At 30.6% G+C, this 57,671-nt stretch carries 55 protein-coding genes and 1 riboswitch (2 of these 56 cut by a window edge); of the genes, 45 read left to right on the top strand and 10 right to left on the bottom strand.

The features are described 5' to 3' along the window. From JMO20_RS02050 to JMO20_RS02090, 9 genes are all read left to right on the top strand, one after another. Positions 1-47, top strand: partial view of a hypothetical protein gene (locus JMO20_RS02050; protein WP_202707690.1) — the 3' portion only. The gene continues 181 nt to the left of window position 1, outside the view; the window shows 47 of its 228 coding nt (coding positions 182-228); its start codon lies off the left edge, out of view; its stop codon occupies positions 45-47. Between the two features lie 14 nt (positions 48-61). Next, entirely contained in the window at positions 62-745 is a 684-nt protein-coding gene (locus JMO20_RS02055; RefSeq protein ID WP_202707692.1) for a hypothetical protein, read from the top strand. Between the two features lie 19 nt (positions 746-764). Next, on the top strand, positions 765-3,074 hold the full coding sequence (locus tag JMO20_RS02060; RefSeq protein ID WP_202707693.1) for a rhoptry family protein: 2,310 nt from the start codon (positions 765-767) through the stop codon (positions 3,072-3,074). Between the two features lie 16 nt (positions 3,075-3,090). After that, entirely contained in the window at positions 3,091-3,867 is a 777-nt protein-coding gene (locus JMO20_RS02065) for a hypothetical protein (protein ID WP_202707695.1), read from the top strand. After that, a complete protein-coding gene (locus JMO20_RS02070; protein WP_202707706.1) occupies positions 3,860-5,683 on the top strand; it encodes a type IV secretion system DNA-binding domain-containing protein in 1,824 nt (607 codons plus the stop codon). The genes JMO20_RS02065 and JMO20_RS02070 overlap by 8 nt, the downstream gene beginning before the upstream one ends. Positions 5,684-5,785: 102 nt before the next feature. Beyond that, a complete protein-coding gene (locus JMO20_RS02075) occupies positions 5,786-6,097 on the top strand; it encodes a hypothetical protein (RefSeq protein ID WP_202707708.1) in 312 nt (103 codons plus the stop codon). A gap of 124 nt (positions 6,098-6,221) precedes the next feature. Further along, positions 6,222-6,506, top strand: a complete 285-nt coding sequence (locus JMO20_RS02080) for a hypothetical protein (protein ID WP_202707710.1) — start codon at positions 6,222-6,224, stop codon at positions 6,504-6,506. Positions 6,507-6,520: 14 nt separating this feature from the next. After that, positions 6,521-8,455: a DNA translocase FtsK gene (locus JMO20_RS02085; protein WP_202707712.1), complete on the top strand. Its 1,935-nt coding sequence runs from the start codon at positions 6,521-6,523 to the stop codon at positions 8,453-8,455. Positions 8,456-8,606: 151 nt separating this feature from the next. After that, the gene (locus JMO20_RS02090) at positions 8,607-9,221 is read left to right on the top strand and encodes an HD-GYP domain-containing protein (RefSeq protein WP_202707714.1); all 615 of its coding nucleotides are present in this window, start codon (positions 8,607-8,609) and stop codon (positions 9,219-9,221) included. A 256-nt stretch (positions 9,222-9,477) separates the two neighbouring features. Here the strand turns inward: JMO20_RS02090 and JMO20_RS02095 are convergent, their stop codons facing one another. The 4 genes from JMO20_RS02095 to JMO20_RS02110 all read right to left on the bottom strand — a co-directional run bounded on the left by JMO20_RS02095 (position 9,478) and on the right by JMO20_RS02110 (position 11,826). After that, the gene (locus JMO20_RS02095) at positions 9,478-10,185 is read right to left on the bottom strand and encodes a B3/B4 domain-containing protein (protein WP_202707716.1); all 708 of its coding nucleotides are present in this window, start codon (positions 10,183-10,185) and stop codon (positions 9,478-9,480) included. 40 nt (positions 10,186-10,225) lie between these two features. Further along, positions 10,226-10,651 carry a hypothetical protein gene (locus JMO20_RS02100; RefSeq protein ID WP_202707718.1) on the bottom strand — a complete coding sequence of 142 codons (426 nt, stop codon included), beginning with the start codon at positions 10,649-10,651 and terminating at the stop codon, positions 10,226-10,228. 83 nt (positions 10,652-10,734) lie between these two features. Further along, positions 10,735-10,830, bottom strand: a riboswitch (guanidine-I (ykkC/yxkD leader). Beyond that, positions 10,829-11,347, bottom strand: a complete 519-nt coding sequence (paiA, locus tag JMO20_RS02105) for a spermidine/spermine N(1)-acetyltransferase (RefSeq protein ID WP_202707720.1) — start codon at positions 11,345-11,347, stop codon at positions 10,829-10,831. It overlaps the preceding riboswitch by 2 nt. Before the next feature lie 26 nt (positions 11,348-11,373). Continuing rightward, complete coding sequence (locus JMO20_RS02110) at positions 11,374-11,826, bottom strand: MarR family winged helix-turn-helix transcriptional regulator (protein ID WP_202707722.1); 453 nt, start codon at positions 11,824-11,826, stop codon at positions 11,374-11,376. Positions 11,827-12,419: 593 nt separating this feature from the next. Between JMO20_RS02110 and JMO20_RS02115 the strand changes: the two genes are divergently transcribed. From JMO20_RS02115 to JMO20_RS02160, 10 genes are all read left to right on the top strand, one after another. Next, complete coding sequence (locus tag JMO20_RS02115) at positions 12,420-12,677, top strand: DUF5659 domain-containing protein (RefSeq protein WP_202707724.1); 258 nt, start codon at positions 12,420-12,422, stop codon at positions 12,675-12,677. Positions 12,678-12,736: 59 nt separating this feature from the next. Next, the gene (locus JMO20_RS02120) at positions 12,737-13,531 is read left to right on the top strand and encodes a DNA adenine methylase (protein WP_202707726.1); all 795 of its coding nucleotides are present in this window, start codon (positions 12,737-12,739) and stop codon (positions 13,529-13,531) included. A gap of 169 nt (positions 13,532-13,700) precedes the next feature. Further along, positions 13,701-13,898, top strand: a complete 198-nt coding sequence (locus JMO20_RS02125; RefSeq protein WP_202707728.1) for a type II toxin-antitoxin system HicA family toxin — start codon at positions 13,701-13,703, stop codon at positions 13,896-13,898. A gap of 74 nt (positions 13,899-13,972) precedes the next feature. Next, positions 13,973-14,386, top strand: coding sequence for a type II toxin-antitoxin system HicB family antitoxin (locus JMO20_RS02130; RefSeq protein ID WP_202707730.1), 414 nt, complete (start codon positions 13,973-13,975; stop codon positions 14,384-14,386). A gap of 310 nt (positions 14,387-14,696) precedes the next feature. Beyond that, the gene (locus JMO20_RS02135) at positions 14,697-15,104 is read left to right on the top strand and encodes a helix-turn-helix transcriptional regulator (RefSeq protein WP_202707732.1); all 408 of its coding nucleotides are present in this window, start codon (positions 14,697-14,699) and stop codon (positions 15,102-15,104) included. Continuing rightward, positions 15,094-16,458, top strand: a complete 1,365-nt coding sequence (locus tag JMO20_RS02140) for an ImmA/IrrE family metallo-endopeptidase (RefSeq protein ID WP_202707735.1) — start codon at positions 15,094-15,096, stop codon at positions 16,456-16,458. The genes JMO20_RS02135 and JMO20_RS02140 overlap by 11 nt, the downstream gene beginning before the upstream one ends. A 225-nt stretch (positions 16,459-16,683) precedes the next feature. Continuing rightward, a complete protein-coding gene (locus JMO20_RS02145) occupies positions 16,684-17,295 on the top strand; it encodes a recombinase family protein (protein ID WP_207753409.1) in 612 nt (203 codons plus the stop codon). A gap of 482 nt (positions 17,296-17,777) precedes the next feature. Next, positions 17,778-19,451, top strand: coding sequence for a TRM11 family methyltransferase (locus JMO20_RS02150; RefSeq protein ID WP_202707737.1), 1,674 nt, complete (start codon positions 17,778-17,780; stop codon positions 19,449-19,451). Positions 19,452-19,731: 280 nt separating this feature from the next. After that, positions 19,732-22,167 (top strand): ATP-binding protein, encoded by a 2,436-nt coding sequence (locus JMO20_RS02155; RefSeq protein WP_202707739.1) that lies wholly within the window; start codon positions 19,732-19,734, stop codon positions 22,165-22,167. A gap of 13 nt (positions 22,168-22,180) precedes the next feature. Further along, on the top strand, positions 22,181-24,472 hold the full coding sequence (locus JMO20_RS02160; protein ID WP_202707741.1) for a hypothetical protein: 2,292 nt from the start codon (positions 22,181-22,183) through the stop codon (positions 24,470-24,472). A gap of 248 nt (positions 24,473-24,720) precedes the next feature. On the opposite strand, the gene JMO20_RS02165 is transcribed toward JMO20_RS02160, so the two are convergent. After that, positions 24,721-25,344, bottom strand: a complete 624-nt coding sequence (locus JMO20_RS02165; protein WP_279380036.1) for a S8 family serine peptidase — start codon at positions 25,342-25,344, stop codon at positions 24,721-24,723. Between the two features lie 146 nt (positions 25,345-25,490). Here JMO20_RS02165 and JMO20_RS02170 point away from each other — a divergent pair, with 146 nt between their 5' ends. The 21 genes from JMO20_RS02170 to JMO20_RS02270 all read left to right on the top strand — a co-directional run bounded on the left by JMO20_RS02170 (position 25,491) and on the right by JMO20_RS02270 (position 45,665). After that, entirely contained in the window at positions 25,491-26,321 is an 831-nt protein-coding gene (locus tag JMO20_RS02170; protein ID WP_202707743.1) for a peptidase MA family metallohydrolase, read from the top strand. A gap of 173 nt (positions 26,322-26,494) precedes the next feature. After that, complete coding sequence (locus JMO20_RS02175) at positions 26,495-27,187, top strand: response regulator (protein ID WP_202707745.1); 693 nt, start codon at positions 26,495-26,497, stop codon at positions 27,185-27,187. Positions 27,188-27,189: 2 nt separating this feature from the next. Next, a complete protein-coding gene (locus JMO20_RS02180; RefSeq protein ID WP_202707747.1) occupies positions 27,190-28,989 on the top strand; it encodes an ATP-binding protein in 1,800 nt (599 codons plus the stop codon). 100 nt (positions 28,990-29,089) lie between these two features. Then, entirely contained in the window at positions 29,090-29,848 is a 759-nt protein-coding gene (locus JMO20_RS02185; RefSeq protein ID WP_202707749.1) for a hypothetical protein, read from the top strand. A gap of 35 nt (positions 29,849-29,883) precedes the next feature. Beyond that, on the top strand, positions 29,884-31,371 hold the full coding sequence (locus tag JMO20_RS02190; RefSeq protein WP_202707751.1) for a hypothetical protein: 1,488 nt from the start codon (positions 29,884-29,886) through the stop codon (positions 31,369-31,371). 22 nt (positions 31,372-31,393) lie between these two features. Next, the gene (locus JMO20_RS02195) at positions 31,394-32,242 is read left to right on the top strand and encodes a two-component system regulatory protein YycI (protein WP_202707752.1); all 849 of its coding nucleotides are present in this window, start codon (positions 31,394-31,396) and stop codon (positions 32,240-32,242) included. Between the two features lie 216 nt (positions 32,243-32,458). Beyond that, entirely contained in the window at positions 32,459-33,715 is a 1,257-nt protein-coding gene (locus JMO20_RS02200) for a UDP-N-acetylglucosamine 1-carboxyvinyltransferase (RefSeq protein WP_202707754.1), read from the top strand. Positions 33,716-33,748: 33 nt separating this feature from the next. Further along, positions 33,749-34,543, top strand: coding sequence for an MBL fold metallo-hydrolase (locus tag JMO20_RS02205; protein ID WP_202707756.1), 795 nt, complete (start codon positions 33,749-33,751; stop codon positions 34,541-34,543). A gap of 22 nt (positions 34,544-34,565) precedes the next feature. Next, positions 34,566-35,873, top strand: a complete 1,308-nt coding sequence (gene htrA / locus JMO20_RS02210; RefSeq protein ID WP_202707758.1) for a serine protease HtrA — start codon at positions 34,566-34,568, stop codon at positions 35,871-35,873. A gap of 120 nt (positions 35,874-35,993) precedes the next feature. After that, positions 35,994-36,161, top strand: coding sequence for a CxxH/CxxC protein (locus tag JMO20_RS02215; RefSeq protein ID WP_202707760.1), 168 nt, complete (start codon positions 35,994-35,996; stop codon positions 36,159-36,161). 115 nt (positions 36,162-36,276) lie between these two features. Continuing rightward, on the top strand, positions 36,277-36,621 hold the full coding sequence (locus tag JMO20_RS02220; RefSeq protein WP_202707762.1) for an HNH endonuclease: 345 nt from the start codon (positions 36,277-36,279) through the stop codon (positions 36,619-36,621). Further along, on the top strand, positions 36,593-37,072 hold the full coding sequence (rlmH, locus tag JMO20_RS02225) for a 23S rRNA (pseudouridine(1915)-N(3))-methyltransferase RlmH (protein WP_202707764.1): 480 nt from the start codon (positions 36,593-36,595) through the stop codon (positions 37,070-37,072). The genes JMO20_RS02220 and rlmH overlap by 29 nt, the downstream gene beginning before the upstream one ends. A gap of 218 nt (positions 37,073-37,290) precedes the next feature. Then, a complete protein-coding gene (locus tag JMO20_RS02230) occupies positions 37,291-38,055 on the top strand; it encodes a GNAT family N-acetyltransferase (protein ID WP_202707767.1) in 765 nt (254 codons plus the stop codon). A gap of 233 nt (positions 38,056-38,288) precedes the next feature. Next, positions 38,289-39,272 (top strand): P-loop NTPase family protein, encoded by a 984-nt coding sequence (locus tag JMO20_RS02235; protein ID WP_202707769.1) that lies wholly within the window; start codon positions 38,289-38,291, stop codon positions 39,270-39,272. A 660-nt stretch (positions 39,273-39,932) separates the two neighbouring features. Continuing rightward, positions 39,933-40,526: a GNAT family N-acetyltransferase gene (locus tag JMO20_RS02240; RefSeq protein ID WP_202707771.1), complete on the top strand. Its 594-nt coding sequence runs from the start codon at positions 39,933-39,935 to the stop codon at positions 40,524-40,526. 248 nt (positions 40,527-40,774) lie between these two features. Beyond that, entirely contained in the window at positions 40,775-41,395 is a 621-nt protein-coding gene (locus tag JMO20_RS02245) for a TetR/AcrR family transcriptional regulator (RefSeq protein ID WP_202707772.1), read from the top strand. Between the two features lie 32 nt (positions 41,396-41,427). After that, positions 41,428-42,309, top strand: a complete 882-nt coding sequence (locus JMO20_RS02250) for an EFR1 family ferrodoxin (RefSeq protein ID WP_202707774.1) — start codon at positions 41,428-41,430, stop codon at positions 42,307-42,309. A gap of 16 nt (positions 42,310-42,325) precedes the next feature. After that, positions 42,326-43,123 (top strand): L-2-amino-thiazoline-4-carboxylic acid hydrolase, encoded by a 798-nt coding sequence (locus JMO20_RS02255; protein ID WP_202707775.1) that lies wholly within the window; start codon positions 42,326-42,328, stop codon positions 43,121-43,123. Positions 43,124-43,164: 41 nt separating this feature from the next. Continuing rightward, on the top strand, positions 43,165-43,305 hold the full coding sequence (locus JMO20_RS02260; RefSeq protein WP_202707776.1) for a hypothetical protein: 141 nt from the start codon (positions 43,165-43,167) through the stop codon (positions 43,303-43,305). Between the two features lie 630 nt (positions 43,306-43,935). Beyond that, a complete protein-coding gene (locus tag JMO20_RS02265; RefSeq protein ID WP_202707777.1) occupies positions 43,936-44,517 on the top strand; it encodes a Crp/Fnr family transcriptional regulator in 582 nt (193 codons plus the stop codon). A gap of 116 nt (positions 44,518-44,633) precedes the next feature. Beyond that, on the top strand, positions 44,634-45,665 hold the full coding sequence (locus JMO20_RS02270) for an SDR family NAD(P)-dependent oxidoreductase (protein WP_202707779.1): 1,032 nt from the start codon (positions 44,634-44,636) through the stop codon (positions 45,663-45,665). Positions 45,666-46,149: 484 nt separating this feature from the next. Here JMO20_RS02270 and JMO20_RS02275 read toward each other — a convergent pair whose 3' ends face one another. Genes JMO20_RS02275 through JMO20_RS02295 form a run of 5 tightly spaced genes read right to left on the bottom strand, consistent with a single transcriptional unit; the run spans position 46,150 to position 51,890 of the window. After that, positions 46,150-47,424 (bottom strand): aspartate aminotransferase family protein, encoded by a 1,275-nt coding sequence (locus tag JMO20_RS02275; protein WP_202707781.1) that lies wholly within the window; start codon positions 47,422-47,424, stop codon positions 46,150-46,152. Positions 47,425-47,434: 10 nt separating this feature from the next. After that, complete coding sequence (locus JMO20_RS02280) at positions 47,435-49,375, bottom strand: U32 family peptidase (RefSeq protein ID WP_202707783.1); 1,941 nt, start codon at positions 49,373-49,375, stop codon at positions 47,435-47,437. 30 nt (positions 49,376-49,405) lie between these two features. After that, the gene (locus JMO20_RS02285; RefSeq protein WP_202707785.1) at positions 49,406-50,161 is read right to left on the bottom strand and encodes an ABC transporter permease; all 756 of its coding nucleotides are present in this window, start codon (positions 50,159-50,161) and stop codon (positions 49,406-49,408) included. Further along, the gene (locus JMO20_RS02290) at positions 50,158-50,913 is read right to left on the bottom strand and encodes an ABC transporter ATP-binding protein (RefSeq protein ID WP_202707787.1); all 756 of its coding nucleotides are present in this window, start codon (positions 50,911-50,913) and stop codon (positions 50,158-50,160) included. Before JMO20_RS02290 ends, JMO20_RS02285 begins: the two co-directional genes overlap by 4 nt. A gap of 32 nt (positions 50,914-50,945) precedes the next feature. Further along, positions 50,946-51,890 (bottom strand): ABC transporter substrate-binding protein, encoded by a 945-nt coding sequence (locus JMO20_RS02295; RefSeq protein WP_202707789.1) that lies wholly within the window; start codon positions 51,888-51,890, stop codon positions 50,946-50,948. A 546-nt stretch (positions 51,891-52,436) separates the two neighbouring features. On the opposite strand from JMO20_RS02295, the gene JMO20_RS02300 reads away from it, so the two are divergent. From JMO20_RS02300 to JMO20_RS02320, 5 genes are all read left to right on the top strand, one after another. After that, complete coding sequence (locus JMO20_RS02300; RefSeq protein ID WP_202707791.1) at positions 52,437-53,864, top strand: menaquinone biosynthesis decarboxylase; 1,428 nt, start codon at positions 52,437-52,439, stop codon at positions 53,862-53,864. Next, positions 53,854-54,714: a UbiA-like polyprenyltransferase gene (locus JMO20_RS02305; protein WP_202707793.1), complete on the top strand. Its 861-nt coding sequence runs from the start codon at positions 53,854-53,856 to the stop codon at positions 54,712-54,714. The genes JMO20_RS02300 and JMO20_RS02305 overlap by 11 nt, the downstream gene beginning before the upstream one ends. A gap of 84 nt (positions 54,715-54,798) precedes the next feature. Then, positions 54,799-56,637 carry a UbiD family decarboxylase gene (locus tag JMO20_RS02310; protein WP_202707795.1) on the top strand — a complete coding sequence of 613 codons (1,839 nt, stop codon included), beginning with the start codon at positions 54,799-54,801 and terminating at the stop codon, positions 56,635-56,637. Between the two features lie 75 nt (positions 56,638-56,712). Then, the gene (locus JMO20_RS02315; protein ID WP_279380037.1) at positions 56,713-57,396 is read left to right on the top strand and encodes a response regulator transcription factor; all 684 of its coding nucleotides are present in this window, start codon (positions 56,713-56,715) and stop codon (positions 57,394-57,396) included. Between the two features lie 2 nt (positions 57,397-57,398). Then, a protein-coding gene (locus JMO20_RS02320) for a sensor histidine kinase (protein ID WP_202707797.1) crosses the window boundary here: on the top strand, positions 57,399-57,671 show its start. 1,461 nt of this gene lie beyond the right edge of the window; only the first 273 of its 1,734 coding nucleotides appear in the window; it begins with the start codon at positions 57,399-57,401; its stop codon lies off the right edge, out of view.

The raw sequence follows: 57,671 nt of genomic DNA on the forward strand, positions 1-57,671 counted from the left end.
ACAATAGAGAATGGTTACACTATAGTTATAATTATACTTGGTATTAATTTAAGGAGGAAATATGGAAGAATCAAAGGGTAAGAAAATAAAGAAGATATTGTACATATTGCTGGCCATAGGGACAGTTTTTTTTATTTCCTTTTTAATCTATACTATGGTCCAGTATTTGGAGGTGGCAAGAAGGGTGGAAAAGCAAAGGAATCATATAGAAGAAATTAAGGAGTTTCAAAGAAGTTCAGAAATAGAAAGCATAGTAAGTGATGATGTAGACTCCAGGAGTAATAAGGGTGGAGCTTTAAAAGAAAAACATAGAATAACTTCAGGTGGAATAGATATATCCAATGAAATATACATAGAAAATTCCCATATGCTCCTGGAATATTTCACTTATGAAGAGTATGTAAAAATAAAAGAAAATATATCGAAAGTGATCCTTCTAATTCTTCCTGAATTAAACGATTTACACCAGGAAGAAATAGAAGGATATTTTAATGAAAATTATCAGGATATTGCAAATCATTTAGGGGTAGATACTCTAGAAAATTTTCATAAATATCTAGATAGGATAAGGATACTTAAGAATAAAGAAATAGATAGAGTATATATCGATATGAATTCTATTGAGTCTTACGAAGGTATTTCATACTTTGACTTACGGATCATAGCTAAAGATGGAGTTAAGGAAACATTTAAAACTAAAGTTGTGAAAATAGAAGAGATATTCAATGTAATGGTCACAAGATAGCATGAAGGGAGGGCAAAGAATGAAAAGCAAGAGAATATATATAATATTAGGCATATTTCTATCTATACCAGGAGTAGTATTTGCCGACGATGGTGGTTGGTTCTCAAAACTCATGGAGAAGTTTACAGGATTAACCCTGGAGAAAGCTTTTGAAGGTTCATCAAGTCTTATAACTAAATGGGTACTACAAACACCATATTTAATTAATTATGAGTGGATACAAAAGGTATGGTGGTTCTGCTTTATAATTTCTATAATAATGTTAGGAGTTGGAGCAGGTATAAGTGTAGTCAAGCTATTTGCTGGTTGGACTGCTGCTGGAGCAGTGTTGACATCGATACTTATAGCTTTTGTTGGTTCTACATTATCTTTATATGGTTCAGATAAGCTCATTTCTGGCATTAACTTTGCGACCAATGAGCTAGTAAATGGTACATTGGTCACAGAATACTATAGGGGTGAGAACCAAAAAGCTATACTCGAGGAAGGTTTAGATGAAGATGATATAGGTTTTGATTCCTTTGAAGGAAAAGCTTTAATGAAGGTATCCTTTGGGGGGAATCTAACAGATGAAGAAGAGCTATATAAGACCTTCACTGGAAATGGAGGTGGAGGAATCATATTAATGATTTGGGGAATGCTTGTATTATTTCTCATAGGACTATTTGGTCAGATTAGATATGGAATCATCGGACTGCTGGCAGGAATAGCTCCATTTTGGTTTTCATCAAGTGCCTTTACAGGAGATTCAAGGCCAGCTGTAGGATACATAAATTTATTTGTCAGGAGTGTATTATTATCTGGAATATTTGATATTGCATGGTTATTTGCTACTTATACAAATAGGTCATTAGAATTTGCTGATTTAGGAAGACAAAGTATTTCGTGTTTAATATATACCATTGCATTAGTTGCTGCCATTTGGTTTTGGTTTAGGTGGGTTGTGAAGGCTGCCATTAAGCCTGCTACACTAGCTGGAGGAGCAGTTCAAAAGCATTATGGTAAAATGGGGTCTAAAATTGGTAAAGCAATGGAAGGTGTAGGAGCAAGATTTGGAATGGAAACTTTAGAAGTTAAGGGTGGAGAGATAAGAGCAACAGGGGAAGAAAGAAGTAAAATAGCAAGTGAAAAAAGAGCTGGAGATTTCACAGGAAATACAAAAGATAGGTTAGCACAAGCAAGAAATAAGTACCGATATGAAACATATAGTAAAAAGGCTAAGCAGGATATAGTTAAGGACTTCCAATATGGAAGTGGAGGAATGGTTAGAAAAATGGATGAGGTGGATACATTAGGAATAAATGAAAATGAGCTTGTTAATATGATAAGAAATAAGAATCTTGGTAGTGTAGTTAGAACAGAAAATGGCAAGGTTTTAGTTGACCAAAAGGCTAAACACAAGGTGGATAGCCTTATTAAAGATTCGTATTCAAGTGAACATATTCAATCTAAAGAATTTAATGGAGATAAGGGATATTTACTAAAAGGTGTAGACCAACATGCTGATGAACTATTAGCACTCCTAAAAGAAGAAAATATTAAACATAAAGATATTAATAATGTAGTTGTGACCAAGGAAGTTATAAAGGCTTTAGAAGAAAGAGTTAAAGAGATAGAACCATTTGATAATAGTAAATTACAGAAACTACCTGAAGGCAAAGTAAGTATTAAGATAGAGAATATTAAGGAGTTAGAAAAAGCAGAAAGGATGCTTAGTAATAACAAAGTTAAATTCTCTAATGAGGGTGGATATTTGATGTTTGATGAACAAAGATATAAGAATATGCTTCATAAAACCGATATCACCAGGGATCTTTTAAAGAATAAGAACAATGATGGTGAGATTGAATATAATTTTGAGTATAAATTTGATGATAATAAGAGAAAGCAATTAATGGACACTCTTAAGGACCTAGATGTAAGCTATAAAGAAAAGGAAATCCTATGGGTTGATGAAGATAGCAAAGATAGAGTTCTAGATAAGATTGTTACAGTTGAAAAAACTAAGAGAAAAAGGGAGCATAAGCAGTATGCTAATCTGCAGCTTGGGAAAGGACAATTCTATGATGATATTTATGAAGAGATAAATAAAAAATATCCTGAAGCTATTTTAAATAAAGGCAGTAGAAATAAAAATCAAGGAAATATAATCATTGATAATGAGTATATGGAGAAGATCAAAGATATTGTTAAGGATTATGAGAATAAAACACCATACTGGAAGGATTCAACTGGTGCATATTATTATATTGACAGCAAGCTCAAGATGGTAGTTAAACATTTAAATCCACCTGGGAACGGAAGATATATGGGTTTATATAAAGAATAGAATGGAGGATTAATATATGGCACTTAGAGAAAGATTTGTATCTGCAGATATTCAGGAAGATATAAAAATAATGAAAGTATTTCCAATGGGGGCTTTAAAGTGGCTAATAGCAGTTTTTATAATATCTATTATAGTCTCTTTTATATTTTTTGGTCCTATAATGAGAATTGTATTTGTAATAGGTTCAAGCTTTATGACAGTTTTTATTTTCTCAGCTGATATACCAAATCAAACAAGGAAAGTGAAAAGTTACTTTAGCTCAAAACATAAAATTAAAAATTTTAATTCAGTTATAGGAATTGATGAGTTTGATGCCATCTCCAAGAAAGATTCAAAGGAGATGGTATTTTTAGAATACGAAGTTGAGCCTTGGGAAGTGTCTGAAGAAGGAACAAAGGAAGCTAAAGCTAGAAAGTTTGCTCAAGATGTAATGGCTGCAGTAAGTCTAGGAGGAGAAGTATCTATATATGCAACATGCTCTAGCGAAGATACAAACGTACTTGAACGTAGATTAGAGAATCTAGAAAACTTATCAGGAGGAGTAAAGAAACTTGAAAACAATAGGATTGAACATCACTATAAGTTATCTAGATTTGCCAGTAAAACAAAATATAAGATTAGAATCGAAAGAGATACAAAGAAAAACATTGAGGAAGAAGTAGAAGACATAGGCGAAATGATAAGCTTTGATGGACAAGTTATTGGCGGGGACTCAGTTAAAGAATATATTAAAAATCAGCTAACTCCTGATTCTAAAATAAAAAGGGGTAAAGGAGGAGACATAAATGATTGATTTAAAGTTGATGTATAAGAAGGCAAAACTAAATGATACCTATGTAACAACATTACTGATTACAGACTTTCCAGATAGAGCTGTGCCAGGATTTATATATAACCTTACTCATGGAGAGTTTGCACATACTAAAGATGAAAACAAAAGGATTAGTGTTAATGTTGCTACCCATATAAGAAAAGCTCAGGTAAAGTTTGATTGGCAAATGAATGCTAAAATGAATAGACTTGATAGGAATATTAATGCTTCAAACACAGGGAAGATAAGTGACAAGCCTAGGGAAGAAGAAGTTAAGGCTTTAAATAGTATCCTTCATTTTAGGGATGGTTCAGGAAGTGATAAATATGTAGAGCTATTCTTGTTAGTAACTATATCTTCAGATGATAAAAGACTATTTAGAAGAAGACTGAGAAGTTTAAAGAACATGCTTAAAGACAGTATGAAAATGAAATATAAAGAACTTGCTATGGAACAACACTTAGCATTGTCGGCTGCATGGGCTGGAGGAAACAAAAAATTATTAGATAAATATCATGGAAGAATAATGGATATGGATACTTTAGCTGCCTTTTATCCTTTCTTAGATGGTTCTATAAGCCATAAAAAAGGCTGTTACATTGGTCATAGAACTAAAGATGGCACTGCAGTATATAAATCCTTTACAGATACACCTGATGACCAGAACTTTATTGTAACAGGAAGAACTGGATGGGGTAAGTCAACAGAACTTAAAGCTTTGGTTGAATCAATGGAAAATCAAGGAATGAAGGGATATATTTACGATGTTGATGGTGAGTATTATGAATTATGTCAGGAGTTAGGAGGACTATGGATAGACCTCACCCAGGGAAGTGGAAAATTCATTGATCCAACTTACATAGAGAATTCAATTTTTAATGAAATAGACCCAACAAACTTGAGTGAGACTGACTATAAAAAGGCTAAAGAAGCCGACGATGCAAGATATTCAGAAGCTTCTCACAATACTTTAGGAGTTATCGGGTTATTAGTTGATAAATTCACTGCTAAGAAAAGAAATGCTGCTGCATATGCACTTTTAAAAATGTGGGAAAATGCAGGAATTAAAGAAGAAGAACCAAGCACCTGGAGTACTAGGGAAGGTTTAGGAATTCATAAGTGGTATGAAATACTAAAGGAGCATGCTAATTCAGATGATGAAGATATTCTCCATAAAGAAGGAGCTAGATTACTTCATGAAGATTTATGGAATTACTTTGAAGGGGTTGATAAAAACTTATTTAAAAATGCAATCTCTCCTGATTATATAAAGAATACTGAGTTAGTAGTATTTCATGTTGCTTCAACCATAGAAAACGCTTTGGATCAGCAAATTGGTGCTGCCAAAATGGTAATGGCATCCCACATGGCCTGGGAGCAGATAAAAAGGGACAGGCTTAAAAAACAGAAGTTTAGCTTTTCAATATATGAAGAAGTTCAAAGACTTATAAAGAATGATTATGCTGCCATGTCAATATATAGGGATACTACAACAGGAAGAAAGTTTAATCTCCAATGTATGATTGGTTTTAATGACCCATCAATCCTCTTTCCTGATAATAAGGGATTATGGGACAATACAAAATACAAAATACTCTTTACACTAGAGAAAAACACAATAGAAGAGTTAGCTGATAATGGAGCTATGCCAAGGGAAGTAATAGACGAGTGGTTACAGCTCGAAAAGTATCAATTTATACTAGCTGAGAAAACTGAGAAAGGTAATGCATATGACATTTTAAGGGCAGAGCTTCCTGATAGTGAACTTAAGTTATCAAAGACCAGGGGACTTAATTAATAGAGATAATGAATTATTAAAAGGTTAATAAGATGTAAACAGGGTGTAATTAACACATTATTAATATACTAATTACACCCGCAAAAGAAAAGGAGGACAAATATGTTAGAAAAAAAAGATGGAAATAGGGTGAAGTTAAAATTTAATAGTTTTGAGGATACAAAGAATGAACTAAATGAAAGTATGACTTATAAATCAAATGAAAGTATGAATGAGCAATCTAGAGAAGAAGAACCGATTAATAAAGAAAGTATTGGAAGGCCTTATAAAAATGAAAAAGATAAAAGGGACAAGAGAGTATATTCATATTTAACTGAAGATGAAAAAGAAAAGTATTATAGATATTGTGCTTCTATTAGAAAGGATGCTTCAGATGATTTAAGAGAATATATATTAGGGTGTATTAACCAGTAGGTATTAATTACACCCAAACAAGATATTAATTATACCTTATTAAGGTGTAATTAATGATTAATAGATGTTATTTACACCCAACTAAGGTGCTAAAAGGGTGCAATATAATAAAGGATGTGATTAAATGGAAACTAAATTAATCATAGCTTTAATAATAATTTTAATAGCAGTTATATTTGTTAAAGCTGTAAGCAAAGTCCCAAAGATAGTTTTTATGACTATCCGAGGGATTTCTTTAATATTTGGGATTATAGCAATATATAAAAATTGGGATATAGCTTATCCAGTAATAAAAGAATTTGGAAATGACGTAACTAGTAAAATTATAGAGATTGGCAAGTTGGCATATTTTACTGTAATAAACAATGCAGATAAGGTCTTGTCAGAGATTCCAAATAAAATAAACTAAGGGAAGGTGAGAATATGAAGAAACAGAAGGACACAAAAGTCAGTAATGGTGGACTTATAGAAGAATTAATAGAAACAGTACTAAAGGTACTTGTAAATATAATTGTTTTCTCATTAGTGGCCATAGTATCAGCTTTGGTTTATCTGAAGGTCGAAAAATTAAATATTTTAATACCTAGATATAATTCACTGGCCATAGATATTATCCAAGTAAGTGGGGTTTTAATAGGAATTTCACTCTTATTAATGAATATCAAACTTGTAGGAAAGGCATTACTTAAAGTTTTAAAGCAAATATTGAAGCTCATAAGAATCCTACCGGAGAAATTTATTAGAAGTATATATTACACCTTAAGAAAGAAAACAATCGAAGAACCTATAGGTGATGAGTTAAGGGAACCTACAGAAAAGGATAAAAAAACACTAATGGAAAAATGTCCACCCCTGGTTCTATTAAATGAACCAAAAGACATTAATATGGGAAATAAGGATGAATTGAGAAACCTATTGTCTATGACATTTAATAAATATGATCTTAATTTTGTAAGGATCAAGGAGGTTTTACCAGGTCCAACTATTACAAGATTTATTTTAGATATAGGTGAAGGGAAAGTATCAGAAATAACAAAATATGAAAAGGAAATGGCCATGACTCTTGGGGTTAATTCAATATACATAAAACCTAGTGCTAAGGGACTAACTATTGAAGTACCAAATAGAAAACGTTCTAAAGTATATCATAGGGAAGTACTAGAAAATTTTATGAAGCATAGAGATATAAAAGAACTTTTAGAGATTCCTATAGGAAAGACTGCAACTGGAGAGCTTCAGGTTCTAGATATTGCTAAATGTCCTCATCTTTTAATAGCAGGAGCCACAGGATCAGGGAAAAGTGTTTGTATAAATACAATATTAACAAGTATCTTATTTAAAGCTAGACCAAAGGATGTAAGGTTATTATTAATAGACCCTAAGATGGTTGAATTAAATGAATATAATGGAATCCCTCATTTACTAAATGATGTTATAACAGAACCTAAAAAGGCAGCCAAGGCTTTAGAGTGGGCTATTAAGGAAATGAACAGAAGATATCAAGTGTTTGCAAAGGCAAAGGTTAGAAATATCAATAGATATAATAGTAAGCCAAACCTACCTAATATGCCTTTAATAGTAATAGTAATAGATGAGTTAGCAGATCTAATGCTTGTAGCAAAGGATGCTATTGAAGATAAAATCCAAAATCTTGGGCAAAAGGCAAGAGCGGCAGGAATACATTTAATAGTCGCAACTCAAAGACCTTCTGCAGATGTTATTACAGGAACCATTAAAGCAAATATTACTGGGAGAATTGCTTTTTCGGTAGCTTCAAATGTTAATTCTAGAATAATACTAGATACAAGTGGAGCAGAAAAGTTACAGGGTAATGGAGATGGTTATTTATTAACTACAGAAATGCCAATGCCAGTAAGATTCCAAGGTTCATTCATAGACGATGAAGAAGTAGAAAGAGTAATTAAATGGTGGAAGAATAGAAGGGGACAGAGGTCTTCAGATAATTTAGAATTTGATTTTGATGCACAAAAAGATATAAATGAAGCTTCAGAGTATCAGGAAGAACCAATAGATAGAACAGAAGAAAAACAGAAAATCGAAAGCATTGAAAATACTAAGGAAGAGTATTCTGAAGCAGAGCTTCGAGTAAGGATATACATTAATGAAATAGCATATCATTCTGATGAGGTAGAAATCACACTTCCTTCAACAGATGTGATGAGAGAAGAAATTGGTATAATGAAAGCAAATTTAATAAATATTATGAACAAGTTAGAGAAAGAAAAACTGATCGAGAAAAAAGGAGCAGGTCGTGGAGCTAGGACCTATTTGTTAATTCCACAAGAAAAAGCCTATGATTTTTTAGATAAATATTCTCCTAAATCAGTAAAAGAATAGTTCTAAAAACAGTTCTAGAACTATTCTTTTAAGAAAAATATTAACATAAAATGGCGTAAAACGCATATTTTTAAAAAAACGAGGTATATACTATTGTAAAGAACTATTTATTAGAACTGTTTTATTTTACAAAGAAATTCAGGAGGAAAATATGAATAGAAACAAATTAAATATAAGAAAACTTTTAGGATCTTTAAATAAATTTGAACGTGAACATTCTATTAGAGTTTCTCTGTACGCTGAAAACTTTGGTAGAGTTTTAGAACTTAATGGTCATGAAGTAAAAGTGCTTTCTAATATAGCCTTATTACATGACGTTGGAAAAGCAAGAATTCCTATAACCATACTTGAGAAACCAGGAAAGCTAACTGACGATGAATATACGATGATAAAGACCCATACAGGAGCAAGTGAAGATATATTAGTTAATAGTCCTGGACTAAATCAATATGCACATATAGCTAAAGCACATCATGAAAGATGGGATGGTGAAGGATATCCTGATAAGCTGAAGGGAGAAGAAATACCTTTATATTCTAGAATTATATCTATAATAGACGTCTATGATGCTTTAGCAAACAAAAGAGTCTATAGAAAAAAAGTTTTCACAAAGAAAGAAGCACTAGATATTATTAATCAAGGAAAAGGAACACAATTTGACCCAAATATAACTGAAATATTTATAGAAAAAGTTGAGAGTATATTAGATATAAAGAAGAATAATAAAACAACTTCTTTAGGTGAAAGGAAATATAAAATAGGGTAAATGAAAGTTAATCTAAAAAGTAGACTAACTTTCCCGAATGTAGTTCGAAAAATAGACTGCGTTCTGAAAAAGCGTAATAAAATAATAGAATTTTATACGATGTGCTCGCCCATGGACGAGCAACTTTTAATATTTTATATAACAAAAAAAGAGTGGCCAGAAGTTTTGGTAATGGTCACTTTTTTTTTTGAAATATTGCCAATGTATCATACTAAAATCAAACTATTGAAATAACTCATCTTATATCTTCCTTAATTTACGCTATTAATACTTCTCTATGATTGATATCAAGAATTGAAATTTTGCATTTTCCTCCTAAATTATCTTGTACCACTTTCTCTAGCTCCTCTAATGCATTCTCAAATTCTATAATCCTATTTTCATTAACTAATTCAATACATAGGAAGGCATTCTTTGTATTTTCTGTAAGCATTGTCCTTACAGATTCACGCCAATTCCAGCATCTACAAATAGCTCCTTCATTATCTTTGTATATTACCTCACCTTCATATGGTGGTTCACTTTTATCCGTGCCTAATGTAACAAAACTTTCATTACCGTCTGCCTTCGTCAATCTTATATCACCATTAAATTTCTCTATATCCTCGCCACCGCATGGTAATGCATATTTTAATGATATAGAATTATAGATATCTACTAGGGGGTTAATAGTTCCTATATGTTTTCCATTATGAACTCTCTTTAGTAACGCTTCTATAGAAGACCTTGCACCTTTTTTTGTTTTAAATTTTTGAAACGCTTCTCTCCATACTTTTATAACTTCGTTACTGCTAAATTGTGGGTTCTTAAAATATTTTAAAGCTTCCTCTTCTGCATTTGAAATTAGCTGTTCGTATTTTTCATTATCTTTGATTGTGTTGTCAATATCACTACAGATAATAACACCTATTTTAGCATTAGGAAATAGACTCCAAAAATCATCTTCAATTATAAATTTCTTCATTTTTATTCCTCCTCATATAATTTAAGTATTATTCTCCTTATCATTTGGAAATAAGAATTAAGCCTGTTATACACAGTATCACACCTGAAACAGCTGTAAGTGAAATGGTTTCTTTATAAATCAAAAGGCCTATAGGAATAAGCAAAAGCGCTACCAATGTATTTGATAAAAGCCCAGCTATGCTTATATTCCAGCCTATTCTATATGATAACAAGAATCCCAATTCCAAACCTACTACTGCAAACCCTAATAGAAGACTTGACCAATTTATGGTTCTAAGCGATTGACTTAAGCTGGCATCAGGAACAAAAATAAAGAAAGATACTATAGATACAGCTGAGGCAGAAACATAAGTAACTATTAGTGTAGCAATAGGGTTTAAATTAGCTGGTGTTGATTTTTGAGACAAATGATAAAATAAACTTGATAAAACTATCAAACCAATCGGTAAATACTTTGAAACCATAATCATCACTCATCCCTTTACTAATTTCGTATATTCATCATAAAAGAATAAAAATAAAAAATCCCGAGAAATATTATTAAAGTATCTCCCAGGCTTTTATCCTTCCGTGTACACAGTTACCTGTGCGTTTTCTCTCGGACCAGCCAGTTATAAACTGCGGAACCCTAGAAAACTAATTTATATTAATTTTTTAATCATTATATAGTCTGTTTGTTCTTCATCACCCATATAGAAAGAGTGGGCATCAGTTTGAACAAATCCCATTTTCTTATAAAAAGCAATAGCATTTTCATTTTCTTCCCATACACCTAGCCAGATTTTCTTCTTATCAAGTTTTTTAGCAATTTCTAAAGCTTTATTAAGTAAATATTTACCAAGTCCATGTTTTTGAAATCTGTTTTTTATATAAATCCTTTCGACTTCTAGTAATTCATCACCCATTTCTTCAGTTTGAGCATCATTGATATTGACCTTTAAATATCCAGCTAGTTCATCATTAAAATAGATAAAAAAGAATTTTGAATAATTATTGGATAATTCTTTTTCTAACTGCTTTAGGTTAAATGACCTTTCCAAATAGGCATTTATGTTTTCTGGTGAGTTCTGATCCTTAAATGTCTCATTAAAGGTTTCATAACTAATTTCTTTAAGTTTGTGTACATCCTCAATAGTACACTTTTTAATATTTATAGCCATTTAAATGTTTCGCTCCTTCCATAAAATCAATATTCTCTTTTGTTTCCCTTTTTTACAAACTCCCAATCCTTTTCGACATTTTTTCTTACTCTTTGCAGAAGATTGGAAATAGTTTCTGTTTCTTTGTCGGAGAACCCCTTTAGTGCAACAGTATTGGAGTAATCATTCTCTCTTTTTATAAAAACATAAACTTTTTTCCCTTTCTCTGTTGGGAATAATTTATTAACTTTTTTATTATCTTTATCTTCCTTCTTTTCAATAAAGTTATTAAGTTCAAGTTTTTTTATGGCACGAGATACAGTTGTTCGGTCTACCTTTATCATCTCAGCTAGCTTTTCTTGAATTATTCCTGGATTTTCACATATCCTTACAAGGTATAAATACTGACCCTTTGTAAGATTATATTCTTTAAATTCTATATTACTTATAGAATCTAATGCTCTTGCAATCATTCCAATTTCACGAAGAATTTCTTTCATAGTAAACTATAAACTCCTTAACTTGTATTTTGTTGCAAATGCAATAAAAATTATTTATATATAGATTAACATGTTTTTATTGCATTTGCAACAAAAATAATAATAAAATAATAATACTATCTCTAAAAGGTGATTTGATGCAGTTCCATTGTGCATTACATAAGATACAACTTCAAACAAAAACTCTTTAGCGTGTTTTCTACAAATTATGCTGCTATGCCTTTTTCATTTTTTAGGATGTTTTCTAATTCTATATATTTATAAGGAATAGTTTTTTCCACTTTCAATCAAAAAATGCAATCATGACGAGCACAATGAAAATTAAGGGGGTACATTTACTAGGGACATATCTTTTAAAGCTCTTAGAATCCAATTTGAAGTGTCGATATTTAGTTAACTCTAATGAATCTTTTATTAAGAACTAGATAGTGTGTAGAGAAGAAAAAACATACTGTTAATTGATGTCATCATAAATGATAAATGTAAATTATACTCTTTATTCGTTTACTATTAATGAGCTATTAAATAATTACACCCTTTACACAGAACATACGTTCCTATATAATTTTTATATAGAAGGGAGTTGGGTAGAAATGAACAAGAAAACAGTACAAATTACAGATAAGCAATTAATCATTTTTCTAGTTTGTAAACAGTTTAAAGTTGTAAAAGTTGAAAGAGATCCTGGAGGAAATAGAAGTATCATTGATTTTGAAAACTCCGAAAAATTAAACCAGGCATTACTTGATTATACCAATAAAGAAAGCAGTGTAAATATAGCAGACTATCTATCTGCTGAGAAAAGAGTTAATAATATTCTATATTTCAATAAAAATAGAATGGCTATATAATCTCTCATATTCTTCTTTCATCACTCAAATTCAATAACTAATAATAGGAGTGATGAATAATGTTAAGAAGTCCCTTATCATGGATGGGTGGAAAATATCGATTAAGAAAAGATTTAATTAAGCTTATACCTAATAACCATACTTGCTACGCTGAAGTATTTGGTGGAGCCAGTTGGGTATTATTTGGAAAAGAAAAATCTGCAGTAGAAGTTTATAATGATATAAATAGGGATTTAGTGAATTTCTTTAGAATACTTAAATATCATCCTGATGAACTTAAGAATTGGATTGAAAAGGATGTAGTAAGTCGAGAGATATTTAATGAATATAAAGATATTCCTGGTAAGTACTTAACAGATATACAAAGAGCTGTCAGATTTTATTACTTAAATAAATATAGTTTTGCAAGTAAAGGTGATTGCTTTGGTTATGGGACTAGCAAAAGACCACACCAGGGCATATTTGATACGTCCCTAATAGATAAAGTTCGAGATAGACTAAGTAATTGCTATATTGAGAATATATCCTTTGATATATTGATAGATAAGTATGATAATGAAAGAACGTTCTTTTATTGTGACCCACCTTATTATGAAACAGCACAATACAAAGATAAGTTTTATAAAGAAGATCATTTGAAATTAGTTAGTTTATTAAAAAATATCAAAGGTCAATTCATGGTTACTATAAATGACCATCCTGAAGTTAGAGAATGGTATAAGGAATTTTATATTAAGGAAGTAGATGTTGGATATTCAGTTTGTAGAACAAAGAAGGGTAGAAGACGTTTTGGTGAGCTTATAATAACTAATTATGACTCTGAAGATATACTGCAGAAAAAAGTGAATGTATAAATAAAGTTTTATTGAGAACGTACTTTATATTTATAAATTAAGAAGGTACATCCTTTCCCCCAGGAGTACCTTCTTTTAACTTAATAACTGAAAAATAAAATTTTTTCAAAAAAAGTTTTGGAACGTACATTAATACGTGCTAAAATATGTTTAAAGGAAGGAACTAAAAATGAAAGCATATTCTTCGAGGGAAATAATTAAAATACTTAAAAGGGATGGATGGTACTTTAAAAGAGCAAATGGCGACCATTATCAATTCATACATCCATCTAAAAAAGGAAAGGTTACAGTTACACATCCAAAAAAAGATTTGCCTATTAAAACAATAAACAGTATTTTAAATCAGGCAGGAATTGAATTAAAGTAGATTCTTTCCTCTCCCTAATAAAAGAATATGATGATAAATATATAGTTAAATGTTATATAAAAGGAGGAAGGAATATGTACAAAAACAGATATATCTATCCAGCCATTTTTGATTATGCAGAAGATGGAATTTCAGTAGAGTTTCCTGATATACCTGGTTGTTTGACTTGTGGTAAAACCACTGAAGAAGCCTTAGCAAATGCAAAAGAAGCTTTAGAGTTAAATATGTACGGAATAGAAGAAGATGAGGAAGAAGTTCCTAAACCATCTGAGCCTTTGGACATAAAGCTAGAAGATAATCAATCTATTGTACTAATTGAAGTATGGATGATTCCAGTAAGGGACTATATGCGAAATAAAGCTGTAAAGAAAACATTAACTATTCCAAGCTGGCTTAATGACATGGCTATTGAGAATAAGGTTAATTTTTCGCAGATTCTAAAAGATAGCTTAGAAGAATATTTAGGAGTTAAGGAAAAGAGACGCTAACCAGGGCAAAAAGTCCTGGTTTTTTTTCTGCTAGTAATATATTTTTCTCCTTCACAAACTTTTGGTTATAGAATATGAGAGCTTTAACTGAGGAAGGTAGTATTAGTCTTTATGTGAAAATATAAGGCGCATATTGTTGTAATATAACGAGTGTGTCCTATACTGCTAAGGTGCTTCTTAAATTATATCAGGTGTTTAAACAACAGTGATCATAATTGTTTAGTTTTGTACTAAAGATTATTTAAAAATAAGTTTGTAATAAATTTTCAACTGGCGAAGTTAGTTCTTTTAAGTGAAGCTCTAAACAAAAATGTTAGAATATCCAACATTTTTGTTGTATTATCTATCAATGATGGATATAATGTTATTAAGGGGAGATGATATTATGAATAAAACATTATGTAATAGATTAAAAAGTGCTAGAAAAAACCTAGGGTTATCACAAGAATATGTTGCTAAATTAGCTAATTGTCATAGAACTACAATTACAGCAATTGAGCTAGGCACGAGAAAAGTTACAACGGATGAACTAGTATTTTTTTCTGAATTATATGGTATAAGTTCTGATGAATTACTTTATGGTACGCAAAATAACACTGATATTAAGATGTTTGCGAGAACTTTTTCTTCTTTGTGTGACAGCGATAAAAAAGAAATCTTTAATCTAATTGAATATAAACAAAGAATGAAAGAAGGAAAAACGCAATATGATAGATAGTTTTAACTTTAAGCCATATTTTGATACACCAGAAACTCTAGCTAATAAGTTTCTTGATGTTTACTTTAATGATACACAGCCCTCTTATCCTATAAATCCATTTATGATATTGGAAGACTTAAATATAGTTTTTCAATTTAGAGATTTTAAGGAGTTAGAGGGCATTTATATTGTACCTGAAGACGAGGATGACATTCCAGTAGTAGGCATAAATAATAAGAGACCAATTTCAAGGCAGAGGTTTACAGCTGCACACGAAATATGTCATCATATCAAAGATAGGAATGTAGCTCGAATATGTCCTATTGGAAAAAAAGATGAAATAGAGAAATTTGCTGATAAATTCGCTAGTGAGTTGTTAATGCCCAAATTTGAATTAGAAGCACAGGCAATTAAATTTGAGAAAAATGGATATGTTGAATTTGAAGATGTCATAATAATTTCAGATTATTTTGGAGTAAGTTTTGAATCATGTGTATTTGCTCTTGCATACAAATTAAGGAAAATAGATGGTGACATTAGAGCCTCTGAATTAAAAAAACGTATAAGAAAATTCAAACCCGTTAAAAAAAGAAAGAAATTAGGATTGAAAAACTATGATATAAATCTATTAAAGAATGTTATAGAATCGTATACATATTTTTTAGATACTAGGAGTCCAGCAGTATGGTACAAGTTTAAAAACAACTTTGTATATAATGAAAACAAACTAGAAGGTGTAAATATTGATTATCCAGATATTGCAGAGATAGTTACTGACCTGAGAGTAAATAATACACAAAGTGATTACTGTACATCTGAATATAAAGATATCATTGAGGTTGTTGGACATGCTTCCCTGTATGATTACCTCATAAATACGGAAGAGAATATATCAGTATACAAAATTCTAAAATTACATAAGTTATTATACCAGTATGCTCCATATTCTGAATATGGTGGCAGTACTCGTAAGACCAATAATTATGTATCTAGTTCAAAATTTGAGACAGTTGATTTTAATGAAATTGGAAATAGGATGTTTGAGTTAGATCAGGAGCTTAATCAATTAATAAAAAACAAAGATGAAATCAGTTTATGTGATTATATAGAAATGTGTGTGATGATTCATTATAAAATTACTATTATTCACCCTTTTCATGATGGAAATGGAAGAGTATCTAGAGCAATGTTAAATTGGCTCTTAAAGTTGAAAAACCTGCCCCCGATATATTTGAGAGCAGACAAGAAAGAAAGATATTATGATGCTTTAATGACAGCTGATACAACTAATGATTACGACCCATTATATGAGGTGTTTTATAGGGCTATACTATCGTCATTAGTTGAGTTAAACACCAAGTTTGAACTCTAGATATTAAAAGTACTAAAGTTTATGAATAGGAAAAGTGGAATGGATATATTCTTCGTCCATTCCACTTTTTAATTTCAATAAGTACACTTTATGAAACACTTTAAAAGTAATAGCGATACATATTTCAAAAAGTATACAAACGACATTTGAAACATTTCAATAATTGCATTGATGTTTTGCAACACTTCATGTATACTTTAAGTATGAATCAGAGAGGTGTTTAAAATGGGAATTAGAAACTATGCTTATATTAGAGTATCTAGTAAAGAGCAAAATACAGATAGACAGCTTGCAGTGCTTAAAGGTATAGATATTGATGAAAGAGATATATACATAGATAAACAAAGTGGAAAAGATTTTAATAGACCAGAGTATCAAGCTCTTAAAAGAAGTATTAGGGCGGGAGATACTCTTTTTATTAAATCTCTAGATAGGTTCGGCAGAAATAAGAAAGAGATCCTTAGAGAGTGGCAATGGCTAATGGATCACGAGATTAATGTTGTAGTTTTAGATATGCCTTTATTAGATACTAGGAAGTATACAGAGTTAGATGGCGTTGGAGAATTAGTCACTAATTTAGTATTGCAGATATTGAGTTGGCTGGCTGAAGAGGAAAGAAAGAATATAAGACAAAGGCAGTCTGAAGGAATAAAAGTTGCGAAAGAAAGAGGAGTTAAATTTGGCAGACCTAAAGTTGAGATAGATAAAAATTTCATAGAGACTTATGATATATGGAAAAAAGGGAACATAACAGCTACTGAAGCGATGAAGCTGATAGGAATGAAGAGGAATACTTTTTATAGGAGAGTTAAGGAACACGAAAAACAATTGAAATAAGTAAAACTGAAATTATCGAAGGTAATTTTAAAGTGTTCATCTTTTTAATGTTTTTATCTATAATATCAAAAACAGAAAAATCTAATCACCTAGAAGGAAGTCTTGCTACCCTTAGAACTTTATTACATATAGTTAATTCAGACTTATTAATTAAGAGTTGTAGACCAAGAAAGGTCATTTTTTAACTTCATATCTGTAACTAAAATAATGGGGGTAATAGTTTTTTACAAAAGAGATAAAAGAGAGTAACCTTAAAAAGAATGTATTTAAAATAGCCTAAATTTGATGAACGCTATATATTTACAAGGATATATTTGTCAGCTAATTAGTAGTTAAGCTCAATATTTACAAAGATTTTATAAAGTGATATAATTGTGATAAGAAAGTTTTTACATATGGAGAATTTATTAGAGCACATCTCAACTTTTTATGCAAGGTGTGCTCTCGTCCTGGAATAAAATTGAGAGTTTGGTGATTATATTATGGGTAAAATTTTGGAAAATAGTTTATGGGAAGAAATTGAATTAGACTTTGAAAGTGAAAATGACTTTTCATCGTTTTTTTCCTCTGATGGAAACATTCATTCATATCCAGCAAAAGCTGTACCAAATATGATTAATTCTTTACTATTAAAATTATCGGATCTATATGAAATAAGTTCAGTTCTTGATCCATTTGTTGGAAGTGGGACAATTGGGCTAGAAGCTAAATATTTAGGATTAGATTTTTATGGTTCCGATTTAAATCCTTTATCAATATTATTAACCCAAACAAAGCTAATGACTATAAAAAAAACATATTATATAAAGAAAAGAGTATTAGATTTTGTAAATGATATTATAAAAGAGTATGAGAAAGATGTTGCTATACCACTAGTAAATTTTAATAACATTAATTATTGGTTTAAAGAAGAAAACATTAGAGAATTGTCATACTTAAAAATGAAGGTGAATAAGTTTATAAAGAATTCAAAAAAGTACAAAACAACTTTTGCACTAATACTATTAACAGCTTTTAGTGCAACAATAAGATACACGTCATTATCTAGAAATGGTGAATTTAAATTGTATAGAATGTCACCAAGTGATATTAAGAAATTTAATGTGAATTCATTAGAAATTTATAAAAAGAAAATTGAATATCTATTAGATATGTTAAAGGCTACTAATGATACTTACAAAAGAGAAACCATTTCCCAAATTCAATTAAAAAATGCAAAAAATTTAGATTATTTAAAAGATGAAAAAGTTGATTGTATCATAACTTCTCCACCTTATGGTGATTCAAAAAGTACGGTAGCTTATGGTCAATTTTCTAGACTTTCTATACAATGGATTGGTGATTTGATATACAAGTATTTGCATATAAAACATGACTCGGCAGATTGTGATCAATATTTACTAGGTGGGAAAAAATCAGTAGTAGATGAAAGAAAAATATATGGATACAATTCATCAAAGAATTTAAATGAACTTTCAAAACAGATGGATAGTATTATTAGTGAAGATGTAGAAAAATATATTAGAGCAAAAGATAAATTGACAGAAATAATTAGTAATATTAACCAAAGCCACTACTTATTAAAACAAGAATTGACTAGAGATGAAATAGTATGGAAACTAATAAAAGAAAGAGTGAGATTGGAGATATATAGAAACATTAAATATAATGATACTTATCTTACTAATAGTAAAATGAGAGAGCTAGCGAAATCGCAATGTAATATGTTCTTTAATGAACTCTTTAATGATAAAAAAAAGGTTTCCTATAAAAGAATTTACCAGCTTCGATCAAAATTACCCGCCATCTTAGAAACTATTAATAGAAAAATAAAATCTTTACCTAGTAGAAAGAATGAAATATTAGACTTTTTCAAAGATTTATATCAAGTAGTATTAGAATGTGATAGAGTACTTAAATCAGGAGGTATACAAACGTGGATTGTAGGACATAGAACTGTATTAGGAAGCATAACTGTAAATATGGAAAGCATCCTAAGTGATTGGTTTAAAGATATAAATTATGAAATTATTACGTCCCTAAGTAGGAAGTATTCTTTTAAAAGAATGCCTCATCACATAAATTCGACAATTACTAGGAAAAACAAGGTTAAAACAATGATGAATGAATATATATTAATAGTAAAAAAGAGTTGATGAACTAAGCTGCTTATTTTAGAAAAAATTAGTTTATATAGTAGTTAAAATTTTTGTTACAAAGTTTGAATATAATTCAAAAATTCAAACTTTGTTTTTTTATGGACAAAAAAATGGTTAGTGTATTACAAGACAAAGTAAAATTAAAAATGCAATAGACTAATATTCAAAAATGAAATTATGTTAATAGAAGGAAATATTTTTTCTTTATAGAAGTAATATTTTATAAGGTATATATTGTAAAAATATATATTAATTTTGCAAATGGGGGGTGTGTTTTATGGATAATAAAAAAAACAATATCTTAAGAAATAATGATGAAGAAGTTCAAATATCAAATATGCATGTACACGCGTCTATTATTAATAGATTAGGGGAAGAGTTAATATCTAGTGAAATAACAGCATTTTCAGAGTTAATTAAAAATTCCTATGATGCAGATTCTCCAATAGTGGATTTTTTTATAGATAGCTTCTATACGGGTGTTGAAGAGGTAGAGATAAAAACAAGCAATTCAAATCAATTTGAGAAGAAACAAGTACCAGTATCAGGAATTATAAGGATAGAAGATAAAGGAATAGGTATGAGCTTAGAAGATATCGAAAGAGGTTGGCTTACTATATCAAATTCCCTTAAAAAGAAATTTAAGTCTCAAGAAATGAGAACTACAAAATATAATAGATATCCTATAGGAGAAAAAGGATTAGGAAGAATATCTTTGCATAGATTGGGGAATATATCCACTTTGATTACAAAAAAAGAAGATTCAAACATTGAATATACTGTTAAAATCCCTTGGCTAATGTATGAAGAAGATATAACATTAGAAGAAGTCAAAATTAAAATCTACAAAAGAACAGTTGAAAATACTTCTAAGGGATATACGAAAATAATTATTAAAGATCTAAAAAATAGAGATCTATGGAATAATAAGAAAAATATTAGAGAGTTTGAAAAGAATTTAATGCAAATAACCTCACCTTTTAGTAAAGATTTTTCTTTTTTAATAAAAGGAATGATAAATGGTAAAAAATTCAACTCTCAGCTAATATCTAATACCTTACTGGAAAAAAGAAGAAGCGAATATGAAGTTAAACTAGAAGGCAAAAAGTTGACTATAAATGGCTATTTAGATAGAAGGTGGTTCATAAGAAATAATAATTATCCAACTAATGAAGAAATGTTAGACTTTTTTAATTCAGAGTTTAATAAGATGAAAACTACTTTTAAACTTATTGATGATAACAAATTTAAAGTAATGCTAGATATAAAAATTAATGATATAAAAAATGGTGTAGATGGATTATACATGATAGACAAATATCATCCTGGTGACTTTTATATTAGACTTTACGATTTTAATTTAGATGCAGGTTATTTTCAGGAACTAGTAAAGACTAGGAATATTGGTATATTAGAAAATGTAACATCTTATAGAGAAGCAGTAAAAAACTTTAATGGGGTTTATGTGATTAGAGATTCATTTACTGTGTTACCGTATGGATATGATGGGAAAGATTGGCTAGGTATAAATACTTCTTCAAAGACAGGAGGAACTTTTTATGACATAAAAAATGATACTATCATTGGATATATTAAATTAGATGGTATGAAGAACAAAAATTTAAAGGAAAAAACTGACAGAGAAGGGTTTATAGAAAATTTCTACTATAATAACTTTATAAAAATAATAAATAAAGCAATTGGTGAGATAAAATCAAAGACATCTAGTATTATAAAAAATAATTACAATAAATATAAAGAAGAAAAATACAATGATAAAACAAAAATAAAAAATACTGATGATGCATTAGGAAATGTAAATAAAGCTGTAAATAGGTTGAAGCAAAATAATAATAAAAGGGATAATGAAATTAATGGACAAATAAACTTGCTTAACAAAAATATGCATAATAATTCACAAGAGTCAGAAGACACAAACAAAGAAACAGAACAATATTTACATCAAATACAGTCTAGTATGGATTATCTAAAGAGAGTTCTTGAAGAGCAAACAGAGCGAGTTGAAGAACTAGCACATTTAGCTGGCTTAGGATTAGTTTCAGAGGCACTAACACATGATATGATTACCACTTTAGATAATTTGGAAGTATATACAAATAAAGTAAAGAAGAATATTAAAGCTAATATAAATAATTTAATAGAGAATTATTTTGATTATGTTATAACTACTATAAATTTATTTAGAAAACAAATTTCACATATGTCTCCTGGATTTATGATTGTAAGAGAAAAGAAAGATACAATTGATATTTATATGTTTGTAATGAAATTTCAAGACTTTTACAAAGATAGATCAGAAAAGAAAGGTATAAAAATAAATATAATCAAAAAAGGGAATTTTGAAATCTATATGAATAAAGGACAACTTAATCAAGTACTAGATAATTTATATCTTAATTCAGAGTACTGGTTATCAAAATACAAAAAAAATACTGGATTTGAAGAAACCAACTTTTATATTGAAATATCAGATAATAATACCTTGAATATATGGGACAATGGGTATGGCATATCAAAAAATAGAGAGGAAGATCTTTTTTATCCTTTTGTTACTGATAAAGATAAAGGAAGAGGTTTGGGCTTATATATTGTTCAATCAATATTAGCAAATAATAAAGCAGATATCTGTCTATTACAAGAAAGAAATAATAATAATAATAGATATAAATTTAAAATAACATTCGCAGACTAAGGGGGGAAAGATTATGAACAATTTAAATGAATGGCTCAAACTAAATAAGATAGGTTATATTATTTCTATAGATGACTTACATAATGAAGAAATAACAAATACAGATAGGTTAGTACTATTTAAAAATGGATTAAGGAAAGATTTTGATAAATATTCAAAACCTTTTAAACCTATGATACAACTATGGGAAAACATAGATATATACAGAGACAATGTAGATGCTTTTGTGAATATTTATGAAAATTTAATAGATAATAAAGAGAATATGGGGATTATCAAAGAAGTAGACAAGTTATTAGAAGATGATTATAAACCTACTAATACGGCGATTAGAGAATTAGTAATTCAGTTGCAAGAGTTAGCAAAAGATGATAAAAATCCAATTCAGGAGTTTAAATTATATAAATCGTATGATGAAGTCATAAAAAATTATGATGAATATTTATCAAATATTAATCATAATTTTAAAGTTTTATGGCTGGTAGATTTTGAATTAGAAGGTAAAGATGATAAACGAAATGGGATAGAACTAATAAAAAAAATATTAGAACATAATAAGAATAACAGGGAGTTTATAGAAAATAATATTTTTTCAATACTAAGTTCTCAGATTGGAGAAAATCATGATCTAGAAGATATTTATAGAAGAGTATATGTGATAGATAAACAAACATTAAGTGACAGAGTCGAGTTTTCCAATAAGATAATTACTGGATCAAAATCATATATATCTTCTGTACTAGTAGGAGATATAGTAAAGAGGCTGAAAGATGGTCTAAATAACGCAAAAGATAGATTGTTAAGAGAGTCATTAGAGATTCTAGACTATTTAATAATATCATATCCTAATCAAGAAGGAACCCATCCATTAGAGCTGTTACTACGGATATTTAATATTATAAGCAAAGCTGAATTCGAAAATTCTATTTCTTCAGATATACCTCAAGTTTTTAAATTATTGAATGAATATGAGCTTATGTGTGGAGATAATAAGGTGGAAGAAAGAAAAAGCGACTTTATAAATGAATGTTTTAAGATAGAAAAATATAATGATAATATAAATGTACTATATAATAGCATTAACTCCGGTGATATATTTAAGATTTTTGGTCATTACTATATTTTAATAACACAACCATGTGATTTAGCAGTAAGAAACGATGGAAATAGATCTTCTGAATATGGAATTTTATTAAGAATAGATAAAGGGAATTCAAGTAGTAAGTTTAGTTACCCCTTAAATTATTTCAAGAGTACTCCTTATTACATAGATTTAAAAGTGCAAATGCATATTGATTTAGATATTTTAGACTTATGTATATTAAATAAAGATGGTTACTCAAAACTTAATTCTAAAGTTATTGATGATAAATTTAAAGAGTTTCTAGAGTTAGAGGAAAGTGATGAAGAAAGAATAATATTATATTTTAAGGAATTAATAGAAGCAAGTTATGTAGAGGGCTACTTTAATAGACCTAATAAACTAAAACTTATTAGAGTAATTAAGAAAGTGTATAACTCATATAAGGGTATAAAGGAAATTAAAGACTTAATACCAGAGGATAAACATAATATTGTTGAACATATAATAGGTAATAGTGAAGATCTAGTGAATTTCAATAAATTTAAAGTAGAAGATGGATACATCAAGTATGATATTCAAAGAGTAACCAATTTAAATAGTGTGGTTACAAGTGATTTAATAAGCAAATTTAGTAACTATATATCTAGGATAGGTAAACCAGGGGTATTTGCAGATAATATTGATAAAGAAACAAAAACATTTAAAATATATATCGAAGATATATGCAACGGTGAGGACGTCTTAATAGAACAATTAGATTTACGAAATGAGATTGAAATTATACAAAATAAAATTGCTGAAAGATATAAAGGTATTGTAAATGCTAAGAATATAAAAAAACTAAATCCTGAGCTTGATAGTATTAAGATTACTGGAGACTTACAAGTGGTTAATATCTGTGGACAACCCTTTAATTTAAAGGGTAGCAAAAACAATTATACTATTTCATTAAGCTTAAAAGAATTGCAAAGTATAGATGGGGGGAATGAACTTATAGCTACATTAGAAGAGATTGCTACTTCAATTGAAGAAGGGAATATTGATAATCCAAAAAAATTCGCAAAATATTATGATGATGAGATTAACGCTATAAGACCAAAGTTTAACTTTCCCTATAAGAAGGAAGAAAGATTGCTAAATAATCTGTTTTTAATAAAGGCTAATCTCAATAGAGAAAAGTTAGTTAACGTAGGGGAAATAATAATGAAAACCCAATTTTGATTAGAAGTAAAAGGATAGTTAAAATATATTTCTGACACATGATATATATTGAGAGAGTTTAAGAATGATTTCTTGTGTAATTTATCTAAAAATACTTATCAGTATTAATGAATATAGTAAATTACTGTATAAAAATAGTAGTCAAAGATCTTTGACTACTATTTTTATGATAAATCATATTTTGAATTTCTTTATCATGTATAAATAATTTCAAAGAATATACCATATACATTTCAAGAATAGAAATATCATTGCATTTTAACCAGTATAGCACTAACTATATCTGAAGTACTTCCACTACCATTTTCATCTAAAGCCTTTACACCTAGAATGTTCGCTTCAGGAGCAACGCCTGCATACTTACCATTTGAAGAATAGCCATTTGATGCTATAATACCTGATACGTGAGTTCCATGACCATTATCATCATATGGCTTACTTCTATCATTCACAAAGTCCTTGAAGCCAACAATTCTACTTCTAGGTTTAATTAAGTCACTGTGAGGAGCAACACCTGTATCCACAACAGCAACAGTTATATCTTTGCCTGTATATCCTTCTACCTGCGGTATTTGACAACCAATAGATTCAGTAGCTATATCTAGAAGTGCAAAGACTTTTGAGTCAAAGCTTATATATTCAATGTTAGGGTCTTTAGATAGCTTATCAATAGCACCAATATTCATATTACATGCTACTCCACCAACTAATGGTAGGTTATATTTAACTCGCCCAGACATATTAAAAACTAAGCCGCTAAGTTTATTAGAATCGTTATCTTTCGCTCGAATGATAACCGGTACTTCTTCTTTTGATTTTGAAAGAAGTTTTGCGCTTAGAACTGGACATACTCTTTTAGCTCTCTTCATCATAATTTATCTCACCTGCCTATGCTTCAATGTATGCGGATATGCAAAAAAAGGTGAATAAAAAATTACCAATGAAGTTTACATAATATCGTGTTATAATAATACTATCCCCTTTACATATACATATATAAATGAAAGGGGGAGTGTATATGAAATTAAAAAGAAAAGCTAGAAAAAGTATTGTATTTGTTTTAGTTATAATCATGACTTTAACAGTATTTAGTTTATTTAATTTAAATATAAAAAGCAAGTTTAGCCAGTTAGTAAAAGCTTTTGAAAAGACTAGAATCTTACACAATGTAAAAGAATATGATAAGCTGGAAACTGAGAGGTTTGTTATTAGGTACGAGGATGATAAGAAAAATGCAGAACTGACAGCGAAAATACTAAGTAAATATTATGATCAGGTATGTTCGATGTTTGATTACTATCCACAAGAGAAAGTCGTAATAATCATTTATAATAATGGAGAAGACTTAGTAGATAATACTAGATTAAAGAAAGACACTCCGCCATTAGGAGTATATTATAGTGGTACAATTAATATACTATCTCCTAAAGTTTGGTTGTCTCAAAATGAATCATATGAAGAAGCCTTTGAAAAAAATGGACCTGTAGTACATGAATTTGCTCATCAAGTAGTAGATGATATTACAAATGGTAACTATCCGATATGGCTTACAGAAGGGATTGCCTTATATGTAGAATATAAAACTACAGGGTTTGAATGGGGTAGTGAAATCAAGAATGGTAATGACATCACTGTTGAAGATTTAACTAATAAATTCTATGATATTGATACTGGGCTATCCTATAGAAAGTCATTTGAAGTCGTTTCCAGTATTTCAGAAAATTGGGGATTTGACAAGTTAAGGCTATTGTTAGATACTTTAGGAGATGGTAATAGTATGGATAAATCGACACAGAAAGTTTTGAAAGTAAATCTTATGGATATAGATAAAACACTTTTAAAAGAGTGAGCTTAAAAAGTCACTCTTTTAAAAGTGTTTAAATTAATATATTACAATGCAATAGTAGGTAGTTAGCAGGAAAAATATGTACATTCATAGAATATACTTATATAATAGATAATTAAAAATACAAAAAATAATAGTTTACTAATATATTAAAAATTTAAATGGGGTGAGTAGCATTGAGTAAAAAAATACTAGTTGTTGATGATGAGAAGCCAATTGCTGAGATTTTAAAATTTAATCTTGAAAAGGAAGGATATGAAATTGACCTTGCATTTGACGGAGAAGAGGCTATTAACAAAGCTTTTGATATAAAACCTGATATAATTTTATTAGATGTAATGCTACCAAAAAAAGATGGATTTCAGGTTTTGAAAGAGGTTAGGGGTAAGCTACAGATACCAGTATTGATGTTGACTGCTAAGGAGGAAGAAGTAGATAAGGTGTTGGGATTAGAACTAGGTGCTGATGATTATATTACTAAGCCATTTAGTATGAGAGAACTTATTGCGAGAGTAAAAGCAAATCTAAGAAGGTCAGAAATTGTGTCAGATAATTCAACTGACGGGGACTTGGTAATATCAGGTGACCTAATAATTGATATTAATAAATATGAAGTTAGAAGAAATGATGAAATTATTAATTTAACTTTGAGAGAGTTTGAATTATTAAGGTTCTTAGCCACTAAGGCTGAACAAGTATTTTCAAGGGAAAAATTACTTGAAGAAGTATGGGGATATGAATACTACGGAGACATTAGAACGGTTGATGTAACTGTGAGGAGATTAAGAGAGAAAATTGAAGATGACTCTAAAGGCTATAAATACGTCCTTACTAAAAGAGGTGTAGGATACTACTTCAGGAGGGCATAAAAATGTTTAAAAGTATAAGATGGAAATTTATTACTGTATACTTTCTGTTAGTTTTTATAGCTATGGTTATAGTAGGAGTATTCATTGTTGAAAAATTCTATGAGAATCAAGAAAATCAAATAACAAAGAGAATGGAAAATACAGTAAATAATCTATTGGTAATTAATAGTGGCTTAGCTAAAGATGACTGGAAGGCATCAGAAGATGAAATAAGAAGATCTATTATTAGTAATGGTTCATTTCAAGGAAATTTATATATTATTAATAATTCAGAAGCACCTGAGATAATTGCGTCATATTCTAGTAGAAGGTTCAACCAAGAAGATTTAGTGGGAAAGAGTCCGTTTCAAGATAATACTCTTTTAAATCAGGATATTATACTTGAGGCACTAGAGGAAGGCAAGATATCTTATAAAACATTTGAAGAAGATAAGATTAAACATTTAGCTTATCCTGTGGAAAATGAGTTTGGAAAAGTAAAGGGTATAATTTATGTTACAGCTGACTTAGAAAATATGTATGAAACTTTAGATGATGCACAGGAAATCCTAACTAAAGCGACCCTTTTAGCGTTGTTTATAACCATATTTCTAGGTTTTTTTATAGCTAATAGCATAACTGGACCTATTAAGGATGTTACAGTAAAAGCTGCTAGGATGGCCAAAGGAGACTTTGATCAGGTTGTTGAAGTAAAATCAAATGATGAGATTGGACAATTAGCTAGCATGTTTAACTACTTAACTCTTAAGCTTAAAAGAACAATGTCAGAGGTATATAGAGAAAAAAGTAAACTGGATACTATATTTACTTATATGGCTGATGGAGTTATCGCAGTAAACATAAATGGAACTATTATCCATGTAAATCCAAATGCTTTAAAGATGCTCGGCATTACTGAGGAGGAAGTAGAACATAAGACTTTTGATGAGATTTTTGTAAAGTATAATCCAAAATTAACATTATCATATATAAAAGAAAACAATGATTGGAAGGGAAGTTACCTATTAGATATGGACCCTTCTGTTTATAGAGCCAAATATGCATCTTTTAGAAATAAAAACAATGAAATTGGTGGTCTAATAATAGTTTTACAAGATGTAACAGAGCAACAAAAGCTAGAAAATATGAGAAAAGAGTTTGTTGCCAATGTTTCTCATGAATTAAAGACCCCAATAACAACTATTAAAAGTTATACTGAAACTTTACTCGATGGAGGTATGGAAAGTCCTGAGCTTTCAAACAAATTTCTGGATGTTATAGACAGTGAATGTGATAGAATGGCAAGGATTGTTAGAGATTTACTTCAGCTATCTAATTTAGATTATAAACAAACTAAGTGGAATAAAAGCTCTCTTTATATGGAGAACTTATTAAGGGATGCTTACTTTAAAATGAAGATAGCGGCTCAAGAGAAGAATCAAAAAATTACTCTTGATATTCAAGGTGATATTCCTCAAATAGCAGGTGACAAAGATAGGCTAGAACAAGTGGTTTTAAATGTAATAAGCAATGCGATAAAGTATACACCAGATGATGGTGAAATAGAGATAATAGCAAAAAAACAAGAAAATCATGTTATTGTAACGGTGAAAGATAATGGCTTGGGTATACCTGAAGAAGATATAGATAGAATTTTTGAAAGGTTCTATAGAGTTGACAAAGCAAGGTCAAGAGCTCTAGGTGGGACTGGATTAGGACTTTCTATTGCAAAACAGATAGTAGTCTTTCATGGCGGAGACATTAAAATTAGAAGTGAATACAACGTAGGAACAGAAGTAGACATCATTTTACCAATACAGTAATTCTATGTAATTCAATTTTAATTCCGTTGTAATATGTTTGTAATAATACTATTATATAATTAGGCTGTAGAGATAGATATTATATTGAGGAGGACATATAATGTTTAAAAGAATCATATCAGCCACAATAGTGCTTGCGATAATAGGTACTACTGGAACTGTTTCATATACAAGTAGTGGAAAAATTTCATCTAATGAAAAAATAGCGAAAAAGATAAATAGTAGTAAAATTCACAAATTCTATGAAAGTAATATTGAAGTGTTTCAACCAAAAGATAATTTAGTTACTTCTCATAAGACCGTTTTACTTTCTGGTAAAGCACCTGAAGAGAGTAAAGTGGTTGTGGAAGTATATTCAACGCCAAATTTATCACTGAAAAATTTAACAAAAAATAATATAGCTTTAAATAATGATAAAGCATTAAAAGAGTTTTATGATAAACAACAAGAGTTCTTTTTGCCCCCTAGTACTAAAGAAATCGAAGTAGGGTCTTTTGGGATTTTTGTGCAAGAATTAGAACTGAAGCTTGGTTTGAACAAAATAAACGTATACATAAAAGGCTCAGAAGATATGGGAAAAGTAAGATTTATTTATGTAAATGAAGAAACCAATGCAGAAGATTTAATTAATGATATTGATAGGATAAATTTTTTAAAGGTATTTAAAAAGTTTTTTTTAGAGAGCAATAAAATAAATGAAGAAGATACTGAAAATGTTGAAGATAAAGAAGATATTGAAAATGTAGAACCTGAAGATGTAGAACCTGAAAATATAGAAAGTATAAAAGAAGAAACTAAAAATATAGAAGAGAAAGAGTCATCAATAGATACTAACCAGGATACGTTTCAGAATGATTAGTGAAGTAATAACGCAGTATACTGGAGTTGGAGCCTATGTATAGGGAAAGAGTAAAGACATTATTTTTATTAATATTAATTATGGTTAGTATTCTTTTAGCCAATGAGATTTGGATTGAAATTCCAAATTCTTTTTTTCCTTCATTTGGAAGTGAGGTAGAAGAGGAGAACACGGAATATTTGCTTGCTGATATAGTTAAACCAGAGAAGATTTTATACAATTTTGACACAGGACATACTGTATTCTATTCGGATAAAGAATTTGGGTTTTGGGATATAGGTAGGGATGTTCTAGCTAAGACATTAGAAAATTCGCAATTATCTGTTGGATTAATATCTGTTGAAGAATATGATGACTATAAGAGTAAAACGTCATTAGATTACTATTTTCCAGAGAATATTCATATTCATTTACTAGGAAAGATAATTGAAGAAAATATACCGAGTGCTGCATATGAGAAAATTGAATACGTGAATAATGTTCATATTGATTTAGGAACATCTCCATTTATTGTATTAAGTGATGAAAAGACACATTTAAAGATTAGCTCTGAAGATATTGATGTTAGAGTAATAAGAAATGCTTTAAATAATATAGATAAAGAGGATCAAACTAAGTTTGTTTCTATGAAGACTTCTTTGAACATTAATAATAACGAATACTTACCAATAAATATGAAATATAATATGCCAGTGGTAAAGGTAAAAAAAGAGATTGAAGTAAAGAGTAAGAATCTCGAAAGTATCGTAGAAAAGTTTTTTAGTAGGAATCCTAACTATATAAGAGGATATGAAGAAGATAATGGAGCAAAGATTTATTTTTATAATCAACAAATATTAAAGATTCATAGCAATGGATTATTAGAGTATCATAACTCCATAGCAGAACCGATAGAAAATAGAGAATTATATAAAAGTTTAAATACTGCAGTTAATTTTGTATCTAATCATGTTGGATGGCCTGAGGGGTCATTTTTAAAGGAAATTGAGCCAATAGAATGGGAAGAAAATAAAGGATTTAGATTTAAATTCACCTATAAGATAAATGGCGGACAGGTAGTCATTGATGAAGAAAAAAGTGTTGGTTTAGAAGAGCCAATAGAGATAGAAGTCTATAATAATGATGTTAAAACATACAAAAGGTATGTTAAATTAGTTGAAAATGTTGAAAACAATGAGGTAGCTTCACAGGAATCACTTAATACAAGAAAGCTATCTGTTTTAGAAATATTAATGAAGAAGGAAAATTCAGATATAATTAGAGAGAAATATATTGAATATAATGAATTAGACCCATCGGAAATAGATGAAGAAGAATTAAACAATAGAATTTTAGAGGCAATTAACAACATTTATATTGGATATTATTACATTGGAGATAATTCAGTATGGATTTATGGAGAAAGATTACAGCCCAGATGGGTAATAGATATTGATGGTTTAAAGTTATCCTTTGAAATTAACGAAGAGAGCAATAAAATTGTAGAAGATAATGAGAAGGTAGATGAGGTGATATTCAAATAATGCATTTGGATGGTGAGGAATTATGGATTGGTCAAAAGCAAAAAATATTCTTATTGTGGCTTTTATAATTACAAATCTAATACTAGCTTATGTTCTCATAGATAATAGAGCTAGCGAAACTACTATGGATGAAAAGTTTATAAATAATGTTAAAGAAAAGCTTTTAGTAAAGGATATTCATATTTCGCCAGATATTCAGATACCTTTAGGCAAACCATCCCTCTCAAAATTAAATGTAGAATATCAAGTATATAGTCCAACTGAGATAGCTGAGGCTTTTTTAGGAGATTATAACTATAATACTAGTATAACTAAGGATAGTTATGTATATAAGAAGAACAATCAAGTTTTAACAATATCCCATGATAATAAAAAAATTGTATATGTTAACAATAATGATGAAAGTGATATTGTGACATCGCCTGATTTAAGTGAGAAAAGAGTCCATTTTTTAATAGAGGTATTTTTAAATGAAAAGGGATTTGCAGATGATGACTTTAAGCTTATAAACTATAATTTTGATAAAATGCCATATACACTAGAGTATGTTAAGGTGTATAAAGGAATATATGTTGAAAAGACTTGGATGAAAATTGAAATTGATAAATCAGGAGTAAGAAAATTTGAAAGAATGTGGATTGATATAGATGGTGTAGATACAAAGGTATCTATAAATTCCGCGCCAAATGCTCTGCTTACTTTATTATCTAAAGAAGATATATCAGAAAAAACAATTTCAGATATGAGTTTATGCTACTATCTTGATTCTGAGGAAAAGGATAATTTGGATTCTGAAAAAATTATAGCTGGTCAAGCAACTCCAGCTTGGAGAATTGAATTTTCTGATGGAACGAAGGAATTTCTAAGATAAAAATATTTATTAATAAACAAAATAATGAAGGATTTTTAATATCGAAATAGAAGAGGTTTAAGGGAGTAACCTTTTCTATTTTATTTTATGGATAAATATCGCTAAATAGTAAAGAATACGTGTTTAAAAAAGCTTTAAGATTATATATAATAGTATTATAACTTTAACAGTCGAGAAAGAGGGGTGAATAAACTGGCTTTTTAGTCAGTTGAAATTATGGATAAATTCATTATAGAAGGCGGAGCTAAGCTTAAGGGGAAAGTTAATGTAAGTGGTTTTAAGAATGCAGCATTGCCAATAATACCAGCAACTTTATTGGCAGGAGATAAGTGTATTATAGAGAATCTTCCTTTAATAAAGGATGTTAATATTTATAAAGAAATTATGGCTAGTTTAGGTGCAGACGTTAGTCTAGACGATAAAGGTACAATGGAAATAGATACAAGCAAAATTAAAGAGTGTATAGCTACAAGTGATTTAGCTGGTAGAATTAGGGGCTCATATTATCTTTTAGGAGCTGCTCTTGGGAGATTTAAGGAGGCTGAGGTTTCATATCCAGGTGGTTGTAATATAGGAAATAGACCAATAGATCAACATATAAAGGGATTTGAGGCGCTAGGAGCTAAAGTAGATATTGACCATGGAATCATTAAATGTAAAGCAGAGAAGCTAATAGGAACGAAGATATACTTAGATGTTGTAAGTGTTGGGGCCACTATTAATATAATGTTGGCAGCTGTTCTGGCTGAAGGTAAGACAGTTATTGAAAATGCAGCTAAGGAACCACATATAGTGGATGTAGCAAACTTTTTAAATGCTATGGGAGCTGATATTAGAGGAGCAGGAACTGATGTAATTAGAATAAATGGCGTAGAAGAACTTAAGGGTTGCACATATAGCATAATACCTGACCAAATTGAAGCTGGAACTTATATGATTGCAGCAGCTATTACAGGTGGCGACGTGATAATTGATAATGTTATACCAACGCATTTAGAGTCTGTGACTGCTAAGCTTAAGGAAATGGATATAATAGTAGAAGAGTATGGAGACTCTATAAGAGTCAGTGCTCCTAATCCTTTAAAGAGTATAAATGTAAAAACCTTACCTCATCCAGGGTTTCCTACAGATCTTCAGCAACCTATGAGTGTACTTTTATCCCATGCAGAAGGTACTAGTATAGTGACTGAAAGTGTATCTGAGAGCAGATTTAAATATATAGATGAGCTGAAAAGAATGGGAGCAAATATTAAAGTTGATGGAAGGACTGCTGTCATTGAGGGAATAGGAAAACTAAGTGGTGCAAAGGTATCTGCTACAGATTTAAGAGCAGGAGCTGCGCTAATAGTAGCTGGATTAGCGGCTGATGGTACCACAGAAGTAGAGAATGCTCAACATATAGATAGAGGATATGAAAAAATAGATAATAAGCTTCTGAATTTAGGAGCTAAGATTAAAAAAGTTCAAGAATAAGTGTAACCAGAAGATGATTATTGGAGGAATAACATGTCTTTACAGTTTTGTTCATTGTCAAGTGGTAGTAGTGGAAATTGTCAATATATATCAACAGATAACGTTAAAATTCTAGTAGACAGTGGTTTAAGTGGAAAAAAAGTAGAGAATTTTTTAAAAGAGATAGAGGTTCAAGCAAATACTATTGATGGAATTTTAGTAACCCACGAGCATAAAGACCATATCAAAGGGGTTGGAATTCTTTCAAGGAGGTATGATCTTCCTATATATGCTAACACAAATACTTGGAAAGCTATGGAAGGTGAACTGGGGAAAATAAATGAAAAGAATATTATAGAATTTAAGACTGATGAAGGATTTGAATTAAAGGATTTGGCAATACTACCTTTTAGGATATCTCATGACTCTAGTGAGCCTGTAGGATTTGCTTTTTATCATAAAAACAAAAAAATCAGTTACTTGACAGATACGGGATATGTAAGTGATGATGTTAAGAAGAAAATAAGGAATTCGAATCTTTTAGTAGTAGAATCAAATCATGATGTAGAGATGCTTAAAATAGGTAAATATCCTTGGTTTCTTAAGAAGAGGGTACTAGGATCAGAAGGACATTTATCAAATGAAGATGCTGGCAAATTAATAACTGAAGTTTTATCTGGAAGGGAACAAGATATTCTTTTAGCTCATCTTAGTAAGGAAAATAATTTTCCAGAGCTTGCATATCAAACTGTTGTGAATATTGTTAGTGAGAAGGGTATAAAGATTAACGAGGAAGTAAATATAAATCTTACGTATAGAGATAAACCTACTAGGGTGTTTAACTACTAGAGTTATACTTGGAGGTGGATCCATGAATGACGAAAATAATAGAGATGAGATAGTAGGTTCTAATTTTATTATGCAAGATAGCAAGAAAGAAAAAGAATCGGATAGAAGTAATGAAGACTTTATTGAAAAAGAAAATGATAGTGGAGAAATGATTCCAGAGCATTATTATACAAGAGAGAACATAAACCATAAAGTAAAATCCAAGCAAAAGTCAAGATTTCTTTCTTATTTTATAGTAGCATTGATAGCTGCTCTGATAGGTGGATTAATTTCATCTTATATAGCGCCAATGTATCTATATGGAAAAATAATACCTGTACCAAATTATTATAGTGGTTTAGGAAATAGAGAAGAAATAAAAATTAATCCAACGAATGAAATAGGTGCTGTTGAGGCTGTTGCTAAAAAATCTATGAAGTCTGTTGTGGGAATTACTACAATAGAAGAGGAAGAGGTAGACTACTTGTTTTGGAGAGTACCTGTTCAAAGACAAGGGTTAGGGTCAGGAGTAATAATAAATAGAGATGGATACATAATTACTAACTCCCATGTTGTTGCAGATGGTAGGGCGAAAGAAATCACTGTATTATTCGAGGATGGATCTAAGAAATCCGGTGAAGTATTATGGAATTCCGTTGTATATGATCTTGCTGTGGTAAAGGTTAAGGTGTCAAATTTACCTGTAGCTGAACTAGGTGATTCTGACGACCTAGAGGTTGGACAATTAGCAGTGGCTATAGGTAACCCACTTGGTTTAGAGTTTCAGAGGACTGTCACATCTGGAGTTATTAGTGGTTTAAATAGAACTATAGTTATAGAAAATAATGAAAAAATTGAGAATTTGATACAAACAGATGCTTCTATTAATCCAGGTAACAGTGGAGGTCCATTATTAAACGCAAAGGGTCAAGTTATTGGGATAAATACAGCTAAAATACAAGGTGGAGAAGGTTTAGGGTTATCTATACCAATAAATGTTGTAAAACCTATTATTGATCAAATAATCAATAAAGGTGAATATAAGCAGGTTTACCTAGGTATAAGCGGTGCTTCAATAGATGAATATGAACAAGCTTTAGGAATTGATTTAAATGCCGATAGAGGTTTATACATTTACGAGGTTATAAAAAACTCTCCAGCATATGAGAGTGGAATGCATGCGGGTGACATTATACTAGAATTGGATAATAATGAAGTTAATTCTATAAATGATTTGAAAAAATTATTGTTTAAGTATAAGCCTGGGGATACTGGAATATTAAAAATTTTAAGAAATGGCGACGAAATCAATTTAGAAATAACATTTGCCGAAATGCCAGATAATTTTTAGTTTAAAAAGACTTAACAATTTTCGTTGTTAGGTCTTTTTTATTATTTTTCAGAAAATATTTTTTGTTTTTTTGATGATACTATATAATAGAACTATAGTTTTAAGATGGGAGTGAAAGGAATGTATGTAGTATGTAATGAACATTTAGATATTGCTATAGAGGACTTTATTGAAGTTTATCAGCAGCCGCCAGATATATATGAGCTAGAAAAGATATCTTTTACTGACTGGACAAGTCCGAATACATGTGAACATTGTGATAGAAAACCTAAGTACCTAGTAGTATAGAGAGAATTACTCTAAATCTAAATAATTTAAAACCATAATTTAAGGGAATAAATCTATAGTAATATTAGACAAGCTATAGATAAGGATTTATCATAATTTTTAAGGACGGAATAATATGAAGCCGAGGAATAAAGAAAAAATATACATATATGAAAGAGAAGATAAGAAGTGTTTTTACTGTGGTAAGAAATTGACATTTAGACAAATGACATTAGATCACTTCTTACCATTGAGTAAAAAAGGAACTAATGTGGAGGATGGCATTATATTAGGAGAAGGACTGAACATAGATAATAAAGAGTTGAGAGAAATACTTTTAGAAGTTATTAAAATTGAAGACATCACTGACCGATTTGTACTTCAAAGCAATAATTTAAGGTTCTATATTGAGAATAATCTAGTGAAGAAAGTAGTTTATATAGGAGGAAATAATGAATATAACCATAATTTCAGTTGGTAAAATTAAAGAAAAGTATTTTACTAATGGTATCAAAGAGTATAGTAAGAGGCTATCAAGATATTGTAAACTAAGGCTTATAGAAGTTAATGATGAAAAAGCTCCAGAAAAGCTTAGTGATGCAGAAATGGAGATAGTGAAGGATAAAGAAGGTCAAAGAATATTAAATAAGATTAGTGATAGTTCTTATGTAATTGCCTTAGCTATAGAAGGTAAGCAGTTATCCTCTGAAGACTTATCTTCTAAAATAGACAGTCTAGCAGTGTCTGGAAATAGTGATATAACTTTTATAATAGGTGGGTCACTGGGTTTATCTAAAGAAGTACTAAATCGGAGCAACTACAAGCTTTCTTTTTCAAAAATGACCTTCCCTCATCAACTTATGAAGATAGTATTATTAGAACAGATATATAGATCTTTTAGGATTAGTAAGGGTGAACCGTACCATAAATAACGGCGGTTCTATCTTAGAATTAGTAAAAGTACTAGGTTGTAAGAAATTTCACATGATATACTTAGTTTCAATTTTTACAGAATGAGTGAAATAGTATCATGGCTTAACTTGAGCTTATTTAGGATTCGATAAGATATTAAGATAGCATAGAATTTTTGAGTATTAAACAAAACTTATTTATATAGTAGTAGAAAAATTTATCTTTGGGGGATTATATTATGGAATTTAATAAATCAAAGTTATTACAAGTGGTAAAAAAACAATTAGCAATAGATATGAATTGTAATATAGAAGATTTCACTAAAGAGAGCATAGTATTTTGTGAAGCAAAATTAAATGAAGGAAGAAGAATGTTTAATAGGCAATCTCCCTTTCTTGAAATTGCAACAATGGGAAAAAGTACGGTTGTTTCAGCAGACAGTGATATTTTGACAAAAGTAAGACCATTATTAGAAACTAAAGCTAGAGAGGATATATTTGTAGCACCTTTCATATTTGGACATTCTCTTAATTATATTCCTGATTTCAATAGGATAAAAAAGTTAACTCCTCCTGATGGATTTACCTTTCATATAATAGAGGGTAAAGAGATACATGAGCTATATAAGAATCCAGGTTTTGAAAATGCACTCCAATATGATAGCAATCATCCTTGTCCTGATGCAATTGCAATATATGCAACTTATGGTTCTGAAATTGCGGGTGTGGCAGGAGCATCTACTGATAGTAGCTTAATGTGGCAAATAGGAATAGACGTAATCCCAAAATTTAGAAACAAGGGACTTGCCACAAGTTTAGTTAGTAATCTTGCGATAATAATTATGGAAAAAGAAGTAGTTCCATATTATGCTGCTGCTTCATCTAATATATCATCACAAGCTGTGGCATATAGAAGTGGCTTTACTCCTACTTGGATGTGTTCTTATAGAAATACTTTCGATGGGAATGCACCTTATGATTGTGATATAAAAATAAAATTTTGATACTAAATCTTTGAAAAGAACTTATTAAGTTTTTGGTCAAAGTTACTTAGGATTGATATTTAAATAATCGCCGATAGCATAGTCACGGTGAACCGTACCATAAGTAACGGCGGTTTTTTAAAAACCGAGTAATATCAATGCTTATATAGAGTATGATTTGCCATATAAAACCAATTTGCAAATAATAAAATAACTTGAATAGAGTACATAGTAAAGTTAAGGGGGACTAATTTGTGCTAAATACAAAATTAATTTTAATTGACGGTATAACAGGTTCAGGTAAGTCTACGACAGCTCAATTTCTAGCAAAACAATTGAAAAAGAATGGGGTTAAGAGTAAGTGGTATCACGAGACACAAACTGACCATCCTTTAGAATATGAAGAGGATGTGGAAGTTTTTGATTCACAGGCTGACATGGATAAATTTCTAGAGACAATTCCAAAACTATGGAGACAATTTGTTGAACAAGTAAGTCAATCTGATGAAGTACATATCATTGAAAGTTTTCTGTTACAAGATACTGTTAGACTTCTTTTTCAGAATAATCTTGAAGAAGAAAGAATTATAGGTTTTGTACAGGAGATTGAAGATATAATCAGGCCATTAAATCCAGCTCTAATTTATTTTCATCAACAGGATGCTAATCGTTCTATTAGAATGATTTGGAAACGTAGGGGAGATGATTGGAAAAAGTGGTTTATTGATTCGGATATTCAGACTCCTTACGTTAAGTCAAGTGGCTTAGTAGGAGAAGTAGGTGCTATAAAACTTTGGTCAGATTATCAAAACTTTACTAATCAACTCTTTGATATATATCAATTTAAAAAGATTTCCATCGAAAACTCGGCAAGTAAATGGGATGAATATTACCAAAAGATTTTAGATTTTTTAGATTTAAATTTAGTTGTTGAAAATAGAGATTTAACTTTGGAAGAAATGAAAAGATATTGTGGAGATTACAAAGAACAGGAAGGGAAGTTAGAATGTAGCATCAAACTTCTTAATGGAAATCTGGTTTGTAACTTAATTTGGCCTGATATTAGAATTTTACCCGTGGAGAATGAAGATGACAGCCTTTTTTATTTAGAGTCGTTTCCTGTTTTTATTAAATTCAAAGAAAATGAAGAAGGTTACATTAAATCATTAAGCTTAAGTGGAAAGAGAAAGAATTTGGATGGTAAAGAATTAGAAAAGATACATGCAGTTAACAACTAATAAACATATAGAATTTAAAGCCGCCGATATTATAGTTACGGTGAACCGTATCACAAATAACGGCGGTTTTTTGTAGAAACATTGAGAATACTGGAGTACAACCATGTCGTATAGCTCCATTTTATAATTATTAACTTTTATAGAACAAAGAAAATGAGATTATTACTTGTTGTAAGGTTATTTTGGTTATGATACAGTGTTAAGACCGTATCATAACCAAAATTCAATCAAGTATTTGATTAATAAAGTAACATTGATAGATGTTTCATTGACGATTAAATAGCTATGTGCTAATATTAGAATAATAATAAAATGTTATAATACTTTAAAAGTTTTGACAAAGAGAGCAAATAGTATTATAGTCTTTTAAAAAGTTGGGTTTGGTGGGAACCAGCAGAGGAAGTGCTATTTAAAATTACTCTTGAACTGATTACTGAACACATATCTGAGGATGCGTAATTAAGTAAAACCGGATGATCAACGTTATCTGACCCACATTTCATTGAATGGTGTAAGAGGTGGTTATTGAAGTTTCGTCCTATTATTGACGGAGCTTTTTTTTCAATTATACGCTCTTATTTTTGAAAGGAGGTGGTTGCATGGAAAGTGATATTAGCGATATTTTCAATTACACATTAATTAGAAAAGGAGTCGATTTTTATGTGCAATCATCAAAAAGAAGGTTTAAAGGACCCTTGCAAAAATGAGTATTTACTAAGAGATGGTCAAAGACTTATTGTACGAAATCCTAAAATTGGAGATGAACAAGGTTTAATTAATCACATGAAAGCAGTTGATAGTGAAACAAAATTCTTAGCAAGAGAACCTGGTGAGTTTAGTTTCACATTGGAACAAGAGAGAGAATTTATTAAAAGTTGTATAAACAATGAGAATATTTTCTTTTTAGTTGGGGAAATTGGTGGTAAAATTATTGCTAATTGTTCAGTTGGAATTGTTATGAATAACAAAAGATATCTTCATAGAGCAGCAATGGGTATTGCTGTAAGAAAAGATTATTGGCATAGAGGTATTGGTAAAAGGATGATGGAAGAATGCATTAAATGGTGTAGGGAGAAGGGTGTTGAACAACTTGAGCTTGAGGTTGTTACCCAAAACAATCGTGCTATTTCTATGTATAAGAGCATTGGTTTTCAGATCCAAGGTACTAAAAAACACGCATTGAAATACCGTGATGGATCTTATGCTGATGAGTATTTAATGATATTGTTCCTAAATGATATCAATGCGAATTAAGCTGTTTGAGAAGTATTGCTTAAACTCGATCAAAAACCGCAGTTACAGCGATAAGGTGAACCGTACCATAAATAACGGCAGTTTTTCACACAAGAAAATAATAGCGTAAACTTAATACTAATTATAGGATAAATAACAAATCGAGCATCTAATTGATTTGTTATTTTTTTATTTGATTATTTAATAAGAATCTTATATAATATGAGTATACTCATAAATGAGTTTAATCATATTTTGAGGAGGTATATATGACTGGTTTAAGAGAAATTAAAAAGAAAAATACAAAAAAGGCTATATTGCAATATGCTGAGAAAGTGTTTAAAGAAAAGGGATACAGCAAAGTAAAAACATCTGATATTGCTAAAGGTTCAAATATTGCAGAAGGTACACTTTTTAATTATTTTAGTTCAAAAGGAGAATTATTTGTTGAAGCTGTTTTTAGAGATTTCGATATGGGAAAATACAAGATCCATCTATCAGAAAAAATAGATGAAGATATATTAGTCAACGAAATTGTTAATTTAATTGATTTTTATATAAAAAAAATGGCCAATGTGGATAAAAAGCTACTTAGAGAGTATTTTTCAGTTGTTTATAGCATTAATAACTCAGAGTCGCTAGTTGCAAGAAATAGTCTTTTTCGTATGGATGAGATGGTTATGGAAGAGTCTAAACAGTTGCTTAATCTACTAAAAAAAGGATACGAAAAAATAGAAGAATTCGATCTGGATATAGCTGTTGAATGTATATATAGTTGTGTAATACTTCAATTTACAAAGTATACATACAGTGATGAATTCAGCTATTCTAATATGATTGAAAATATAAGAGAGCAAATTAGGTTCATTATTCGTGGCAGCATATTATAGATGGAAATATATATTTGACTGGAGGAGAAGATATGATGAATATATTAATATTGTATTTTAGTGGTACAGGAAATACAGAATTTGTGGCTCGTTACATAAAACAGAAATTTAAATCTGACAATACTGAAGTAACAATTTCTCCTATAGAATCATTTAAAAAAGAAACCATATCACATTATGACATTTTATTTTTTGGTTTTCCAGTATATGCATGTGATGTACCTCAATTTATTAAAAATTACTTACAGGATGTACCCGTTACAAAGACAAAAGCAGTATTTGTATTTTGTACTAAAGCTTTTTATACTGGATTAGCCATGCAAAATGCTTTGAAAATTTTTTGTGAAAGAGGATATATAGGACTTGGATATACTGATGTAAACATGCCAGGATCAGATGGATTAGCTTTTTTAAAAAAAGATTCTAGAGCAGTTCGAAAAATAGTAAATAAGGACTTCTCAAATCTTAAAGAAATAGATGAAATGATAAAAATAAGTAAAAGTTTAATAGAAGGTTTTGAGAAAAGTAATATAAAACAATGTAATACAAATGAAAACCCTACTATTACGAAGTACCTTGCCAGTAAACTTTTAGAATCAGTATTTCATATTGTTGAAGAAAAAATGAAAAGGAAGTTCTGGGCAAATGAGAGTTGCACTAGATGCTTAAAATGTGAAAAAATATGTCCAGCCAGAAATATTAAAGTGAATAAAGAAGGGGTTAAATTTGGGGAAAGCTGTTACCTTTGCATGAGATGTTTACATCAATGCCCAAAAGAAGCCATCCAAATAGGTAAAAAGACTATAGGTAAATATAGGTGGAAAGGACCAGTACAAGACTATAATCCATTAAAAATAATGAGGGATAGAAAAACTAATATAAATATCAAACAAAGAATGAAAGATAAAATTTGAAAATAGGGGGAGTATAATGGAATTTCATGAGGTTGAAAAGTTACAGCCACAAAATAGTGAAATGTCACCAGTAGCACAATTTAATATTATGAAAGGAATAAAAAATATTTTAAATGACGAAATTGGAAGTATGAAAGCTACTTGCATACTTATTAAATCATTTTTCATTGATCCTTTATTTAATAGACCAGCTTGGAAACCAGAGGTATTTAAACTTCCAAATAACGAAGTAGAGCAAGCCTATGCAAAGAAATTTAGGGACTTAGTTCCTTTTATATGCTTATTTAATAGACTAAAGAAAGATTATGGTATGAAACGGGCTCAAATGATTACAGTCAAAGTAAGTGTTCCTTCATCAGTACCTTATTTGGCTAAAACCTTCAAAACCAATCCAAATATAAAAGACATTGATCAATTTAGACAAGATATGACGAATTATCTCGGCAAAGGAACTGCTTTTGAGTGGACAGAAAAGGTATCGGAAGATAAACAGGAAGTAAAATATAAGTTCACAAGATGTGCCTATATTGAAATTCTTCGAGCATATAAAATGGAGTATGCAGCATCAATGGTTTGTTACTGTGACCATATTATTTTTGATAATTGCACTCCGGAACTATACTTTAAGAGAGACCACTGTAAGGGTGTAGGTGATAGTTTTTGTGACCATCACTATAAAATAAGAAACCTGATTAAGGATGAAAATGATAATAAAAGATATGGAGATACAGATAAAGCGCCATATGATGCAATAAAGATTATCAAGGATTGGGAGAGAAATTTTAGAAACAATAATGGGCAATTCAAATGGTAGTTTACTATGTTGCGTGGTTTGCCAAAAGATTGGAGTGAGAAATGAAAGACTTGTTAAAAAACACATACAGTAAAATAAATAGCATTGAACAACAACATCACAAAAGACTTCTTTATTTAGGTATTGCGTTATCTATACTTATAATTTGGAATGGAGTATGTGACTATATTTATGGTTATTGACCTGATTTAAGGGGACTGGATTATTCTTCCCCTAAGGTTATTGATGTTGTTCTAACAGCAAATAGTCGCCCGCACTGGCTTATTATGCTTGGGCAAACGGTAGGGTGGTTATATCCAATATATGCCTTAACTTATTATCTCTGGTGGATAGGGATGCGTAAAGCGGTTTTTTGGTAGATAAGACTGGAAATCGAGTGTGCAGGTGTTCTTTGTACCGTGGGTTCAAATCCCACTCTATTCGCCAATATCAAGGGTTCTAGCAGATTTGTTAGGCCTTTTTTTAGTGGAGATTTTGAGCAAAAAAAGACAAAAAGGCGACGATTTGGCGTCGTAATAGGAAAAAGAGATAGAAAAGGATGAGAATTAATTTAAAATAGATTCAGAATAAATAGGGCGTACTTAAAAAATTCACAATGGGTACTATTGTCTAATGAATATTAGTGGGGACAAAGATTTGTTTACATAATTTCTTAAGCTTTTGATATATAATACGATAAAGGTTATTGAAGTCTACTTTCTCAGTTCTATTAGTCAATGTTTAAATAAATATTACTTGAAATTAACATATGTTAATGACGTCAATACTATAACGATATACAATAACGATATAAAGAGTGAAGGAGAAATAGAATGAATGATAAATTTACTTTAAAGTTTGAAGAAATACTAAAATATCACAATAAATATATAGAAAAAGAAGACTTGAATAAAATTGTGGATTTCAATAAAATAATTAGTTTTAAAAAAGGAGATTTGATTTCAGCAGAGCATAAAGGTTTTCTTCTGCTATCTGGTCTTATACGGGGTTATTATCTCGATATAGATGGAAACGATATTACACATGTATTTATTTTTGAAGGCAGGACCTATGGTGCTGACTTTTTAACGACAGATAAGCCATATATATGTAATTTTGAAGCTCTAGAAGAATGCATAGCTGTTGAACTAAATAGAACTTTTTTAGTGGAGGAATTTAAGACTAATCAGGGATTATTAATGTGGTATATTCACATGCTAGAGAAATCTTTGAAACGGAAAATTCTGAGAGAAGTCGACCTTGTTACAAAAAATGCTACAGAGCGATATTTGAATTTGAAGAAAGAATATCCTAATATTGACAAAAGAGTCAGTCAAGCACATATTGCTTCGTATTTGGGAATTTCACCTGTATCGTTAAGCCGTATTCGACGTTTTACTAAAGAAGAGAACTAAAGTAAGTGATTTGAAAAGAATCAATTTGATTAGCAGATTTATAAAATGTATCATATGGGATCCGTGTGTCTGAAACCAATGGTTAGACTATACTATAAATGTAAGGAGCATGATAAATGAACAATAATAGTAGGCAAAAGCTAATTATATCTGACTATGGGCATTTTACAAAGCCAAAAGAAGTTGTAAAAGAAAAAAGTTTAAAGGGAAGGATAGCCGTAATTACAGGGGGACATACTGGAATTGGACTTGAAACTACGAAGGCATTAACTAGTATTGGAGCGAAAGTCATTGTTCTTGCAAGAGATGTCAAAAGAGCAAAGAGAAATTTGAAAAAGATTTCTAATATTGAAATTGAATATCTAGATTTACTAGTACCTGAATCAATAGATGATTTCGCTAATAAATTTTTAAGAAGTAATAGGCCCATACATTTATTAATAAATGATGCAGGAATTATTGCTCCCCCTTTTTCTAAAGATAAAAGAGGATATGAGTATCAATTTGCAACAAATCATCTTGGTCATTTTCAGTTGACAGCTAGATTATTTCCAGCACTAAAGAAAGCAAATGGTGCTCGAGTCATTGAAGTGGCATCCCGTGGACATAGACTTGGAGGGGTTATATTTGACGATGTGAATTTTGAAAAAACAGAGTACAACCCTATGAGAGCTTATGCACAGTCTAAAACAGCGAATATTTTATTTATGGTCAAATTGGATGAAGTTGCGAAAAAGCATAACATAAGAGCTTATGCTGTTCATCCAGGACCCATTCCTTCGTCAGATCTTTTTGCAGAAAGTGTGGTCGGCATTAAGCCTCCAATAGTTGTTGGTTTTATGCGATTAGTTGCAAAACTTATGCGAGGACTACACATAACAGAATTCTTAAATGCAATAAGGAGTCCCGAAGTACCAAATGCTTTTAAAACAGTTGAGCAAGGAGCGTCGACCTCTATATGGTGTGCTGTTACCAGTGATTTAGATAATATAGGAGGAGTATACTGCGAGGATTGTAATATAGCTCCTGTTGTTCCTGCTGATAGTGAAGCTCCATACGGAGTACGTCCTTGGGCGATTGATATGGAACAAGCAACACGTTTATGGAAACTTAGCGAGAAAATGTGTGATTTAGAATTTGACATATAGCAAGAATTGAATAAGTACCATGGAAGGCTCCAAGAAACAATTTCAAAAGTCATGTATGTTATGTACTTTGGCAAGTGGGGATGGTCCTTGCTTGCTAGATTGACAGGTGTAAAACCGCAGTTATAATGGGACGGTTTACCGTACCAAAAGCAATTCATTGGAATAAATTAGCAATTAACAAGATATAGTAACTTTAAGGATGATAATAAAAGTAATATGTTATGGGATACATTAAGTAGGAATAGATATATGGAAAGAACATCATTAAAGGGATTTAGTTACTTTTGTTTTTGAAACCGGAGAAGATGACGTAAGCGATAGGTCTCAAAATTTAATATTTAGAGACCTATCTTATATATTGGAATATAAGATATAAACTAACTGTTTCTTTATTCTGTAAGAATATATAGAGACAAAATACTTTACTTTAGTACAATTAATTGTAGAAATCTTTTGACTCCATGGATACGTACTTTATGTAGAATCAAGCAAGAATTTCTTTAAAAACTTCTTCTAAGTTAGCTATCATATTATCTATATCTTCTCTAGAGATAACAAGAGGTGGTTGAAATGCAAGAACATCTCTATTCAAACCATTTTTTCCAATTATAAATCCCCTATCTTTCATTTTTTCTAAAGTTGTATCCACAATATCTGCTGAAGATAAAGATAGGTTAAAGGATTTAATTTGCAGGCCAAGCATAAGTCCGCAACCTCTTACTTCCTTAATAAATGGAAACTGTAGTTGTTCTAACTTTTCTTTTAAGTATTCGCCTAGATCCTTTGCTTTATTAACTAAATTATTTTTATCTATATAATTAAGCACACTTAATGCAGTTTGTGCTGCTACTGGGTTTCCTCCAAAAGTAGAGGCTGACGGCTTGGTAAAGGCTTTTGCAATTTCATCAGTTGTTGAAAAGGTAGAAATTGGTATTCCATTTCCTAAAGCTTTTGCTGTAACAATGATATCAGGGACAATATCATAATGCTCTATACAAAACATTTTTCCAGTACGGCCATATCCAGTCTGAATTTCATCTGCAATCAATAGTACATTATATGACTCTAGAAGCTTCTTTACTTTATTTAGATAACCTTCAGGATATTTAATTATTCCACCATTTCCTTGTATTGGCTCTATCAACATAGCAGATATATTATGACCATGTTCTTTTAGTATCATTTCAAGCTGCTCTAAAGAGTTATTCATGGCTTCTTCATAGCTTAAGTTATCAGAGTATGGACGATCAATAAAAAAGATGTTTTCCTTAACCAAATTATCGTCTAATCGCCACATAGGTATTCCTGTAACACTCAAAGTTAAATGTGTTCTGCCATGAAGGCCACCATTTAAGGCAATAAATCCACTTTTTTTGGTATATAACCTTGCTAAGGCCATTGCTCCTTCGTTGGCTTCTGACCCAGTCACACAAAAGAAAGTTCTTTTTATATCACCTGGGAAAAGTTCAGAGAGTTTTTCAGCAAGGATAACCATAGGCTGTGTTAGATAAATTATAGTTGTATGTTGTAAGTTACTTAATTGTTGGATAGTATCTTCTAGAATCTTAGGATTTGAATGTCCACAATTCATAACTGATACTCCAGCGAAAAAATCAATATACTTTTTATTGTTTTCATCGAAGAGGTATTGCATTAATCCTCTTACAATTTGTGGAGGCTCTTTATAAAAATTAGCTGTTGATGGAAAAAGGTATTCTTTTCTCTTTTCAATTATATTTTTAGGACCTATATAATTCATACTATCACTCCTATTCTATATTAAGTTTATAAGATAGAGCACCTGCAGTGAAACCAGCTCTTGAAGATTCAATATTTGAATATAAATCTTTGCATTTTGATGGGTCATCTATAGCTGATTGGTAAATCATAATGATGTCTTTTAATTCATCAATAGAATAAGTTTGACCTTCAATTCTAAAGCATATTAGATTGTCAAAATTTAAGCTAGCTATATTAGGAAGTAGACAGAATTCTTTTGATGTAAATAAATGATTTCTTTGATTATTATCTATATAAACTGGATTTTCACCCTTATCTGTTTTTAATACTAATACATCGTTATCAACATACTTATTATTTTCTTGTTTAAATGTATCAAATACAGAGATATTTTCATAGAGATTATAGTCTAAGTACATTACCCTTAATGGACCATGAACAATTAGTTCAAGGGGGTTATTAGATAATCTAATGAATTTTGTCAACTCATTTATTTTCGTTTCTATTGATATAGTATGTTCATTCACACCTAAGCTTTTATAGAAGTCTATTGCTTTGCTATTATAAATATTTGCATTATAGTCGGTTATAATTTTATACTTATGACCATACTTTTTTACTGCACCTAAATTTGAAACCAATAATCCATCTAAAATATCACCATGTTTATCCAGATACTGATCAATCATATCAAACTGCAAGTCATCCATCATTTGTGGTAAGTCAAGATAAAGTTGAGTAGAACCTTTAATAGCTACTAATTCCTGAAGTTCATCCGTTGTTATGAACTTATCTGGCATGAAAACCTCGCAAGGCAGGTATATTCTATTTACGCCTAATTCTATACATAATTTAGCTTGACTAAAATTATTAACCTTTACTGATAGATCAGGTTTCTTAATAACTTGACTAACATGATCATTATCTAGTTCATCTTCAATTTTGCTGATAACTTCATTTGTTAATTCAGGTTCTTCTATTGGCGTGGAAAAAACTTTTCCCGTTGAATAAAACTTTCCTGTACCTTCATATCGTGTATTAATAAAACCTAGGTCAGGCTTTGAAAAGGCATAAGCTGTAGTAAAATCACGCTTTCTATTATTGAATAGATGTTTAGAATGTTTTGTTCTATTAAAACTTAAGGGATTTGCTATATATCTATCTATTGCTTCTCCATATGTATTAACTAAATCCACAATGAAGTCAGCATCTCTCATACGACCTTCTATTTTAAATGAGGTAACATTAGCCTCGATTAATTCAGGTATATGTTCATACATATACATATCTTTTGCAGCTAAAGGATATTTAGTTGAAAAGATAGAACCATCCTTTTTTATTAAATAAGGCCATCTACACGGTTTAAAGCATCTACCTCTATTAGAACTATTTCCCCAAAGCAAAGAGCTATAATAGCAGTTGGCATCGTTGACCGCACATATGTCACCATGTACAAAATATTCGGTTTCGATATTTGTTTGAGTTTGGAGTAATTTAGCAGTTTTTAAATCCATTTCTCTAGATAACACAACTCTTGATACACCAAAATCTTTTAGGGTTTTTATAAATTCAAGGTTATGTACATTCATCATTACTGATGAGTGTATCTCAAAATCACTAATATTTTCTTCTTTGCAGATTTGCAAAACCCCCAAATCTTGAACTATTATACCATCGACTTGGATATCTTCTAAGAAATGTAGATATTCAATTGCTTCATCTATTTCATAATCATTTAATAAATTATTAACCGTGACATATACTTTTTTATCAAGATTGTGAGTCATGAGCGTAGCTTCACGGATTTCATCATTAGAAAAGTTGAATCCTTTTCTTATCATTCTCATATTTAGGTTCTTACCACCGAAATAAATTGCATCACAGTTTGCAGTTACAATACTTTTAAAAATCTCCATATTCCCGGCAGGAGCTAGCAATTCTATTTTTTTACCATTAAAAAGTTTTGACATATTGACTCCTCTCATAACACAAATGTAGTATCAATTAGTTGATGTAGCTTTCCATTTACATAATGTTTCTTCGATAATATCTATTAATATAAATAGGGCAAAACCCAAAAGACTTATAACCACAATACCTGCATACATAGCCATATAGTCAATTCTCATCCATGAATCAAGAATATAATAACCAATGCCATATTGTGTTCCATAACCTTCTGAAAAGAACAGTATAGACAGTGCTGTCCCTATAGATAATCTTAGGTTAGTAAGCAGCGCAGGTAAAATAGCGGGAACTGTAATATTAATGAATACCTGTAATTTCGAAGCACCAAGGCTTGTTAAAGGATGGTAGGTTTCTGGAGAAATATTAAGAACAGCATCTTTCACCGCCACAATAACCTGGAATACTAATATAAAAACTATTAGAATAATTTTTGAACTATTTCCTAATCCAAATAGTAGCATCACTACAGGTAATAGAGCAGTTTTAGGTATAGGATATGTAAAATAGACTAAAGGGTTTAATAGCTTGCTACCTAGATTTGAATAAGCCATAATCAGACCTATAGAAATTCCTAATATTAATGCTATACCTAACCCGCTAAATATTCTATACAGACTGACAAGAACGTGGATATAGAGACTTTTACCATATAGATGGTTCATATTTAGATATACGTCTGTAGGTTTCGGCAATACTTTCATGCTAATGATGCTTGCAATAATATACCATAGAATATTGAATAGGATAAAGCCTTGTAAAAATGTCTTGATTTTTCTTAGTGACTTCATAATTTCCACCCCTTTTTAACAACATTTCTTAGATGGGCAGAGAGTTTATGAAATTCGTTATGTTCTCTTAAATTCTTAGTATTAAAAAGTGGGTTGTCTATAATTTCAACAATAGTGCCAGGACAGTGAGACATAATTACGATTTTCTTTCCCATATAGATAGCTTCTTCTATGCTATGAGTTGAAAATACAGTGGTAGTTTTATACTGATTCCACATATCAACGAATAACTCTTGTGCTTCTTCTCTTGTAAGAGCATCCAAAGCAGAAAAAGGCTCATCCATCAATAGTAAATCTGGACTCATTATAAAGGATCTAGCAATAGCAGCTCTCTGCTTTTGTCCTCCACTCAGTTCTCTTGGATATCTATCTCTTAATGAAGTAATATTTAACTTATCCATTATATAATCAATCCTCTCTATATGAGAGGAAGTGATAGCCTTTTCTTTAATTCTAAGAGATAGCAGACAATTTTTATAAACTGTCTTCCAAGCTAGTAGGCCAAAATTTTGAGGTATGAATCCAATATCATGTTTCTTAGGGTTGATCTTTTTACCATTAAGAGTTACTTGTCCCTGATAATCTTTTATAATTCCACTCAAGACATGTAAGAGTGTAGATTTACCACAGCCTGAGGGGCCTATAAGTGCATATATATCGCTGGAATCGACTTTCAAACTTATAGGACCTAGGGCGTGAACTGCTTTCTTGTCAGGGAGGTAACTAACAGATAGTTCATCTATTTCAAGCATAGAATACCTCCATAGTAGTACTAAAATTAATATTAAATACCAATGTTATCTAACAAATCCTCTGGCTTAAGGTCTTTATTTATTAAATCATTTTGTGTAGCCCAATCAATAACAGATTGTATCTCATCTTTAGAGGGGAGTTCATTTTTTCTAAATGTAGGTAGTTTGATTTCACCCTTCATTTCTTCAGGATATCCTACGATTTCAATAATTATATCTTCGTATTCATAAATAGGTGTATTGTTGATATAGTCTACAGCTTCATTGTATGCTCTATAGAAAGCTTTAATTTCATCAGCTTTTGTGTCAATTGATTCTTGAGTAAAAGTAGTAACTGAAGGATAGAACCCTTGTTCCATAGCACTTCCTAAAAGAATTCCACCATCTTTAATAGCTAGAGAAGAAAATGGCTCTGGAAGTAATGCTACATCTACCTTATCATTTCTTAACATTTCAAGTCTGGTAGGAACAGGTGGAATCATAGATTTTTCGATATCATTAGGATTCATACCATTCTTCTCCAATATTTTATCAAGAGTATATTCGATACAAGTTTTCTCAGAAATGGCTATACTTTTGCCAATAACATCATCTAAAGTTTTTATTTCAGATTTAGGATTTGCTATAAGCATGAAGTCGCCATCAGTAACACCTGTAATTTTCACATCGAAATCTGCATTTTGATATAGGCTGACTGCTATTTCATCACAAATAATTCCATCTAAATTTCCACCTTGAAAAGCTGCATCTCTATCTTTTGCACTCTTAAAAGGTTGAAAGTTAACTGTGATGCCTTCATCTTCAAAATATCCATTTTCAGTAGCCATAATAATTGGAATTGCATCCACTGAAGATATTGCCCCTATGTTTAAAGATTGACTTGAAGTATCAGTGCCCTTAGTTTCATTTGATGATGAACAAGCGGATAGTGATAAAATTAACAAACAAGAAACTAAAATCATAAGTACTTTTTTCATTCTATTATCCTCCTATGTTTTCAACTAATGTATTTTTAAAATTGTGAGATTATGTAAAACCTTTGAAAATATTAAAACAACCCATGAAGCTTATTATATAACTATAAAAATGATTGTAATTATTGTATTATATTGAATAGATTCCCATACTTACTTCAAAATAAGTTTAACATAGATTTATAAAAAATAATAGTCCTTGTATTAATATCGAAAAGCATGTAAAAGGTATAGTTGATATAAGAATAATTAATATATTTTGATAATTGAATAGATAGAATATTAAAATTCTTTGATAGATCTGTAAGATTACAGTATTGATACAACGGTATTCAGTTACGGTAAGATTTAATTTAAGAAAAAAGCAAATCAATTTTGCATGAATATATTTAGTTTGTAGATATTCAACTTTCTCAACTAATTAAATTTATCATATATGTAAACTATTGAAACTACTATTGAATAGATATAAGATTAGTATGGAGAAGATGATAAGAAAAAGTCGATTTTTAACAATCAATATATATCATAAAGAAGGTGAATTTAGAAATGTATAATAGTCTTCAAGACTTTATAACAGTATTAGAAGAAAAGAAACAACTTAAGAGAATTGGTGTAAAAGTAAATAGTGATTTAGAAATTACTGAAATAACCGATAGGGTGTCAAAGACATATGGGCCTTCACTATTATTTGAAAGAGTAGATGATTCTCCCTATCCTCTTTTGATCAATGCTTTTGGAACAGAGGAAAGGTTAAATCTTTCGCTTAGGGTAGATAATATTGACTCGATTGCTGAAGAGATTAAAAACTTTATTGATAGGTATAATTACAAGAGATCTCTAAATAATATTCCTAATGTGACATATTTAGATAATATAATTCCTAAAAAAGTTGACAGCGCTCCTTGTCAAGAAGTTGTTGAAGAACCGGATTTGTCTAAGCTTCCTATTTTAAAATGTTGGCCAGAAGATGGCGGAAAGTCCATTACTTTACCTTTAGTAATAACTAAAGATCCTGAAACAGGTATTCAAAATATGGGTATGTATAGGCTTCAGGTTTATGATAGTAAAACTACAGGCATGCACTGGCACTTACATAAGGATGGAAGAGAGGCATATAAAAAGTATAGAAAGTTAGGAGGTAAAATGCCTGTATCAGTGGCAATAGGAACTGACCCAGCAACTACTTATGCGGCTACAGCTCCCCTTCCAAAGGAAATAGATGAAATGGTATTTTCAGGATTTTTGAGAGAGCAACCACTTGAAATTGTTAAGTCAAGAACAAATGATATATATGTCCCTGCAAATGCAGAGTTTATTCTTGAAGGGTATGTTGATGTAAATGAGGAACTTAGAGAAGAGGGACCTTTTGGTAATCATACAGGGTACTATTCGTGCAAGGATTTGTATCCAGTATTCCATATTACATGTATAACTCATAAAAAAAATGCAGTGTATCCAACTACAATAGTAGGAAAGCCTCCAATGGAAAATTGCTATCTTGGAAAAGCTAGTCAAAGAATATTTTTACCTCTCTTAAAGATTCAGTTGCCAGAGATTGTAGATATCAATTCTCCTATTGAAGGAATTTTTAATAATTGCCTTATTGTGGCTATGAGAAAAAGTTACCCAGAACATGCTAAAAAGGTAATGGATGCTATTTGGGGCATGCGTAACATGATGTACACAAAAATGATTATTGTAGTAGATGAAAGTATAAGCCCGCATGATTTATCTACAGTAGCTTGGAAGGTTTTTAATAATATAGATGCGAAGAGAGATATAGTTATAGTTGAAGGACCCCTAGATGCATTGGATAATGCTTCAAATATGACTAAATATGGACACAAGATGGGTATAGATGCAACTAAAAAGTGGTATGATGAAGGACATGCTAGGAAATGGTCAAATGATGTTAAAATGACTGAAGATGTAAAGCGACTAGTTGACAGGAGGTGGAAAGAATATGGTTTTTAAAAAGATTAAAACCTATGGAAGTTTAGTGATGTTTTCACATACTATTTTTTCTTTGCCATTTGCATTTATTTCTATGTTAATTGCAGCAAATGGGATGCCAGATTTTAGTGTGTTCTTTTGGATAGCCGTTGCATTCTTAGGTGCAAGAACAGGTGCAAATGCAATTAATAGACTAATAGATAAAAAGATAGATGCAAAAAATCCAAGAACTTCCAACAGACATATGCCTAAAGGAATTGTGAAAAATTATGAAGTTATTATTATTACTGTAGTGAGTTTTCTGTTATTAAGCATAGCTGCATATATGCTTAATTCACTCTGTTTTATACTTTTACCAGTGGCAATAGTTTTGTTTCTTTTATATTCTTTTACTAAGAGATTTACCTGGGCATGTCATATTGTTCTTGGAGTAATAAGTGGAGGTGCTCCTGTGGGAGCTTGGATAGCTGTGACAGGAAGATTTGCATGGATTCCATTTATTTTAGGAGCTGCAAATGCCCTTTGGGTTTCTGGCTTTGATATAATATATGGATCTCAAGATATAGATTTTGACAGAAAAGAAGAGTTGTATTCTATACCATCAGTGTTTGGGGTAAAAACTGCATTATTAATATCAAAGTTATTCCATATTACAACTTTAGTTATTCTTTTATTTATTTATTTTATTGCAAATATGAGCTGGCTTTACTTAATAGGGTTAGGAGTTGTTGCGTGGCTTTTATACAAAGAACATTCTATGGTATCTCCTACAAATCTTTCAAATGTAAATATAGCTTCATATAGTATAAATCAGCTTGTGAGTATTGCGTTCTTAATATTCAGTACTGCAGATATATTTTTATTGAGATGATAATATAAGCAAATATAGATTAGATCTTAAGCATAAGTAGAAGTGTATATTTAAATCTATCTAAAGAAATGAGGAGAGAAAAGAATGTATCGTAATCTAGAAGAATGTATTATTGACTTAGAAAAATCAGGTCAATTAGTAAGGATACATGAAGAGGTGGATCCATATGTTGAAATAGCTGCTATACATAGGAGAGTTAATGGATCAGGGGGGCCAGCAATATTATTTGAAAATGTTAAAGGCTCTAAATTTCGAGCATTATCAAATCTATTCGGTAATCTTGAGAGAAGTAGGTATATTTTCAGAGATACATTAAAGGAAACGCAAAATGTAATTGAGCTAAGAAATAATCCTTTGAGTGCATTAAGAAATCCATTTAAGCATCTAAAAAGTGGTTTAATGGCTTCAAAGGCGCTTCCATTGAAAAGTATAAGAAATAAATTGTCTGATTTTGAAGAGATACAAATTTCAGATCTTCCTCTTATACATCACTGGCCAGATGATGGAGGAGCATTTATAACTTTACCTCAAGTATATACAGAAGATCCAGAAAAACCAGGGATTATGAATAGTAATTTAGGGATGTATCGTATTCAGTTAACAGGCAACGATTACATAATGAACAAGGAAGTAGGTCTACATTATCAAATACACCGTGGGATAGGAATTCATCAGGAAAAAGCAAATAGACTTGGTCATCCATTAAAAGTGAGCATCTTTATTGGGGGATCTCCCGCCCACACTTTAGCAGCCATAATGCCCTTACCAGAAGGATTAAGTGAAATGACCTTTGCTGGTCTTCTTGCTGGACGTAACTTTCGCTATTCCTACGTTGATGGTTACTGTATTAGTCTAGATGCTGACTTTGTTATTACAGGCGAGGTGTATCCTGGTGAAACTAAGCCAGAAGGGCCTTTTGGAGATCATATAGGTTACTATAGTCTTACTCATGATTTCCCTGTGATGAGGGTTCATAAAGTATTTGCAAAGCCTAATGCAATCTGGCCATTTACAGTTGTTGGTCGTCCGCCTCAAGAGGATACTGCTTTTGGAGAGCTTATTCATGAACTAACGGGGGATGCAGTAAAACAAGAAATTCCAGGAGTGAAGGAAGTTCATGCTGTAGATGCTGCGGGAGTACATCCATTGTTGTTTGCCATTGGCAGTGAACGTTATACACCATATCAAAATATAAAGCGACCAGCTGAGATATTGACCCTTGCAAATCGGATTTTAGGAACTGGGCAATTAAGTCTGGCTAAGTATCTATTCATAACAGCTGAAGACGATAGACCTCTAGATACTCATAAAGAGGTAGAGTTTTTAACATATATATTAGAACGAATTGATCTTCATCGAGACATTCATTTTCAAACAAAAACAACCCTGGATACTCTTGACTACTCTGGAACGGGATTGAATACAGGAAGTAAGGTAGTAATTGCTGCTTATGGAGACAAGAAAAGAGATTTATGTAGTGAAGTGCCGAAGATACTAACGGATATACCTAACTTTAAAAATCCGCGATTTGTTATGCCAGGAATTATTGCTATTGAAGGTCAAAAGTTTATAAATTATAAAGAATCAAAACAGGAGTTAGACAAGTTATGTTCATCAATAAAAGAAAGAGGAAAGATACCAGAATGCCCAATAATTATAGTTTGTGATGATAGCTCGTTTGTTAGTAGTTCTCTTCAAAACTTTTTTTGGACTACTTTCACAAGGAGTAATCCATCTCATGATATATATGGGGTTAATAGTTATTATGAAAATAAGCATTGGGGCTGTGACAATATGATTATAGATATACGAATAAAGCCACATCATGCGCCACCTTTAATTTCTGATCCAGAAGTTGAGAAGAAAATCGAACATTTGTTTGAAAATGGAGGAACTTTAAGTAGTATATCCAATAAAAAATAAAAGTGAATCTTCATTACTTATGCTAAGGTGAACCATAAATGACGGCGTTAACTATAAGGAAGTTTACAAGTATACATGTGGAGGTATGGAATGAATAAAATATTGGTTGTTGAAGATGAAGATATACTGCGTGAAGTAATAATAGACTATCTGATTGAAGATGGATATCAGGCATTAGAGGCTGCAGATGGAGAAAAAGCTTTAGAACTGTTTCAAACAAATTCTGTCGATTTAGTTATCTTAGACATTGTTTTACCAAAGATTGATGGTTGGTCAGTATGCCGTAGAATACGGAAAAATTCCAGTATTCCTATAATCATTTTAACTGCACGTTCAGATGAGGATGATTCTCTTTTAGGGTATGAACTCGGAGCAGATGATTATCTAATCAAACCATATAGCCCTAGGGTTTTAATGGCAAAAGTGAAGCGATTTCTTGAAAAATACTCAGGCAATATAGAAGGAATGTTGATATCGGCTGGTGGTATTATTATAAATCTGGGGTCAAGACTTGTTTCTGTAGATGGTGATGTTATTAATTTGACTCACACAGAATTTGAAATTCTCGCTTATTTAATGCAAAATAAAGGAATTGTTATTACCAGAAAGCAGCTAATCGTTAAAATATGGGGTTATGATTTTTATGGTGATGAAAAGACCGTGAATAGCCATATCAGGAATCTACGTGCTAAGCTAGGGAGTAGAGGTAGCTGTATTGTTACGGTTATTCGCTCAGGTTATAAATTTCAAGAGGAGTAGATATGAAAAAAAGTATTGTTTTTAAATGGTTTGTACTTACAACTCTATTATTTTCTACGATGTTTCTCTTTATTGGAATCATGCAAAATTACTTTTTTGAGAAATATTATATTAATAAAAAATTAGATGCTCTTAAAATGTACGCTAATGAGTACTCTGATATATCAGCAGAAAAGGGTACAGAAGTAGCATCAATGGAACTATATAAGAATAATCGTATCTGGATTACAAAACTGGATCAATATGGACGTATATGGGATGTAGAAAATTACTAT

It is taken from the genome of Sporosalibacterium faouarense (assembly GCF_016765695.1).
In the GTDB taxonomy this organism is placed as follows: Bacteria; Bacillota; Clostridia; order Tissierellales; family VENL01; genus Sporosalibacterium; species Sporosalibacterium faouarense.

Coding starts and splice junctions, on each gene's coding strand:
- JMO20_RS02055 (WP_202707692.1), top strand. CDS start 62: ATGGAAGAATCAAAGGGTAAGAAAATAAAGAAGATATTGTACATATTG.
- JMO20_RS02060 (WP_202707693.1), top strand. CDS start 765: ATGAAAAGCAAGAGAATATATATAATATTAGGCATATTTCTATCTATA.
- JMO20_RS02065 (WP_202707695.1), top strand. CDS start 3,091: ATGGCACTTAGAGAAAGATTTGTATCTGCAGATATTCAGGAAGATATA.
- JMO20_RS02070 (WP_202707706.1), top strand. CDS start 3,860: ATGATTGATTTAAAGTTGATGTATAAGAAGGCAAAACTAAATGATACC.
- JMO20_RS02075 (WP_202707708.1), top strand. CDS start 5,786: ATGTTAGAAAAAAAAGATGGAAATAGGGTGAAGTTAAAATTTAATAGT.
- JMO20_RS02080 (WP_202707710.1), top strand. CDS start 6,222: ATGGAAACTAAATTAATCATAGCTTTAATAATAATTTTAATAGCAGTT.
- JMO20_RS02085 (WP_202707712.1), top strand. CDS start 6,521: ATGAAGAAACAGAAGGACACAAAAGTCAGTAATGGTGGACTTATAGAA.
- JMO20_RS02090 (WP_202707714.1), top strand. CDS start 8,607: ATGAATAGAAACAAATTAAATATAAGAAAACTTTTAGGATCTTTAAAT.
- JMO20_RS02095 (WP_202707716.1), bottom strand. CDS start 10,185: ATGAAGAAATTTATAATTGAAGATGATTTTTGGAGTCTATTTCCTAAT.
- JMO20_RS02100 (WP_202707718.1), bottom strand. CDS start 10,651: ATGGTTTCAAAGTATTTACCGATTGGTTTGATAGTTTTATCAAGTTTA.
- paiA (WP_202707720.1), bottom strand. CDS start 11,347: ATGGCTATAAATATTAAAAAGTGTACTATTGAGGATGTACACAAACTT.
- JMO20_RS02110 (WP_202707722.1), bottom strand. CDS start 11,826: ATGAAAGAAATTCTTCGTGAAATTGGAATGATTGCAAGAGCATTAGAT.
- JMO20_RS02115 (WP_202707724.1), top strand. CDS start 12,420: ATGAACAAGAAAACAGTACAAATTACAGATAAGCAATTAATCATTTTT.
- JMO20_RS02120 (WP_202707726.1), top strand. CDS start 12,737: ATGTTAAGAAGTCCCTTATCATGGATGGGTGGAAAATATCGATTAAGA.
- JMO20_RS02125 (WP_202707728.1), top strand. CDS start 13,701: ATGAAAGCATATTCTTCGAGGGAAATAATTAAAATACTTAAAAGGGAT.
- JMO20_RS02130 (WP_202707730.1), top strand. CDS start 13,973: ATGTACAAAAACAGATATATCTATCCAGCCATTTTTGATTATGCAGAA.
- JMO20_RS02135 (WP_202707732.1), top strand. CDS start 14,697: ATGTTAGAATATCCAACATTTTTGTTGTATTATCTATCAATGATGGAT.
- JMO20_RS02140 (WP_202707735.1), top strand. CDS start 15,094: ATGATAGATAGTTTTAACTTTAAGCCATATTTTGATACACCAGAAACT.
- JMO20_RS02145 (WP_207753409.1), top strand. CDS start 16,684: ATGGGAATTAGAAACTATGCTTATATTAGAGTATCTAGTAAAGAGCAA.
- JMO20_RS02150 (WP_202707737.1), top strand. CDS start 17,778: ATGGGTAAAATTTTGGAAAATAGTTTATGGGAAGAAATTGAATTAGAC.
- JMO20_RS02155 (WP_202707739.1), top strand. CDS start 19,732: ATGGATAATAAAAAAAACAATATCTTAAGAAATAATGATGAAGAAGTT.
- JMO20_RS02160 (WP_202707741.1), top strand. CDS start 22,181: ATGAACAATTTAAATGAATGGCTCAAACTAAATAAGATAGGTTATATT.
- JMO20_RS02165 (WP_279380036.1), bottom strand. CDS start 25,344: ATGATGAAGAGAGCTAAAAGAGTATGTCCAGTTCTAAGCGCAAAACTT.
- JMO20_RS02170 (WP_202707743.1), top strand. CDS start 25,491: ATGAAATTAAAAAGAAAAGCTAGAAAAAGTATTGTATTTGTTTTAGTT.
- JMO20_RS02180 (WP_202707747.1), top strand. CDS start 27,190: ATGTTTAAAAGTATAAGATGGAAATTTATTACTGTATACTTTCTGTTA.
- JMO20_RS02185 (WP_202707749.1), top strand. CDS start 29,090: ATGTTTAAAAGAATCATATCAGCCACAATAGTGCTTGCGATAATAGGT.
- JMO20_RS02190 (WP_202707751.1), top strand. CDS start 29,884: ATGTATAGGGAAAGAGTAAAGACATTATTTTTATTAATATTAATTATG.
- JMO20_RS02195 (WP_202707752.1), top strand. CDS start 31,394: ATGGATTGGTCAAAAGCAAAAAATATTCTTATTGTGGCTTTTATAATT.
- JMO20_RS02200 (WP_202707754.1), top strand. CDS start 32,459: ATGGATAAATTCATTATAGAAGGCGGAGCTAAGCTTAAGGGGAAAGTT.
- JMO20_RS02205 (WP_202707756.1), top strand. CDS start 33,749: ATGTCTTTACAGTTTTGTTCATTGTCAAGTGGTAGTAGTGGAAATTGT.
- htrA (WP_202707758.1), top strand. CDS start 34,566: ATGAATGACGAAAATAATAGAGATGAGATAGTAGGTTCTAATTTTATT.
- JMO20_RS02215 (WP_202707760.1), top strand. CDS start 35,994: ATGTATGTAGTATGTAATGAACATTTAGATATTGCTATAGAGGACTTT.
- JMO20_RS02220 (WP_202707762.1), top strand. CDS start 36,277: ATGAAGCCGAGGAATAAAGAAAAAATATACATATATGAAAGAGAAGAT.
- rlmH (WP_202707764.1), top strand. CDS start 36,593: ATGAATATAACCATAATTTCAGTTGGTAAAATTAAAGAAAAGTATTTT.
- JMO20_RS02230 (WP_202707767.1), top strand. CDS start 37,291: ATGGAATTTAATAAATCAAAGTTATTACAAGTGGTAAAAAAACAATTA.
- JMO20_RS02240 (WP_202707771.1), top strand. CDS start 39,933: ATGTGCAATCATCAAAAAGAAGGTTTAAAGGACCCTTGCAAAAATGAG.
- JMO20_RS02245 (WP_202707772.1), top strand. CDS start 40,775: ATGACTGGTTTAAGAGAAATTAAAAAGAAAAATACAAAAAAGGCTATA.
- JMO20_RS02250 (WP_202707774.1), top strand. CDS start 41,428: ATGATGAATATATTAATATTGTATTTTAGTGGTACAGGAAATACAGAA.
- JMO20_RS02255 (WP_202707775.1), top strand. CDS start 42,326: ATGGAATTTCATGAGGTTGAAAAGTTACAGCCACAAAATAGTGAAATG.
- JMO20_RS02260 (WP_202707776.1), top strand. CDS start 43,165: ATGAAAGACTTGTTAAAAAACACATACAGTAAAATAAATAGCATTGAA.
- JMO20_RS02265 (WP_202707777.1), top strand. CDS start 43,936: ATGAATGATAAATTTACTTTAAAGTTTGAAGAAATACTAAAATATCAC.
- JMO20_RS02270 (WP_202707779.1), top strand. CDS start 44,634: ATGAACAATAATAGTAGGCAAAAGCTAATTATATCTGACTATGGGCAT.
- JMO20_RS02275 (WP_202707781.1), bottom strand. CDS start 47,424: ATGAATTATATAGGTCCTAAAAATATAATTGAAAAGAGAAAAGAATAC.
- JMO20_RS02280 (WP_202707783.1), bottom strand. CDS start 49,375: ATGTCAAAACTTTTTAATGGTAAAAAAATAGAATTGCTAGCTCCTGCC.
- JMO20_RS02285 (WP_202707785.1), bottom strand. CDS start 50,161: ATGAAGTCACTAAGAAAAATCAAGACATTTTTACAAGGCTTTATCCTA.
- JMO20_RS02290 (WP_202707787.1), bottom strand. CDS start 50,913: ATGCTTGAAATAGATGAACTATCTGTTAGTTACCTCCCTGACAAGAAA.
- JMO20_RS02295 (WP_202707789.1), bottom strand. CDS start 51,890: ATGAAAAAAGTACTTATGATTTTAGTTTCTTGTTTGTTAATTTTATCA.
- JMO20_RS02300 (WP_202707791.1), top strand. CDS start 52,437: ATGTATAATAGTCTTCAAGACTTTATAACAGTATTAGAAGAAAAGAAA.
- JMO20_RS02305 (WP_202707793.1), top strand. CDS start 53,854: ATGGTTTTTAAAAAGATTAAAACCTATGGAAGTTTAGTGATGTTTTCA.
- JMO20_RS02310 (WP_202707795.1), top strand. CDS start 54,799: ATGTATCGTAATCTAGAAGAATGTATTATTGACTTAGAAAAATCAGGT.
- JMO20_RS02315 (WP_279380037.1), top strand. CDS start 56,713: ATGTGGAGGTATGGAATGAATAAAATATTGGTTGTTGAAGATGAAGAT.